Source organism: Gracilibacillus ureilyticus (assembly GCF_900111195.1).
In the GTDB taxonomy this organism is placed as follows: Bacteria; Bacillota; Bacilli; order Bacillales; family Amphibacillaceae; genus Gracilibacillus; species Gracilibacillus ureilyticus.
In genome coordinates this window covers 1-55739 of record NZ_FOGL01000022.1, presented here as the reverse complement: position 1 = coordinate 55739, position 55739 = coordinate 1, and the positions used below count along the sequence as shown (strand labels likewise).

The window sequence follows — 55739 nt, the reverse complement described above, 5'->3', positions numbered from 1 at the left end:
AACACACCGAAACTGTTTTGTTTGATGAAGTCATATATTTTCCCTTTTTCATTCACTTCAAATGCTTTTGGTATGTACATACAATATCCTCCCTGCTTATGAGTTTTGAATAATTATACATAATTTTGAATTATTATACAATGGCTTTTTATGAGTTTTTGCAATTTAGGTTTATTAGGGATTGTAATACTTAGTCTGTTAATATATGTTTATGATAGTTAATAATGGGATTACTTGTACTCGGAGGGGATAGGATAATGTACGGAGAAACTCTACCAAACTGGTTTTGGGCTATCTATTATTTGTTTCTGTTAACAACATTCGTCTCTGCAATTATTTCTATTACTAAAAAGAAAAGAATATATAGATCTATTTTAGCGATTCTGTTCGCTGTTATCATTCCTGTTGTTAGTGTCATTAACAGTGTTGACAGAGCAGAAAACATGAATGAATTCGAACACTTAGTCAGTCAGTTTCAGAACGGAGCCATATGGTCTGTATTTACCATAATAGGATATTTGTTTTTAATCGTTTGGTGGATGACGTTTAATAGGCGTAAAGCTGAATCGCTGCCTTAAGTATATTTTCTTCCATTTATCCCGATTTTACAGCATCAACGATTAATGAAGGAAAAGTAAGCTCATCACCTTGGTTTCTAGGATCATACTTTTTGGAGCGAAAAATGACACCATCTTGTCCGTTCCGTTCATTCTGACGAAAATCACCTTGTTCATCACAATATTCAAGCAATTTAACTTCATACCCTGCGGTTTCAAACATTTTTGTTAATGTTTGATAATTATGCACGATTTTATGGCTGGATGCGGGATACTCTATTGGCCCGGGGCCACCTACCTGAACTATTTCCTGATAGGATTCATCTGGAAAATATCCGTCTGGAACTGCACACCGGATATATCCTGAAGGCTTAAGATATTCCCAACATATTTTTGCGCCCTCCAGACCTTCCTCATATGTAAGATGCTCCCACACGTGTTCTGCTAATATTGCTGAAAGGGAACTCTTAGCAAACCTGTTTTGCCAGGTATTTTCGTCTAGTAAATTCAATTCTTCTTCCTGTGTATGAATCCATCCAGGGTTATTAACGTATTCTCCGGCTCCGATTACAATTTTTATATCCTTTATAGGTTTGTTCATTTATTACCATTCCTCCCTCGAAACACTTCTTCCACTGCCTTTGATTCATCTACCTTACTCCTTTAATCACATACTTAACAGGACAACCCCCCGACCAATGGAAGGCTCACTTTATTATACAAAAATACCTAACCATATTGCGATAGCAAGAGCGAGCAAAAGCAGCTGCTTCTCAACTGTTGTTAATTCCTCTACATCTTCTCCATTTACTCTTAAGACAATCCAGATTGCATAAACTAAGATAATCCCAACACCTGTTGCAGCAACCGGGCGAGTAAAAGCAATCCAGATGATCAGCAATCCTGCAATCATGAAGTAAAGTAAAACAGGAAATTTAGCTCCTTTCGTTCCCATACGTTCTACTGCCCATACGACAGATGTTCGTTTCATTGGTTTTGCTTTTTGGTCTGCATGTCTGTCAGGAATATGATGAACCATGACCCATCCCATGCACCAAACGGCATTAACGAACGCATTTTGCCATGCCCAAACTGGTATCGATTCTAGCAAAATCCATGGCAAGGCAATGGCTATCGCTAGCATAGTAGGAAATAAGCTAAACCATTCTCCTATAAAAGGAATATAAGCAAATTGAAATGGCTTCAAAGAATACGACACTGCACCCCATATACCAACTATGGTTAAAATGGCGAATTCAAGATAACCGAATACCGTAAAAAGAATTGCTATAAATATTAAGAAAACACTCATCAATGTTCCAATCTGCTTTAGCATGGTTAGCGTCATTGTATTCGTTTGAATCACTCTACTTCCACCAGAAAGTATGCCGGGACTATATTGATCTGTTCCCGATTGGTGGTCCGCTATATCATTTAATACATGCGTTAAAACACCATGAATCAAAATAGCACCTACCAAAAGCACGGAAGTATTTGCCACTAAGGTTAGCCATGAAATTTGATAATAGAAAATCAATGGCAGGAGCATAGATAGGATCGTTGCTACACTGGAGAATACAACGGCAACTAGACGTAATAACATACCAATTCCTTTTAGACTAAATGCTGTTTGAGCTGGAATCATAGCAAACATCCTTTTTATTTATAATTATGAGGTATAGACAACTTTTTAACAAAATAATACGCTAAGACAATCTTTGAAACTAATTTTAATATAACAACCAGTAACAGATCATGAAAAAAAATATCGTAGCACCTGGACCCATTGATGAACCAGTTGCTCCAAATCCGTAATTTCACCAGGTTTCAGCATACTTCCAGCACGGGTTGTTGTACTAGTATCCATTCCAGTATTGCCCCAACCGTTTTCTTTACATCTGGACTATCTTCGTTTCCATCTGTACTTTAACAAAGCCGTCTTTATCTTAATTTCATAATAACTCAATTCAAAGCTTTCAATCTGATAATCAGAATTGTTTGTGGTTGAAAGCACTACTTGCAATTGCCGCATACGCTCTTCTAACATAGTTTCCCCAACGTTATTCACAAGTATTATTCCTCACTTCAGTAGGTAAAAAGCATATCTGCTTATTTCAAATACGCTACCGTTTGTTTATGTAGAAATAATTATTATTTAAGTATTCGCTGAACAATTTTTGTTTTCCAAATTCCCAAACCTATGAACGCACCAATTATGTTTAGGATGAAATCATCAATATCAAAACTCCCTCTTCTTGTAACTAATTGTATTGTTTCGATAAATAATAAAACTGTAGTCATTAATACAGTGAATATCCTCAGTTTATTTGCTTTGTTAATGAAAAAAGGTAAATATATGCCCATTGGTAAAAACATAAACAAATTACCGAAGAGGTTTTTTATAGGTATATCAGCATTCATACTACCATCCAAAAATGCTTGAATATATGTACTTATTGTTTTAAATGGAACAAAATTGGAATTGAATCTTATAGTTTCTAACAACGAAAGTTCAGTAGACCACATACCACCAACTCTATTTAAGAATAAGAGAACTGCCAATACAAATGCATAAAATATAAAACTAATACTAAAGATAAACTTTATTGCCTTTTTCATTTTCTCCCCTCACCTTTCATAGCTAAACATTACTGCCACGTTTGCTCAAAATCTCTAATTCAATACTAACATAATATTCCATTTTATTGTTTCAAAAAGAAAGGCAATCAATCATCTTGAGGAAGTCGAAGCGAAAATAAAAGAAGAGAATTCGTTAATAGAAATCTTAAACAGATCTAAAGAAAGAGTTTCTGATGAAAAAAGTATTAGTTAAGACAGGAATTTATTCATTTATTATTTCTTTTATAGTGATGTTAGGTGTAATGGATGGAGATTTCTTATTCAGATTTCTTTTTCATGATTAGACGTAACTCTGTTTCAATATCAATTATTATAGTTATAATAATGTTTAAACGGTTGATGATTAAACGATCGAAGGCGTCGGAACGCTCTTGTACTTAGTGGATAGTAGGAATAGACTAAAATTTCCATATAGTCAAAAACAAAATAGATTATTATTGGAGAAAAGCTACCCAATTTTTTTCAATTGCTGGGTTCCTCCTTCTTGTAAGTCCTCTTTTGCTCCAACCACCACGGAATCCATCTTCAGCTTTACCGTGACGCTCAAAATAAATTAGACATAAGAATTATTCATTCCCTAAAGTATTTATCTGGTTTGTCCTTTACCTAACAATCCCTAACTAAATATAAAATAAACTTTACTGCCTTTTGTTGAATAAGAGCTGCCGCATTGACAATTCCTTATTGAAAATTTGCACCAGTTTGTTTAAGATGATTGTTGTTTTAATTCTTCATAATACTTTTTAGGATTAGCAATATTTTCTTCAATGAAAAATTTGGCATGTTGCTTGAACATATCTATGTAAGAATCACGGTTCATTGATAAATCCCCTAATTCATCAACACTTCCTTCTACTTGAACGGTATCTGAGCTTACATCCACAACGACAGTCATATATGTTTTATTTTTATAAGATACTGTACCAATCACTTGTTTCTTTTCTAAATCAACCAGAGTAAATTCGTGTTTAACTCCTGTTGGTTTAAAGATTGCGTATCCCACATTAGACTTAAATGTTCTTTTTGTTATAAAGAGTAAGCCAATAATTGTTAAAGAAAACAATAAAAATAAGTAAATTTTGATCTTCAATTTTTTCACCTTCAATAAATAATTTTTACTTTTTGATAATTATTTGACATTATTGCTTATTGTGCTATCCTGCCCCGTTACTTGAATAGTTCACTGCTAACATAATATTCCAAGAGGAACATTGGATTTAAAAAAGAAGGTAATCATCTTTACTGATTTCCTTCTTCAACTATTCACCCGGCATATTGAAGAATTAACTGATAAACAGCTATGCATAGTCCTAAGATACTTGCTTTTATTTTAGATGGATGACTCCTTTTGCTGCTATACAAGTAAAGCACAATTACTATAAATCCTAAAGGGAGCCATAAAACAAAGACCCCATCATCTGTACCTCGGGAATAAACTGGAGCAATGTAACAGCTAACCAGGAAGTAAAAGAAAACGGTGAAACGTCGTGTTTCTAATTGCTTACTCCATCTAATTAACATGAAAATAACAATTATTGCAATAATGCTAATATGTAATGGTGGAAGAACAATGGAAAAGTTTCCAAAATCAAATTCCATATTGTTTAACCCTCTCTTAACGTATTAATTCTCTTTTACTATCAAACATCAATGCTATTTTTACAGACAATCATTGATTGCTTTGTTAAACTCCACCGCCCACTTCTGAGGGAAAATACAAAATTGAAGTTATGCTGAAAAAATCAGATCACCTAAATCACCAGGTTCCTGACTTGTAATCTTTATTGTTATGACTGCTCCCGTCTCGATTGTGATGAACAAATCATCAAGTTCCAGCACAATTGAGTATAAGTTATCACCATTATCGTTCTTAAAACCGTAACCAGATACCTTTTTTACTAATGTATGTGGAACCGAGAAACTAGAACTCATGATAATATGTTTATGAAACGGGTTATCTATTAGTTCATATTCAAGCGGCTCAGGGGTTTCTTGTTCTTTAAGTAGCAAAATGTCGTCACCTGTGTTGTCCTCGATCCAGTCCACTTTCCAATACTTTATGTCAGAAGAAGAAGAATTGTTTTTTCTAAAACTCAATAACGGTTCAACAGAGTGAAGAATAATGTCATTTCTCACCTTGTAAGTATCAAGTTTATTTGCATAAATTCCTTCTAGTAAATAGCCTTTTACCGTCATGAAATTTTCCCATAATTGTTTCATATTACTCCCCTTTATTTACTAACCTGACATGGATGTCCTTGTTTAGCTTTTTCCCCCAGCATGTAATTCCTTACTCACTCCGTTTCATTTTTCTTAAAAATCCCAACAAGTAACATTATCAGCCCAATTAAGAAGATTACCGGAAAAATATAAAATGCAATCAACGCAGCAAATCCACTCTTCTCAATTACCGCGTAGGTTAAACCGAGTGCAAAAGATAAGAATGGTGATATAGCTACCATCAGGGTGATTCCCCATACGATGTATTTTCTTTTTTTAGTCTTTCCCTTGCTTAGTTGAGAGGCTACTATCGCCCCTAAGATTGCAATTCCATAACCTATAGCAAATGGCATGAGACCACTCCCCGTTTCAAAATTACCCTGTCAATGTAATTCCTAATTCCATTTTTTTAAAATCGTTTATTCATATTCTGAATATGTTTCCCCGCTCTCACTAACCACCGAAAGTTCTCCCTTTATTTCATCAATACCTATAAGAATATAGGCGTTTTCTTCATCCGTCTCACTACTTTTTCCCTCAACTGTTATCGTTGTGCTGTTATCGGCTACATTGGCGTCTATAAATTCCAGAGTCTGGTTACTCGTACCAGTTGAAACAACTACCATTTTCTTACCTTCTGATATCGTAAAGACTCTGAACCCTCGAAAATCTGTTTGGTCATTTTGCAGCTGTTCTACATAGTCTTTTACACTTCCCGTTTCGCTTAATCTATCTTTCTCCAACACCCATGTATTACTATTGCAAGCACTTAGAAAAATTATCATTATAAATAATATTAGGTATGCTTTCTTCAAAAGTACTCCCCCTATTTATTAATGGATTATACCTTTTTATAAAGCCCTGCGACTTTTATATTACAAAAGCACTAAGCAAGAGTATTATAGCTCTTTGTCATTAACCAACAACCATCTGACCGACCCTTGCACCAAGACCTGTTTCCCAAAAGTAGAGAAATATGACCATAATGACAAACCAGGAAATTCGCCAGATTTTGTTTGGACGTAGAAATTGAATAATATAAAAAATGAGCCATGCTGCAAATGAAACCCAGACACCAAACCACATATAGGAATAAATTCCGCCCTCACTCATTCCAGCCCCGAATAATGCTAATGCGTTAAACGATAATAATACAATCAAAATAATCATGTTATATAGATGAAATGCCTTCTTCCCCAAATGTATCACTCCCAAAATGATTAATCTTTCTTTATCTACTTTTGCTCATTCATTAACTCTATCCTAACATAATATTCCATAAGTAAAAAAGATGATCAATGAATGATCACCTTTTTTAATATTGCCTCATATCGCTTCTTCTTATTTCTCAGCTATTATAAGAAACCTTTTGGAATTCGTTTGTATTCCTTTATCACTTTTATTATTTTCGATAAAATCCTTCAGTAATTCCCAGTCTTTTTTATCTTCTCCAAAGTCTGGAATGATTGGTGTGTGTGTCAGTAAAAAAATCAGGTCTTCTGGTCTTTCAAAATACTCTTTCGCATCATAATCAAATGATTGAACCTTTGAAAAACCTGCCTCCTTAAGTTCGTGAATATACTTTTCTTTAAGTTCTCCATCAATTTTTCCATGTGCCTGTCCTCTGCCAAATGCTTCTTTTAAATTACATTTATCTGATTCGCTTACTTGTTGTGTCAGAAACCAACCGCCAGTATTTAATACCTTAACTATTTCATTGGAAGAAAAGGGGGCGTGACGACTTGTGACTATATCAAACATACCCGTGGGAAACTGCAAATTTTCAGAAGCCATTTGAAAAAATTTTACGTTCACAATTTTAGATTTTTTCAAATTGGCTGAAGCAGTTTCCACCATTCTGCGGGATAAATCGATTCCAATCAAAAGGAACAGCGATGATGCAATACTAAGTAGCTTTTCACCGCCACCCGTTCCAATATCTAAGAGAATATCTGTTTTTTTACATCTTTTAATTACTTCATCGTAAAGCTCCCACTTTACACCTTCAGAGATAGACTTGATATTGCTAAAGTCCCAACCGTTTATGTTCCCGACCTTTTCATAAAAATTCTTATAATCAAATTCACTCATTAATTTAACCGCCTCTCAAATGGAAAGAAACAAGCCACTATTAATCAGTGCCTTGTTTTTCGTAGTAATAGAAATGACTACTGACACTGTTCAAAATTCAGGTTCTAAAAAGGGCATACTTCTCCCTTGATGGCTGGCACGCGTTTTTTTCCAGCCCGAAAACCTAGATACTTCGAACAAGACGGTAAAACATTCCATTCACCCCATTTGAAAGATTACGTTAACTATAACAAAGGCAATCGACCGTTGTAAACCCTTTCCTTTTGGTTAATGAAATCGCAAGTTAGTTGATGATTGCCTTTTTTAACTGTAACACCCGTTTTTTCAAAGGACTTTCTTATAGAAAACAACAGTAGTTTTATCATTTATTTTCTTTTTTTCACCTGTTTCGTAATAACCCATTTTTTCATATAAATAACAATTTTTTGTTTCTTCTAATACGGTAGCCAGTTCCCAACTGCTGGCTTGAGGGAAGATTTCTTCGATTAATTTTATAGCCTTCTGAGCTATTCCTTTTCCTTGATAAGCAGGTAAAATAAACATCGGGCTAATCCAAAACTTTACATCTTCTTTCCAAAAAACACAGATAGCTCCTGCAAGTTTGTTATCAGCCATTATTTTATAAAAACCGCCATCACGTCTATTTATTCTCATTAACACCTTGTCAATAGTCTCATTTGCTGGATTTGTATCATAGTCCTCATACTTATTGAGCAATGGCATAAATGCCTCAACTTGCATATCAAAGATTAACTCTGCATCATTATCTGTTGCTCTTTTCAACCATACCTCCACGACCCTCACCCACTTAATCATTTCAGTCTTTTATAAAATCACCTGGCAAAATCCTTTTTAAACTTTAAGGCGTTAATTGTGCACCTTCCAAACCACTTTCTTCAAAGAATCGAACCAATACATTACAGAATTAAACGAATATATTAAACTTATTTCAAATATTTTTTAAATCCTTTGCTTACTGTACCGTTGTATCCTTCTCTTTCAAAAAACTGATGAGCTCTATGTCGCTTTGAGCTACTTAATAACATGATTCTATGGCAATCTATTGACTTACAATACCGCTCGACATACTGTAATAATTTCTTCCCAACTTTTTTACTTTGATGTTTTTCATGAACAATGATATTCTCTACAATTCCATACGGGCTTTCACCATGTAAGGCTTGCAGGCATATATTGAGTGTCAGAGTTCCTAACAATACTCCTTCTTCTTCATAAACAAGCAAAAAATTATTAGGATCCTTTCTAATTTTCTCTATTTGTTCTTCAAGGACATTTCTTTTCTTACTATTCGGTATCAACATGCGATATAGTTCAGAAATCTGCTCTTTATCCGCTCTTTCAGCTTCACGAATCATATCCGAACAACTTCCTTTCAAATATTTTAATTAATACCATTTTCCTTTTTCATTCTACTAATCTGCCATTTTCTTTCAATAAATCAATATTAGCATAATATTCCAAAGGGAGATATTGAATTTCTGCAAAAAAAGAAGGCAATCATTTTTGATAATCGCCTTCTATTGCTCTATTCAATAGTTGAATTCCCTTAACCCTTTATCAAGTTTTATAATAATTGATTCCTAAGAAGATATACGTTTTTCTTTAAATAAGCTCCCCGTTTGTTTAAATACATTCACATACATAACACATAATCTTCACTTATTGTAGAAATGCTGCCAAGTTTGTTTTCAATACAACTTACACTAAGTCTAATCCATCAACAATCCGTTATCTCTGTGGCCAATTTAGAATTGGAAATCCCCATCTTTCATTAACAGGACTTCCGTTCCACCTTCTTTCATGCCCACCACTTTCATATCTTCACTGCCAAATGTCAGATTGACTAACAAAAGTGAAGTATTCAGACCCGCTGCCTTCAACTCTTCCTCAGATTGGTCACTGCCATTTTGAATATTAGAAGGAGAAGCATTTCCGATTCCCATATGACAGGCTGTATTTTCATCAAACAAGGTGTTGTAAAAAAGTGTGTCTGTCTGAGCAAGCGGTGATTTATTAGAGACCAAGGCAATTTCACCTAGATAATGGGAGCCTTCGTCTGTTTCGATGAGATCCTGTAGCACTTCTTGTCCCTTAGCGGCATAATAGTCGGTAATCCGTCCATCCTTAAAAATGAGATAAAAATCATCGATGACACTTCCCTCATAGATAAGCGGTTTCGTACCTATCAATCTTCCGTTCACCTTATTTTTATGGGGAGCAGTAAATATCTCTTCCGTAGGAATGTTTGGAAAGAAAGGTATTCCATTCTTATCCTTCACACGCCCACCGATGTAGCAATGGTTTTCAGGCAGACCAACGAATAAATCCGTTCCACGGCTGTTTGTAAAACGCAGTGCTTTAAATTGGCTTTCGTTTAGGAATTTTTTTCGAGACTCAAAGGCTCTATTGTGATTCTGCCAATCATGAACAGGATTTTCCCCATCTGCCCGAGCTCCTTGTAAAATCAATTTCCATAATGATTTCAGTGCTTCTTCTTGACTTAGGTTGGGAAATACTTTCGTTGCCCATGTAGCGTTAGGAACAGTTAGAAGACACCAGCGTACCTCATGGGACCTAATTTTCGCATGATGATCCCTCAATTTGGTACGTGTTGCTTTTTGGAAACGACTTATCCTTTCTGAGGAAACCTCATTAAAGACATCTAAGTTTTCTGAAATAATATGTATGTAGGCTGCACCTGCATCCTCCCACTCCTTAAAGCGTGCAGCCTGCCAATCAGGAAAGTGATCGATCACACTATCAGAGGCTTTTAAGTAAAATTCTTTGGCAGACTGTTCATCTGTCCAATCTATAAATACATTTGAAGCTCCTGCCTCGTAAGCTATCGTTTGGATTAGACGTGCAAATGTAGCATTTTGTATATCACTATGAATAATCAATAATTGGTTTTTTTGCAGATTCACACCAGCTCTTACAGCAAGTTCTGCATACTTTCTTAAATGAGGTTCACTTATATATTCATATATTTCTTTCATGATTTACTATCTCCCCTGTGATATCCTTGTCAATTATACTCCAGAACCCTAATCTACTTAAACTAGCCTGTGTTAGATCAGGTTGAATTTATTTAGTTTTCCCCGGGTTATCTTGTATCATTCATCACTTTATAAATCACACTGCCAAAAGTAAACTTTACAGGGTATATTGCAAGAATTACAGCAATAATCACGCTGATTGTCTTTATTCCGCCAGTTAAGTGGAATATATCGTTTATTAGGTAATTAGCTAATTGGATTAGACCAAATACAATACCCACCGATGCAATAAAGGCCAGCAATATAATAACTACCTGCAATAAGGACATCTGTCTTATCTTTTTTAATTTCTTTATACTGCCATCGTTAATTGAAAAAGAAAGATAAGCCAGTGAAATGATTAATAAGTACCAACTTGAATAGCCAAATACTATCCACGAAATACCTAAACTTAAAAGAAGAATCCACCCAATTATGTTAAAGGCTTTTCTATTCACTTAACCACTCCCAATAAATATCATTGATCTGATTGAGGTAATTCCTACTCCATATTAACATTTATTTTTAGGGTATTATAAATCTACCATTCTCGACAACTGCTTGTTCCAGATAAGCACCCTTTAATTTAATTACCTTACTTGATAAACTCAGCTATAAGAAGATAAGCGACATCGTATTCCTTCAACTTATTTATATTACCTGCAGGATCTTCATAAAACTCTGTCGCAAGAGAGCGCATCCCATTCTTATCGTTAGAATAACAAATGTGTGCTAACACTAATTTGTCTTGATTTAAACTTAGTTTTTCTGGAAAATTTCCTATCACACTTGCCATATTATCCAAATCATCGGAATTTTCGTCGTAACCATTTGTCGATCCGATAATACCATTACTACCAATTCCAATATTTAATGTTTTTTGGTTTTCTGTATTACTGCTCTGGGGGGTTGAAAAGATAATGGACCCACTTTCGTTTATTTGAGTTGTTATTTTACTTATTCGATCATCAACCAATTTACCAGCTTCATATTTTTCAATCCATACAGTTAATTCTTTGTATTCACCATCTATCTCAAAATCAAATACAATTGAATTATCTGAAGTAGTCGAAAGTATAGTATTTTCTCTGTCAGTTAATTCTGCAACAGAAATAGTGTTTGAATTTGTATTACAAGCACTTAAGACAACTAACAACAAAATTATTATTAGTTTTGTAAATAATCTATTCATTTCATCCCCCTCTTTAATAAAGTCAGCAAAAAATAGTGAAACACACCTGTTACATTAAGCTACTCTACTTATATTTAGCATGAAGTAACAATTGATCTAAGTCCATTATTTTAATTTTCTTCCTCGGTAACTGTTTAATCAATTCAAGTCCTTCCAGTGTAGAAAATTTACGGCTTATTGTTTCTGGTGTGGTACCAAGATACGAGGCTAAGTCCTTTTTTGACATTGGTAAGGTAACAGTTGGACTATTGCCATTTCCCTTTTCAACATTTTCAGCTAAAAAAGATATAATGCGGGATTCTACGTTTTCAATCGCTACTTGTGTGGTTTGTTTTTCAGAATCCTTCAAACGTGCCGTTACTTCTGACAGTATTTTTATTGAGATCTGCGGATATTCCACCAAATACTTCTGTAAATCCTCTCGTTTAATTAAACAAATAGATGTATTTTGAAGTGCTTCCGCATAATTTTCATGAATACTTCCAGATTGGAAAATGGCCACTTCCCCTGTAAAATCACCGGGATTTAACATGCGAACAAGTTGTTCTTTTCCAGAATCCGATAAGCGGTAAATCCTAGCCTTACCGGAATTGATAATATATAAGGTATCATCTTCCTCACCTGCACGGAATAATATTTCTCCTTTTTGCAGACGAAGTGTCTTGGCAGATTCCGCAATCAAATCCATTTGTGAGTCTTCAAGATGGTTGAAAATGGGAACGATACGAATACATTCTGCATGCCCATGTTTGTGATGGCAACATTGGTTTTGTTCCAAAATATCCTCTCCTTAATATAAAAAGCTAAGAAAGCTTCTTAGGCTTTCATTTTGTTTACTCGATTAATCAAGTTTAACCTTTGATTTGATAACAGGATATCCTACATCTTCAATTGCCTTTTCGATATCGTTAATGGCGATTGTTTCCGAATCAAAATCTACTTTTACTTTACTGGCATTGAATAATACTTTCAAGCTACCTTGATGAACACCGTTTACTCCTTTCACCGCATTTTCAATCTTTTGCATACAAGATGGACAAGATAATGTTTCTAATTGAATAACTGCTTTTCGCATGAATCATTTCCCCTTTCTTATTTTAACGACCGTAAACCAAGTTTATTCTTTTGTTTTTGAGTTATTTTAAGCCTGATAGGCATTATCTACTTCTGATAACATTTCGTAGGTGCCTGCATATGTTTCACAAACATCTCCAGGAATGGTGTAGTTGTCTGTGATTTTTCGTAATTGAGCAAATTCAGCATCTAAGTCAGGTTTGTTCGTACCTGCGTCTTTTATCTTTTTACTGATTTTTTCGAATAATTCACGTACATCAAAGGCTTCTGGATGGTTCTTACCATGGGCCCGTGTAATCGCAGTAGTGTATAAATCCAGTTTTTCAAAATGGTTTGTTATTATTTCGTTAAATGTTTGTTCAGACATTATTATTTCCCTCTTTCTTTAAATAATTTTTGTTATGTGTGTTTGTCTTAGGCAGATTTTACTTTTGATTTAACGACGGGATATCCTAGGTCTTCAATTGCCTTTTTGATATCGTTAATGGTGATCGTTTCTGAATCAAAATCTACTTTTACTTTACTGGCATTGAATAATACTTTTAAGCTATCTTGATTAACCCCGTTTAATCCTTTCACCGCATTTTCAATCTTTTGCATACAAGATGGACAAGATAATGTTTCTAATTGAATAACTGCTTTTTGCATGAATTATTTCTCCTTTCATCTTATCTTTGATTTTTTTGTTTTCCCTCTTCTTCTTTACAATTTAAGTATAGCTCAGGTTCAACGAAATGAAATTGATGCAAATCAAGTTTTAAGAAAAAAGTAGGGGAGTATTTTGTTCTTTCTACCTGAATACTTCCCCTTTATCATTCATCAAGACCGCTTTCTATTAAAATTATTCTCTCAACCGGTATCGAAGCAATCTCATACCATTCAAGATGACCATTAAGATACTTGCTTCGTGAACTAACATGCCTATTGACATATTCATCCATTCACTAAATAGTAGGCTGGCAAGTAAGACTAATACCACACCAACGGCTATGGTGATGTTCTGCTTCATGTTTCTTGAAGTTGATTTTGTTAATCCTAATGCGTGTGGTAAACGACTAAAGTCAGAATTCATTAAAACGACATCCGATGTTTCAATTGCAACATCTGTTCCACTTCCCATGGCAATACCAATATTCGCTAAGGCTAATGAAGGACTATCATTCACTCCGTCACCGACAAAGGCAATGGTTTGGCCTTTTGCTTGGATTTGTTCAATATATGCAGATTTTTCTTCTGGAAGCATATGACCATGTGCTTCTGTTAATTCAAGTTCTCTAGCAACTAAATCTACGGTTCCTTGGTTGTCCCCTGAAAGAACGATTAGGTTTTTGACTCCAAGTAATTTTAGTTTTTGAAGATCTTTTTTAACCCCTGGACGGATTTGATCCCGAATACCCATCAAAACTTTTAATTCTCCGTCGACAGCAGCTAACACAAGAGAATTCCCATTTTTCTCAAAGCGTACGATGTCTTTTTTAGCTTTTTCACTTAATTTCACATTTTCTTTTTCCATTAAAGCTACGTTACCAACTGCTATACGATGAACACCTATTTTTGCTACAATTCCGCCACCTTTAATGACTTCGGTTTCTTCAACAGTAGAGAGAGTTGTCTCGCCAATATTCTGTAAGACAGCTTTTGCTAGTGGGTGGTCCGATTCACGTTCCACACTTGCTAAGTATCCTAGAACATCTTCAGGATTGTTTCCGTAAAATTCTTTTTCGGCAACTTCAGGGTTTCCTATTGTCAATGTACCTGTTTTATCAAAAACGATTGTATCTACTCTACTAAAATCATTGATAACTTCACTACCTTTTAGTAGGACACCATTACGTGCACCGTTTCCGATGCCAGCAACGTTAGATACAGGAACCCCGATAACTAATGCACCTGGACACCCTAAGACAAGAATGGTTATAGCTAGTTCTATATCTTTTGAGAATAGCCAAACAATAATTCCAAGGACTAAAACAGCTGGTGTATAAAATTTAGAGAATCGATCAATAAATCGCTCTGCTTCTGATTTGGAATCTTGTGCTTCTTCCACTAATTCAATAATTCTACCGAATGTTGTATCCTCCCCTACACGGTCAGATCGAATCTGGATCGTTCCATTTTCTAAAATTGTTCCCGCAAATACTTCAGAATCAACCTTTTTCCTTACTGGAACAGACTCTCCGGTAATACTAGCTTCATTGATGTGACCTTCACCTATTAACACGGTTCCATCTACAGGTACTTTTGCACCCGTTTTGACTAATAAAATATCACCTTCCTCTACATCATCGACATCAACCTCTTCATATTCTCCATTTTCCATTTGCTTTAAAGCACTTTCTGGTGCCAACTCTGTTAATTCTTTAATGGCCGAACGTGTTTTGTTCAAGGTACGTTGCTCCAAGTAAGAACCAAATAAGAATAAGAAAGTAACGATGGCTGATTCCTCATAATTTTGAATCAATACTGCCCCAATTACTGCAATGGTAACTAAAACATCAATACTGACAACTTTTACTTTTAATGCCTGATAGGCTTGAATTCCAATTGGTGCTACACCAAGAATAGATGCAATGATAAGCGCCCAATTGTCTATGGAAAATCGTCCAAAGAATGCAAGTGCAATCAATATTGCACTGATCAGGGTAATGGAGTTCTTTTTACTTAATATATATCTTTGCATGTTGATTCCCTCCAGTATCAAATTCATTTTCATTTGTATTCCTTGTTGATGACTCCAGTATAGGATGTTTCTATGAAATAAAAATTGATTCCGATCAAGTTCTATGGAAAAGTGAAAAATGATAAAAGAACAGCAAACTAAAACGCTCGGAAAATTACTCTGAGCGTTTTCATTCTAATAATTAATTTTTTCTTCACCAAAACTGCCATGTTCTTTTTGTAACTTTCTGGTATCATCTTAGTATGAAGGTTTAAGACATTTTTGATGATGGGGAGGAATATGGGGAAGGTGAATGAACAAAGTATGAAAAATAAAATTGCTTGGGAATATCGAGCATACGAATTTTGGAACAAAAAATTTGGTTCACCAAAGGAAAAGGCTAAACAAATATTAGAAAACCCAAAAGCACAGCTAACAAAACATAAAGAGTATTTTGAAGATATTGCAGGTAAAAATATTGCCAACATTTGTGGTTCAAATGGAAGAAAAGCAGTACCATTAGCACTATTAGGTGCTGAAGTAACGGTATTTGATATTTCAGAGGAAAATCAAAAATACGCATTGGAATTAGCTGAATGTGCTAATACATCCATCGATTATATTGTTACAGATATTTATGAAATAGGCATTGAAAAGTATAGAAGTCATTTTGATATGCTTTATTTAGAAGGTGGAATTTTGCATTATTTTAATGATATTGATAAATTTATGTCCATTCTATTTTCCATACTTAAAGAAGATGGAGTTCTGATCTTAAGTGATTTCCATCCCTTAAGAAGATGTATCGTTAAAGATTCTGATGCGAAAAATCAATACCACATCCAAGCTAATTATTTTGATAAAGAATTAAAAAATGGGGACGTATGTTTTGAACTTCTAACCACTTAACACCCTTTCGGGTTGTTTGAAGTGGGAGATTCTTGGGAACAGAGCGTACTTGTTAGCGTATTTCTTTGCCAACAGAGGTTTCTCTTATTGACCAAGCTATCCCCGTAGATTCCTGCGGTTCTATATTTTTTTTAATCCAAAACTAAGGTTCTTAAACCTTCGGCTAGGATATTTTTGCTGGCATTTATATCTCTATCGTGATGTTCGTGGCAAACAGGACAAGTCCAATCCCTTATTTCAAGAGATTTCTTGCCATCTTGATGTCCACAATCGGAACATATTTGACTAGACGGAAACCATCTGCTTATTTTCACGATTGTTTTACCGTACCATTTCGCTTTGTATTCTAATTTAGTTACAAAGGCAGACCATGATACATCAGAGAGTGATTTTGCTAACTTATGATTCCGTAACATTCCTTTGGTGTTCAAGTCTTCGATACAGACAATATCGTGGTTTTTGATTATTTCTGTACTTAACTTGTTAAGAAAATCGTCACGTTGGTTCATTACTCTTTCGTGCAATCTAGCTACTCTACGTTTTTGTTCCTGATAGTTTTTTGCATCAAGAAGGTTAATACTATTGTTTTTAGCATGTAACGCAAGTCTTGAAAGTTTTCGCTGTTCACGTTTTAGTTTCTTTTCCATTTTTGATGTGAATTTATTATTGTCAATCTTGCGACCATCAGAAAGAATGGCAAAGTCAGTGATACCTAAATCTATACCAATAGATAATTCCGTTTTCTCCAATGGCTGTACTTCTATTTCTGCAAGAATGGATACAAAGTATTTACCACTGGGATTTCGTCTAACAGTAGCATTAAGGATACGACCATGTACTTCACGACTTTTGGCAAAGCGAACAAGACCAAGTTTCGGCAATTTGATTTTGCTGTCTACAATGGTAATGTTATTGTTTGTTTCTTTCGTCGTGTAGGATTGTACCTTATTCTTTTTAGACTTGAAGCGTGGAGCTTTATTTTGTTTCTTGAAAAATCGGGTATAAGAATCAGCAAGGTTTTTCAGTGAGGATTGAAGGGCAATGCTATCCACTTCTTTTAGCCATACTAATTTCTTTTTTAGTTGTGTCAATTCAGCAGAACAAGAATGGTAAGTTAATCCTTTGCCAGTTTCTTTGTATGTATCGTTCCATTGCCCTAAAAAGCGATTAAATACAAAACGACTACATCCAATTATTTTAGCAATTAAGATTTCCTGTTCTTTGGTTGGATAGATACGAAATTTGTACGCTTTATTGACTAACATTGTTTTCCCCTCACTTTAGACCTTGATTATCAATGTACTTTTTAACTACATCGATTGGAGATCCACCAGTAGTTAGTAAGCAAAAACTTCTCGACCAAAACATTTCTTTCCATAGCTTTTTTCTTATTTGTAGGAAGTCACGTTTTATCAGACGAGAACTTGCACTTTTATAAGCATTTATGAACTTTGACAATTCTGTATTAAGGTGTGCTTTGAACAAAAAATTTGATGAGCATCGTGGCTGGAAAAATGAAAATATTCCATGGGAATTCACTATTTTAGCTTCCAAATAATTTTACACTCAAACATAATGGTTAGTTATATAATAGTGAAAAGAAAGTAATATTTTTTCCCACCTATAGGGTCATTTCTGCAAAAAGACAGGAATGCTTTTTCTTTTAAAAGCCCAAAATAAGAAGGAGAGAAAGAAAATGATAATGCCGTAAAACGCAGGAGAACTATACCAAATATTCTGAAACCTTACCCAATAACTCATGCCACCTTGCTCTGGTGGCAAAACGGAATATAATGCCATTTCCACATAAAACATTCCAACCAGAAACAATATTAAGAAAATATGTATGATAGATACGATTGATTTAAATTTCATAGAATACCTCATCTCTTATAATATATTGAAGAGCTTCTCCACAAAGGAATTTCCAGTTGGTTCGGAATCTCCTTAAAGGACCTTTTCAAATTAAAAAGCTATCAACGTTGTTCTTTCATCATTTTCATCTGTTATATATTCTATATTTTTATAACCAGCAGTTACTGCCTTTGCAAATATTTTCTTTATAATCATTTCGTCTTTTGCATAAATAGTTACATAGGAAGAATCGACTAACAGTAGTATAAATTGACATTCACTCTCAACAAATTCTTGGTATGTTGCAATTTCTCTTACCTCTGACTCTTTTGCGAATCCCTTTAAATCAATAAATATAAGATAATAATTCTCTTTTGAGATTTCTTTGAAAAGCACTCTTCCATCTAATAAGCAGGGCGTTGGAAATAAGGCCTTTCCTAAAGTATTATTTTCAATAAAATATGATTCTCCACCACCAACTTTCCAAGTTAGTTCATTTAAATTAGTACCATTTAATATATCAAATAAGTACTTTCCATAAGCATTTGGGATTTCGAAAGATAAGCCTCGCAATTTTGATGCCTCCTTTCTCTTTATTAGTAACTTAGTCCATTCGTTCAACAAGACACCAATGAAGTACGAAAACCATCCCAGTGTTTCCGTGTTTCTCCAGCGTCATTCCTCAGTGTGCTTTTTCGGACGCGAAATACGTTCCATGATCAAAGCTATTCTGCGACGAGGAAGAAAACGTCCCATTTGGGCCGCCATGTAATTGTTGCGCCCGTCAACGATATAACTGTTTCCCCGGTCAATTCCGTGAAATCCGGCTTGTACTACGTTCTCCGGGGTAGACATAGTGCTGCCTGCCGCCATGTCCTGACTGCCGACCGCATCGAAGAAGCCTGTATCCGTCGCGCCTGGGCACAAGGCAAGCACGCGGACACCCCGTTCGCGGGTTTCCGCCCACAACGCTTCGGAGAAGGATAACACGAACGCTTTGGTAGCCCCGTAAACAGCTGAATAAGCGCAAGGCACAAATGCCGCCATCGAAGCTACATTTACGACAATTCCGTCCTTACGTTTTAGCATGCCGGGTAGAAAACGATGCGTCAGGTCGATGAGCGCTGCGTTGTTCAGCATAATCTCTTCCTGCTCGCGCTCCGAATCCATGTCCTCAAAACGTCCATATGTGCCGAAGCCAGCGTTGTTGATGAGAATATCGACCGTCAGTCCGAGTTCGGCGATGTGTTCGGCCAGTTGACACGGAGCACCTGCCTGGGACAAATCAACGGGCAAGGCATGCGCCTGTACGCCGTAATTTCGTATAATTTCGCCTGCCAACGCTTCCAGCTTATCTTTGGAACGCGCGGTCAGTACGACATGGCAGCCTCTTGACGCCAACTCTTTCGCATACGCCTCGCCAATTCCGGAGGAAGATCCGGTGACCACAGCCAGTTTGCCTTTATATTGATATGGTTTCATAAGAATACTCCTTTATAGTTGAAGTTGTATTCATCATACCAACATCAGTAAATGCTAACCACAGTATGTCTATACTATTAAAGGGACTAACAGGCTAAGCTTACGGGGCCAAATCGGTGTCTTGTGCCAGCAGGAGCGCTAGTCTCTCCTCCGTTCCCGAACCTGGTGTCGGAACGAAAAAGCACCAATGCAGTCCTGGATCGTTGTCAATCACCAACGCACAATGGATCGTGAACGCCATTTCTTGTCCGTCGGGAAGAAGATAACGAACTGGGACTGCGCTTTTTTGCCGTATTTCATGCTGCTGCCAGAAACGCACGAAGTCCTTGCTGCTCCGTTTCAAACTTTCAAATCTTTTCATGAACGAAGGGTTATCTTTATTACGGACGAGGCTTGCCCGGGTCAACGCCGTCATATAGCGGGCGAAGTCTTCCCAATTCACCAATCTTTCTCGGTACGCCGAATCCAGAAACGTCAGCATGACCATGTTTCGTCTGCTTTCCGGCAGTTGACCGAAGTCCCCAACAATAAGCTCCGCTCCCCGATTCCAAGCGATCAAATCAGCCACTTCATTCGCGATAAAAGAAGGATAACGCATTTGATTGACAAGGTTTTGCAGAAACCCGACATCAGGTTGTTCTTGCCTCGGTGCCGTGCGGTTACTAACCGGATCACGTTTGACCAGGTCGAACAAGTGCTTTCGCTCATCCTCGTTCAGTTGCAGCGCTTGGCTGATATTTGACAAAACTTCAGGGGAAGGATTCCTCTCGCGACCCTGCTCCAGCCAGGTATAATAAGTTACACTCACGTTGGCGAGATAGGCGACTTCTTCCCTTCGAAGTCCTGGGGTGCGTCTTCGGCTGGGAAATGACTTGATCCCCGTATCTTCTGGCTGAAGCTTATATCGGCGTGATTTGATAAATTCACCCAATTCGGATGAAGAATGATGATTTTCCATATAACCCATGCCCCCAATTATAAGTGACGGTTTCACTTTTGTTCTCAGTTATCATTATACTAAATATTGGATAAATTGATCCAGAATAGTACTCGGAACAATCTCACCAGTAAAACTGTACATGTACGACCTGGGTATACCGCCTAGATACCGACAGAATGATGCATAGTCGATGAAAACAGTGCTTAAGAATGACCTCTTCTTATTCTAAGAATCTAGTATTGTTGACGTTGAAAGCATTTTTAATGGTATCCATTATATTCATCACTTTCCCGTAAGGTCAGTAAGCCATCTGGGGTCCCGTCAGCCAACAATTAATTGACTTAAAAACGTTATTTCCCATGCTTCTCTAGCATTTGCTTCAGATATTCTTCGGATTGTCCTTTTGGTATGCTTAAACTTTTCCATTGGTCATTTTTTATCATCTTGCCGAGATACACCATTTGACCAATATGATAAGAATAATGGCTCACCTGTCTCTCCATTGCTTCGATCACCGAGTGGCTCTCACCGCGAATGGATACTTTTTTTACCAGGTCTTCTTCTGACAAATTAGTTATTGCATGTAATAAACAATCCCATCCTTTTTGCCAAACTTGCATCAACTCTGACTTTGTTGGCATATCTTCTGAAAATTCCATATCCCGGTTTCTATCAGGCTTCTCTCCGTCTGTCTCAAGAAAATCGGTCCACCTTGAAATCATATTACCGCTCATATGCTTTACAATCACGGCAATACTGTTAGACTCTCCATTATAAGACCAGCAAATATCCTCATCAGATAATTGCTCCATCGTTTTTTCTCCCAGCATTTTGATACTAGTAAACCTTTCGCGAACCACTTTTAAGTACTCCTTTTCGATTGACAAACTTGTCACATCCTTTTTAAAAAATTCCATTGTGATATAGTGAGACTTTTAATCAGTGGGAGTCTGACAGACGGTTAGCATCGTAATAAATTCTGTTGATCCATTGGAGAATTGGTTCTTTTTTTCAAATCCTAGTTTCTCGTATAAATGAATGGCTCTTTTATTAAATGTCGCAACAGTCAGTCTTACAGGTATATTAGGAAAAATTCTGGCAACGAATTCAATGATAAATGAACAAAACGTATAGCCATTGCCTTTTCCTGTGTAATCAGGATTCATGCCTAGATCGACATCTACACAGTTATCATTATATGCTCCAAAATTGTGTCCAGCAGGTACTTGTGCCATTTTTCCAGTACAAAAAAAGCCAAACACAGTGCCGTCATGAAGAATGACAACCTTATAAGAACCATCGAGCAGTTCATTTAACGATTCTTCGGTGGCTTCATTATTATATAGATCATACGGCTGTTCATATCTCCAGCTCAGAATTTCTCTTGCTGATTTTTCATCCATCTCTTTAACCAACATTTGCTCATCTTCTACTGAGTATCTCATCAACAAACATCCTTTTTCCGTCAGTATAGGCCTTTTCATCTTCTGGAAATTCCATGGCTAATTTATTCTTTAATGATTCATACTCTTTGGCAGCTTCAAGATCATTCTGCAGATAATCACGGAAAAAAATGTGTTCATTCCACCATTTCCCCTGATATTCTACTACATGAAGGATGTGCGTCTTGGTGAGATTTTTCATATCTGAAAATTTAGCATAAACTACTTTTCCCTCTATCTGAACACGGTGCAAATGATAATAGCCGAATGCTTTCAATTTTTCTTTATCAAAATTTCCAGCATCCTTCATTGGAAGAACTCCTACAGCTATGTCAATTACTGGCTTTGCTGCTATGCCGCTAATGGCTGTACTTCCTATATGCTAGATATCCTGAATATGTTCCCCGAGCAAATTATTAAGCAATTCCTTTTCTTCCTGAAAAAGGTTAGCCCAGTTATCCGAATGTGCAGCAAGTTTCACCTCGCATTTGTTTGCACTCAGCATTGCATCACTCCCCTTTTATTATCGAATATAGCTTGATATCGCGATGCTTTCCTTTAATCACCATTCCCTTTCTCATAATCCCCTCGAGCGACATTCCCGCTTTTTCCATTACACGTTTGGAGCCCGTATTTTCACTAACACATCTTGCCTGAATGCGGATAAGATCCATGCTGTTGAAACCGAAACGAATGATTTCCCTGGCCGCTTCTGCAGTTAGACCTTTCCCCCAGTATTGTTTCGAAATGACATAACCAATCTCGGCGCGATTATGTTCCGGTTCCCATGTGATGAAATCAATCGTTCCTATGAACTTCCTATTTTCTTTATACTCTATGCCCCATGGAGCAACCTGCCCCGTTTCATATTGATTTAATATAAATTGCACAAAACCTTTTGTATCTTTTAATGACTGGTGCGTGTCCCATGTTACATATTTCGAGACTTCTTCATCCGAGCCGTATATGTACATATCCTCCACATCTTCCATTGTTACTTTCCTTAAAATGAGCCTGTCAGTTTCTAATGTTGGCAAATCACCATATATATCTTCTATTTTCATCGTTTCATCCTCTTTCTTTTTTTTGTTCAAATACGGCTTTTACAAGTATGTCATAAATGAATGGTTCTTTTCTCCGGGTATATTCCGGCCGGTCATCATTATATTCGACTGCAAGTTCCCTTTTAAGCGAAGCATACTTTTCCGCTGTTTGTGGATTTTTTCTCAAATAATTGCGAAATAACAGCTTCTCCACCCATTCCCTGCTGTTTATTTCACATACATGTAAATGGCACGTGCCTCTGCCCCATACGCCTTTTCTGAAAAAATATCTGTCTGTCCATTCCGGTTTAGGAACATATTCATTTTCTATCTTTTCTAATGGAGCTATCAAATCGTTAACAATCTTTAATTCTTCCACGCCAACTAAAATATCGATGATCGGCTTTGCTGCAAGCCCTTTGACCGACGTGCTGCCAATATGCTCTATTCCGGCTGCCTTATCACCAATCGCTTTTATAATCCGCTTTGCTTCATATTTATATTGATTTACCCAGTCTGGGTTGTATTCAGTAAGTGTGACAGTTGGTTTTGGCATTTTTTCACCTGCTAATTTAGACTGTATTATATAGTTCTACGTAGATCCGAGCTTTCCTTCTATAATAAGCTTATTCTATTTCAAAATTAGAAAAGCCGCATTTAGTTCAAATGCGACTTAATCTTTTTCTGCATGGATTTCATTCGTCCCTGTTAATGGTTCAATATCCTCCCGATCAATTCTATAACTTTCTCATCGTCTCCTGGATCGACGTACACCAGCTCTGTATTTTCTATGATATCTGTGTAAAAACTCTCATCTACTTTTGTATAATCGCCGTGCCATCGCCGTTTCCGCTGTATGTCACTGATCCGTCAACAAGGCGCGATCCTGCTAATTGGATTACATCTTCCGGATAGGCAGCACTTTTTTCGTCAGTTGGATTTAGCGGTTCGCCTGCTTCGATATGCCAGACATTCAATTCATCGATTTCCTGATTGGGGCCAAGCTGAAGCCAGACTCGAGCATATTCAATCTGTTCACTGGAATACTCGGATAACGGGTCATTATCTTGTCCGCCTTGATTGCTGTTTTCATAATCCTGAATCAGCATGACAGAATAATCATCAATATTGGATACCCAGTTAACAGAATCAATGTGTACGTTATTATCTATTTCCGAAAAATCATTCATGATTTGTTCAGCTGTTTCGAACATGCTCCGGGTTCTTTCATCTTCATTAGGTGTCCCGTTTTGAAAAAACTCATTTATTTCCTGAGCAAACTCTTTCGAATCTGGCTCGATCTTTACTGTATAATCTAATCTTTCTGTGCCTTCGTTCTCCCACTTCTCAATGACATAGTGGGTGTGCTCCAACGGATAATTTTCCGTCAGATATTTTTTCAGATCAAAATCAGTTGAACTGCTGTCTGGAACATTTGATTGATCTGCCTCTTGGTTATCATTTCCATTCTCTGTAATGGATGTGTCAGGAGTTTCCTCAGGTTCTGTGGACTCCCCACTCTCTGTGGGATTGGAACAAGCGCTGACAGTAATTAATGAGATTGCTGTGAGAGTCATTAAGATTATCTTTTTCATAAATTGCACTTCCTTTTTCTTGTTGGTAAAACTTATTTCATATATTTATTCACTAGTTCAAACGTTCTATCTTCTGTAAGGTCATTCATGACGGCAACATATTCCAGTTGCTCCATCGTGCCTCCTTCATATTGAAGCGATGCCTCTTTTGCCGTATTATCCCTATATTCTATCCACTCTCGTTGTTCTTCTCTTAACTGTTCCATCTTATCATGGGAAAGCTGGTCTTGAAGGACTCCGTAAACTTCATTTAACAATCCATCCCAAACATCAAACCGTTCACCTTCTATTTTTTTAAGTGCATAGGTAGAACTATCTTCAGGATTTTCTTGCATTTTATCCATTTCTTGTTTGGCAGCATTAAGCTTCTGAAGATATTCCTCCTTCAAACTCACTGCAGAAGTGTCAGTATCTTCTTTATTCGTTTCATTGGTTGGTGTTTCTTGCACCGGCGAGGAAGATGGTTGTTGATCTGTACTATCACTTGCGGCCCCATCCGGGGTGCAGGCAACCAATAAGACTAATAACGTTCCAATAAAAATTTTCACTCTAACTTTCATTTAAAAACTACCTTCCTTCTGTTAAAATCTGGTTAGGTTAGAGATCGTTTTACCATCTATTTTAACACAAACTGTCAATCACTCCCTTTGGAAACAAAACGGACATTTAAGGATTTTTGGAATGGGCAAAGCCACTTCACTTACTGGATTACATGAAAGTTTCCGTTTTTTCATGAAAGGGGAAAAACAGAGAATAGCGAATTAATAGGATGAATATTTGATTTCTATAGATTACTGAGATAAGAGGTGAATCGACTAATGGATAGTCTGATTTTCGATTTGGATGGAACTATTTGGGACCCGATTGATACAGTTTTACATGCCTGGAATAGCTGTATCAGGAGACATGATCGAATTAAAGGAGAATTAACACGGGGAGATCTGGAAAAAACTATGGGTTTACAAATGCCAGACATCTGCAGAAAATTATTTCCTGATCTAAGTGAAGATCAACGGAGGTATGTGATATCTGAGTTCATTCTTTCAGAAAAAGGATGGATAGAGAAACAAGGAGGCAATCTTTATCCAGATGTTGAAAATGTATTGATCAAACTATCAAAAAAATACAATCTTTTAATCGTTAGCAACTGTCAGGATGGATATATTGAATCTTTTTATCAATTTCATAATCTGGATAAGTATTTTATAGATTATGAAAATCCAGGAAGAACAGGACTTTCCAAAGGGGAAAATATTCAACTTATAATGAGAAGGAACAACTTATCAAGCCCTGTTTATATAGGGGATACATCAGGTGACTTAAATGCGGCACGATATGCTGGAATTCCATTTGTTTATGCAACGTATGGTTTCGGTGAAGTAACTGAATATGATTATGTTATTAAAGAATTTAAAGACCTATTAAATCTTTTTTGAGAAGTAATTTCAAGGTGGTGTGATAATGATTCGCTATTCTGGTTCTCCAATAATTGAAACCAGCCGGTTAATCCTCAGAAAGCTGGATCAGTCAGATACGCTGAGTGTATTTAATAACTGGCGTTCAGATGAAAGGATTTCTCGGAATCGCATTAGCCCGCCGCACAAGACAACTGGCGATACACGTATATGGTTAAACCATATTTTCAGCCAATATGACAGGAAAGAATTTTGTTACTGGGGGATTGAACTGAAATCAACAGGTGAACTGATTGGTGAAATTGATTTAGATCATTTTGATACGAGTACTGGTAATTGTGAAGTCAGTTATTCGATCGGATACCAATGGTGGAATCAGGGCTATGGAACGGAAGCATTGAGAGCTGTAGTAGAGTTCGGTTTCAGGTACATGAACATTCACAAAATATCTGCCAAACACAATACCGATAATCCTGCATCAGGAAAAGTTATGAGAAAAGCCGGAATGGAACAAGAGGGCACAGTCAGACACATGATCCTTAATTACAAAAATCAATACAAAGACTGTGCGATATATGGGCTTCTCCAGCAGGATTATCAGAACGATAACAATGGAGAAATCTACATTCTAAAGTTAAATAGGTTTTCAGAATAATAATGGCCGGTTACTTTATCGCAATGTGAATTTCTATCTCTCCATTTGGGAGGTATTTTTCAAAGTCAAATGTATAGGCTCTTTCTATAAGCCCGGCTTCTTCTTGTTCCCATATGTTACTCCAAGCATGAAAAACACCTTGCTCATCAGTCGTGTCTACATAAAAAATTTTGTATTTTGCGTTCATCGGTATTTCTATGGATCCTATCTCATCTTCCTTTGCTATGCTTAAAGAATAATCACCTTTATAGTCGCTCTCATATTCATGGTATACACCGTATGTATTCTCATTTTCAGGTAGATGTGGAGAGGCTTCCTTCCACAGTTCAGTAATCTTTTGCATGATATCTTTATCATTAAAATTATTCGTTCTGGTGCTGTTAATGATCGATAAATTCAACATTCTCATCCTTTCGATTATAGCTCTGTATACTATATTCGACACAATAGGTATCAGTTCCTTCTTGTTCGGCCATTTTTCCGCTTTATAAATATTCGTTTATCACCGCATTAGCTTGCAGGATGTCAAATGAAGGTAAGCTATATCGAAATAAACATCCAACATTTTTATTGTATAAAAATTAATTAAGTTGTATAATTATGCAACAAGTTGATGAAGGAGTTGTTTAATAAATGCAATTGGTACCAGAATCAGTTAGTCTAGAAGATTATTTGATAGAATTAGATGTGGTAGATTACTCCCATTCAATCATCCAGGATAAAGTAGTGGAACTTTTCACTGATGAACAGACTGAAGTAGAAAAAGTTAAAAAGGCTTTTGAGTTTGTAAGGGATCATATTTCTCATTCTTGGGATATTCAAAGCACCAAAGTTACTTGTAAAGCCTCAGAAGTACTGAAAAATAAAGAAGGCATTTGTTATGCTAAATCTAATTTGTTGGCAGCATTATTAAGATCAGCAGGGATTCCGACTGGATTTTGTTACCAAAGATTAATGCTATTTGACACTCCAGAGAAGGGTTATTCGTTACATACGTTAAATGGAGTGTTTCTTCATTCTCTCAATCGGTGGATAAGAATAGATGCCCGTGGAAACAAACCAGGAGTGAAGGCAGAGTTTTCAATAAATGAAGAAAAATTAGCATTCTCTGTTCAAGAAGAATTCGAAGAGAAAGATTATCCTGTAATCTATACTAAACCAAATGAGAAAACAATTGCCACATTACGAGAAAGCACAAATGCGGTTCAAATGTATGAGCATTATCTTCCTGATAGTTTATAAAGTTGTTATCTTACGCTTAATGGAGCATTTCTTCAGAAGAGGAGAGATGCTCCAATCATGTGTCCACATATTTTAATGAATGATGACATAAACGATGGATCCAGTAAAAAATAATCCGCTAGTTGACGCACTTATGAGATATGTACCAGTTTCTTTCGCATTCTTCCATTCCATGATGGTGCGGTATGCCACCAAAATCCCCGGCCCAATAAAAATAAGTGGTCTCAGATGAGGATATTCTGACATCGCTAAGACTATAATCAATATATTTACCAAAGAAAGTATTCTCTCACCATATTTATGCAGCTTGTTTACATACTTTTTCTCTGGATCCAATACCTCTATATTCCTCATTTTTATAATAGTTTTCTTTAAAATAAGATCCAGAATCAGGATAACGATTAAAATGATGATAATGGAAACCATAATAGTATCCTCCTTGCAAAATTTGGTTATATTGATGTAAGCCTTAAATAATACCCGTCAGGATCAATGACTCTGAAATCACTCATCCCCCAAGGTCTTTCAGTTAATTTTGCTTGGACAGGATATCCCTTGGCAACTACATCGTGATAAGCTCCCTCTATATTCTCCACTTCCAGAACGATTTCCACCCCTAAGCCAGGGGCCTGGTCACTGCCTGAAACTTTGACGGGATGGTCTGCAGATAAATTTTCCATTTGTCCTAACCCTATAACTACGTCACCCTTTTTAACAGGGATATAATTATTCTTCTGTTCTTCTGATACATGAAAGCCCAGAACATCACAGTAAAATTCGGCTGATTTCTCTAAGTCTTCAACAAATAATTCCAGTCTTAGTTTCAATATTTAGCGCCCCTTTTTTAGTTTTATCAGAGCTTGGCTCGCATTAATTTTTTTTGTGCTGATCTCTTTTTTAACAAATAACAAAATCAGTGTTGCGAATGGACCTAATATTATTGAAAGTAAAAACCAGTTCAGCCCCGTCCGATTTTTCCCTTGGGCGAGTCCGGCATTAATTAACGCCAAAGTTCCCCAGCCTACAAAGTATTCGTTTTCCATTATCTGCTCCACCCTTTAGACATCAATATCATTTTTGGACTAACGTAAAATCCATTCTTTTTGTAAAATGCTTCTGCCTGGCCATCTCTTGCTGTTAATAAATAGACACGGCTGACCTTGTTTTTCCTGCACAGAACTTCTAATTCATTTAGTAATTGTGAGCCAATTCCATTACCCTGTACGTCTGACCTTACACAGATCTCGATAAGATTAAAGTGACTGCTATCCAACCATTTCTCTGTATAACCTGCTAAAAACCCTATTATTTCCTGTTGATCATCCCATATCCCGATACCGAGGAATTTTCTATTACTAAAAATTTCTAACAATCTCTCCCTGGCATCTTCTACCTCCCAACCATCATTCCAAGGTTCACCATTAAATACTTCCGTGTACAGTCTGGTGCATTCCTCAATGTTTTCTAACGATAACATGTTAACTTTCATAAATATCCGCCTTTCCTTTTAAAATTAATCAATTCTGCCATAGCGATAGTTGAAATATATGGAAACAAGCAACAATCCAATTAAAGCTGAATCGATAATCCTAACCACCAAAATACCATAGGATGCTATCGATACTTTATCAATCAGGTACCAGACACCAAATATGAGTATGGATATTATTGAGATTTGACTCCAATATGCCAGTTTCTGTTTGGGGCTGACCACCCGTTCTCCGTTCATCCTATTCTTCGCTGCACGAATGTACATATATCCGATTATCGCAGTAATACCAACAATCGTGCCACCATGCTGCAGGAATTTAAAGACAGGAATATTATAATTGAAAATATCAACGGTATAATTAAGTATCGATAAATTCCTCACCATGAAACCGTCTAAATGAGTGAAAGAATCCCAGACTACATGTGTTATCATTCCAAATATGGCAGAATACAAGAAAACAATGAGCTTCAGCAAAATAGATGAACTTGCTATTTGAGGAGAAGCAACTGCCAAAACTGCTGGCAAGTGACTAAATAACGTTCGATGGATGGCAATTCTATAAATCAAGTAAACGATCGCAATGATAGGTAAATTGAAAACGAAAAAACCAGCGAGTGTATGTCCAATCTCTCCTGCCGGTCTCCCTCGAAGAAAATATTCAAAGTCTGGTGCCATACTGCCCAATACTAAAGCTAGAAAATCTATGTATTTACTGTTCTTTGAAAAAGGTAATACTGCTGCTGGATGTGCAAAAGTCAATGGCATTTTTTCACTCCTAGGATATGGTTTATTTAAGTGAGAGACTTCGCTTGTTTACGATAAGCTTGAATGGAAATTTTCAAGAAGGAAAATATTCCATTGGCTCAGTGCAATGTTGGTAACCATTTTTCTTGTAATAATTTGTTCCTTCTTCACTTGGCCATACAATAACAAACTCAATATTATTTTCCTTAGCCCATCTGTTGATTGTGGAAAGAACTCTACTTCCAATACCTTTATTCCTGTAAGCTGGAGTGGTATACACATTTGTCATATATGCAAAAGGATAAGTTACTCTGCCAGGGCGTGGTACTTTTTGAACTAAATTGATGTAAATATGCGAGACAATTTCTTTATTGTCCTCTGCTACCCAAATGTACCACTGATTATTTTTAATCACGCTTTTCAAAAATGAGTGGCATTCTGTCTCAAAGTCCGTATATGAAGCACCCTTTTTACTAACATCATACTCCATGGTAAAGTCCCATCTCATCTTAGTTAACTGTTCCATATCTTTCTCTTCAGCAAGCCTGATGATCATTCATTTCGCCCCCTTCTTTCATTACATCATTTTCATCCAAGTCCATACAAAAATATCTAAACAATCTATATATACCTTTCATCATCGCAAGAGTTTTTCTTCTGCCCAGTATAAAGTGCCTTGCTTCACCCTGGGAGTCATGCTTCAGCGCAAACTGAAATGAAAAGTTCTCCAAAATGGTTGTTTTCTATATTTTAACATATTTAACAAAAACCGACCGAAATAACTGAGGTCGCTTTACCTTGGGAATGCTTCATGCTTCGAAACTCTTACCATTTCACTGGGAAAATATTTCTTAAAATACTTTTCTACCTTTACATGTAAATCTCTCTGATACCATTTTTCCAGTCCGTTTTCCTTGAATAACCGAGGCATTCCTAATCTTTCGGAGCGTTTTCCCATTGAACCATCCCCTATGCTCAATGTATCAATCCAAATATGGTCAACCTTCCCCTCCAATACTTTTGGAAAATCGCGAGTGAATGGCAAAGCAGGAGAAATGGATGCTTGGGTCGGGATGCCCGCATCGTGAAGTTCCTGCAAAACGGTCAAACGTAATTTAATTCCAGGGGCATATGGCGCAAACAGCCTTTTGATATCCTCTCTATCTGTTTCAATTGTCATGGAAACAAGGATTTTGCATTTCTCTTTTAATTGAAGCAGCAAATCTAAATCCCTTTTGATCAGCGGGCCTCTTGTTTGGATCTGGAGAAATTCAGGAGGTGACTCGATCATCGCCTGCAATAATCCACGTGTGATATTTGCTTCACGTTCAATAGGCTGGTAAGGATCGGTTGCTGAGGACATAAAGATATTCACAGGCTTCGTTTTCTTGCGAAGTCTCTGGATTTCGTTTCGGTAATTGTCTGCAGCGTTTGTTTTCAATTCGACCCACTCTCCCCATGGAACGTCTTTGAATTTTTGAATCGGCATTTCTCTGACATAGCAATACAAGCAGGAAAAACCGCAGCCACTATACGGGTTTAGCGAATGGGTAAATCCCACATCTAAATACCCTTTTGCTTCTGTTAGTATCTTTTTTGCCATTATTTCTTTTATTTTAATGTTCATATTTGTTTCCCTCGCTAGATATGACTTGAGTTCATTTTTATGTTATGATTTGAATATAAATGTATAAACTAATAACCCGCAGCTGGAACTGCGGGTTATGGATAAGCGGTTCCCCCAAAGGGATCGACTCTATTAAGGGTGATAGACCTCTCCTAATTAATGTTCAGGGCAAATAGGGAGGTCTATTTTTTATTGATCAAAGAAATGGATCAATGCGAGCAATGCAATCAAGAAAGGTTTACAGGCTAATTTCGCCAAGTCCTGTGGCAACGCCTGCATGACCTTCCTCCAGAAGGCCTCCATAAAGCTTTCATACATACTCATAAGTGTCATCCCCTTTCTAACGGGGATTAGCCGACCTTGCCTTAAAAGAACATTATCCTTTTCTATTATATCACTATTTACACGAACGTGCATTCTCTATTTTATCGTTTACTTCTATAGATAGAAACCACAAAATATCCTGAGAGCAGGATGAAGGTTACGTACCTTGAAATGTGGTAATATGCTAAAACATAGCCATTGAAATAACATACTTCACCTTCTAAAAAAAGCACTTCTTCCATATTAGAAGAAATGCTCTGATTTTTTTGAAAAAGTTCGAGTTAAAGCCACCCGTTAACATCTCACATACTTGCGCTTGAAACCGAGTCTGCCTTTATCCATATCTTTTTGGATATTTTCACACGCATGAAGTATGCTGCTTTTTTTCTTTTCCCGCTTGATTTCTATGGGGCCAACTTCCCTTGCGGTTTCAAGTGCTTTTTCATTTAGTGGAACATATGAAATTGCTACAGTATACAGAAAATTATTCATTGATATCTGTGCTCGCTCTGGTGCATGATGGATCGTATTTTTTACCATATCGAGCATATCAGAGAGCTTACCTTCAGAAAACTCACTGTCTTTTCGATTCCCCAAAAGCCAGCAATAACAGCTCCAGCCTGCTGACATTCTCAGCTCCTCACCACTTGCGATCCATTTATCGGCAACGTCTTGTGCAATATCGGATTCTGATAAGGTTACTGCAACGACATAATCGGACAGCATGTAAAAATAGGCTTCATCCATCCAGCGATCATAATCTGCCTCTGTCATAGCTTTTGGGTCAGCAATAATGCCGGCAAAGTACATCGCATCATAATTCCCAGTAGCATAAAGTTCCTCTGCTAAGTCCCGATCTATTTTAATTTTCTTGGCGATCGGTTTCATCTTACCTGTAGCCACGCCAAAAAGCGGCTCACGTGCCCCATTGGAAAGGTAGATTTTTTTCGTGCGTTCTTTTCCTAATGCTTCAAGTTCCTGCATCACTGTGTCGAAGTCCATTGTTGGTTTCATCCTTCCTGCCTGAATAATTACTTCCATTTTAGCATAAACCCTTTTCTCTCCGCATTCACAGCACTTTCGTTTTCTTTACTTCCTGTTGAGGAGTTCGGCTGAAATAGATAAACAGTCTGTTAAATATGATCAATACTGCACCAAAAACGGCCAGAACGAGTAAAAAAGCGACAATGAACAGCCCGACATTGGCATAACTGCCGACACCTGCAGGAATTTCGCCGTTCGGATTAAAAAAGAAATACGGATAAAAACCATCCACCAATCCTCTTAACAGTGAAACAGCAGTATAAATGGCAGGGAAAATCATCCAGTATAAGATAGATCGGAAACGGTATTTTTGCTTACTTTCAAATAGCAGCCAATTCAGAAATACGAGTATCGGTATAAGATAATGCAATGTAAAATTAGTGATAATCCTGAATCCCTCATACTCCCCGCCACTGGCAAGCAGGAAGTGGTAGGTAAGAATACATACAGCCATAAAAAGAACCGAAGCATTTTTAAAATATGCGAGTAAAGAATCGTCGTCCTTCCGCTTCAAAAGAGTGAAGCTGCTGAATAAAAATGTTAAGGAAACGATCAAATTCGATTGAATCGTAAACTTTGTTATTGAGACCAAAGGTACAGGCGAGTATATGACATGCAGGATAACACTGATGAAACAGATTAAAAAAATGATGAGATGTAATACTAATTTTGGTTGGCTGATAGATTTCTGTCTATTAAAATTTCCCATGAAAAAATTCTCCTTTTCTAGTAATGCGACTTATGCTTGCTAACAGCTGCCTGATCTTAGAACCGAAAGTAATTAATTTAAAGATGAATGAGTACAGATGATCTCCAAATAGAATTCAACTGGTATGACCTCTTCCCCCGTTTATTTTTGGTCATTGTCTTCATAATGAAGAAGCGGGTTATACATCATCAGCGCATGGTTTTCCGTAATGTATTGATCATCTGTTTGCTCACGCTTCCCGTTAAAAACCTTTCTGTAGATCGTATTATGCCTGACATAACCGCCCCAATGTTCATGTGTAATTCTGTGGCTTTTTTGATATACTTCGTAGGTCATCGGTTCTGCATTTATAGCACGCCACTCGCCCACCAAATGAGTTTCCGTTACATCCAAGCAAAGCTGAAAACTATTATCAGTCCGGTTCTGGATTTGTAAATCTAAATAATTGTAGGCACAAGTGGCCCCACTGCCAAATGGCTGGGTCCGATTGGAGTCTGGGAAAACGTCGTAGCTGTGGCGGTGACGCTCGATTACTGTCAGCGGTGTATGGAGAGTGATCCAGTAGATGAGATTCGACAGCTGGCACAGCCCGCCACCTGTTCCTGCTTTAAAAGTTCCGTAATAGAGAACCATCCCTTTTTTGTATCCCTTAAGTTTTGTGGTGTTTCCGATCAGTTTCCAGTAGGAAAAGGTTTCTCCAGGATGGATAATGATTCCATTCATCTTTTTCACAGCAATTTTTAAATTAACAATTTTGTTCTCCTGATACCATAAGTCTACATCCTTTAGTTGTCTTCTAATGATGGATTGATGTTTTTTGATGAGGAATGGATATGGTTTTTCATCGATGGTGGTGGCATACTTTTTTTTAGTGGTGAACCATTCGATTCTCCGTTTGATCCGGTAGTATTTTGTGCCAAGATATATTCTAAATCTGCTTCTTCTACGAGGTTTAATTTTCTCAGAATCTTGCCAGTTCCAATCCATAACAGCCTCCTTAATTTAGATCTACTTCCCTGATGACAGGTTTCACTTCCTTTAAAGTGGAGCTTTCTTATCTATTTCGCAAAAAATCAGGCTGACGAATCATCACTTTTTCTGTTTCCCGGTTGAAATGGTATTGTTCATAAAGAGTGTGAGCATCCTTTGTACACAGATGACCAAATAAATCCTTTAAATCTTCTGAATTAATTATCGCCTCGATTAACTTTTTTCCAATTCCGTTTCCTCGATATTCTTCGTCAATAAATACGTCAGCAAGATAATACATCGTTGCATAATCAGTAATCACACGGGCAAAACCGACTTGTTTTTCCCCATGATACACCCCATAGCATAATGAATTTTCGATAGACTTCCTGATTTTTTCCTTAGGCCTTTTATTCGCCCAATAACTCTTCTGCAAAAATTCATAAATGGTATCCAAATTTATTAAAGACGGATCATCACTAATTTTAAATTCATTATATTCCATATTCTTGGTTTCACTCCCTGGATTTTTTCATCTAGCAAAAGATTCGTTCTGCAGATGATAATGATACTAAATTCGAGCAATCATCATCTAAACTATGACACAGAAAATATTTGATTTACCATAAGATATGGTGATAGAATGGATAAAAATGTTAAATAATCTTCAGAATTGCTAGCTTTATTCAGTGTATTGTTGATAATCGCACACAATATTTTAAAAAGGATCATCCGTTACATACATGAGTGTTCTGATTACAAATATGATAGGAGGAAGATCGGTTGGATATTTTCATACCTGTTGGAATTGGTTTTGTTTCTAATCTAGTTATTTTCGGTATTTTTATGCTAATCATGAAGGATTTAAAAAAAGCTGCGAATATCTCATTAGTATCTTTTGGTATTGTTTTTTTAGCTTCCTTTGTTATTGGCGGCTGGGGTGGAATGGGAACAGCTGTAATCAGCTCCGGAATGCTCCTGTTGTCGATATCGGTATATTTATATATTTTCATTATTTCTTTTATTTTAAATAAGTAGCATTATGAACTGAAAGATAGTCAACATTGTTGATTTCAATTATCCTTTTCAGATATTTTAAGTGTTGCAATTAAGCGTCTTATAAGTAAAATGGAGGGGAGCATTAAAATTGAAATCAAAGCGAAAGTATGAATATTAAAAGCAAAAAGATTATTAACAAGCATGTAATAAATAAAAAAAGAATTCATTGAAAAAAATATAAATACAAACAGACTGCATTGCAAATAACGCAGAAACTTATTTTTTAACAATTTTTCAGAATTTAAAAATGCTGTTATCGCAATTGCTACAGTGATAATAATACTAATTACAGAATACTCCTGACCAATAAACATAGATATCCCTTCTCTTAATCTCTTATTGATGGATGCAAAAACAGAGAGACGGCAGCCGATAGATTAATAATCTTTTTCAACTTCCAATTCTTATTTGCAACTTCTGCTCTCTTTTTGCAACTTTTCCCTCTTATTTGCAACTTCTGCTCTCTTTTTGCACCTTTCCCTTCTTACTTGCAATTTCCGCTCCCTTCTTGCAACTTTCGCCTCTTACTTGCAACTTCTGCTCTCATCTTGCAACTTTTCCCTCTTACTTGCAATTTCTGCTCTCATCTTGCAACTTTCCCTCTCTTCTTGCAACTTTCGCTTCTTACTTGCAACTTCTGCTCTCTTCTTGCAACTTTCGCTTCTTACTTGCAACTTCTGCTCTCTTCTTGCAACTTCTGCTCTCTTCTTGCAACTTTTCCTTCTTACTTGCAACTTCTGCTCTCTTCTTGCAACTTTTCCCTCTTACTTGCAATTTCCGCTCCCTTCTTGCAACTTTCGCCTCTTACTTGCAACTTCTGCTCTCATCTTGCAACTTTCCATCCTCTCATTCATCCAGCTTGCTGATCCTCATTGATCAGCATACCCTTCCATCTTCTCCATCTCTTTCTTATCATCTTCCTTATCTAGCACACACTCCAGCACTCCGAGCAGTAGTGCGATTATCAGCTCGGTTTGGAACGAGATGGTGATACTGTTCATAAACTCATCGACGGTGAACAGGACGAGCCAGTTAGATGTGCTTTCGAAACCTATGCGGATAAAGAATCGCTGTGCTTTTCCTGTTATTTTTCTTACAGTTAATTTATAGAAAACTTTGAAAAATAATTCCGCGATGATGCCTAACAGGAAGTAACTTACAACAAAAATGACCAGGGCCCAAATCGAAGTATATTGGACTCCGAGCAGTTGAAACACTCCGGCGATTCCGAAAAAGTACAGTCCGATGACAAAACCGACTGCAAAGATAATCAAAAGCGCAATCGCCAGCACTGTTACTATTTTTTCTTTGCCATTCATATCACGAAAAGAATCTGAATCATTATTTGACATCTCTATGAATCTCCTTCAATTATTTTTCAATTTGATTTATTTCCATTCACCCATTAATTATAGCATAATATTCCAATATTATATTCATTTTCTTACATCCTCGAGCCAATTAAGAAAGCCGACTGCTTCGTTAAATCCCTCCTCAAAGGAACAGTATTCTCCGATGATAACAGTGCGGTATGGCTTGCTGCTCCCCTTGTGATAATTCAGGCGATACACGAGAACCAGCTTATCCCCATTCCTCTCTATATACAAATAGGAAAGATAGCCATAGCGGTATTCGTACAGATCTCCATGTTCATAAAGATGAAACCCTTTGTCGATTGCTTTCTGATTTTCTGCTAATCTTTTGGCTATGTTTCTCCTATTCTCTTTTATCTCTTGTTTTAATTTTTCTATTTTTTTATCTTTTTTATAGATGATTTTTATTCTTTTATTTTTAGTTAATACGATTTGGATATTATGAGCATATATCTTATCAAGGAGGTTATTTAGCATTTAAAACTCCTCCTCGATTAATCCAGAGTTACCTTTCTGCCCATTCGTTACTAAAAGTGATCGGTTTTCCCTATTCCCCTCATATATTTCTCTATGTGGCGGTTTACCACTTTTTTGGTCATTTTCGGTAATTTGGTAACTTGTTTTTGCTAACTCGATTCCGAAAAAGTAAGTCTTATTGCCTGTGGATTTTCTTTTATGGAATCCTTTCATCACCATCCGTTTATTAAATGGACGCTTTCTAATCGGATATTCTCCATTCTTCTCTGCCCATTCCATATATTCCTGATGGAGCGTATTCGCTAAAACTTTCGCATCTCCATGCATCACACAGCATTCCTCAATAAAACTCGATAACAAATCCATCTCTTCTTTGTATTCATCTGTCGCATGTTTCACTTCATCCGGTTCACCGAGTCCTTCTTTTTGCCATGCCAGACAGCCGTCCACTGCCCATTTCAAAATACCTGGCAATTCTCGCTGCAGTTTTTCCGGGAGATGCTTGTCCACTTCCTCTTTTGGGATCGTATAATCGAACGGAATTAAGCGGATCCTTCGCCAGATCCCTTCATCATCACCTTTTACGATCGGTTTATGGTTGGTTGTGAAAAAGATCTTGAATTCCGGCACATATTCGAAAAATTCCTTGCGCAAAAAACGTGCAGTGACCGGTTCTCCGCCTGTCAGCTGTTTGATTAAGGCCTCTGATAATTTCTGCCCATCATCTGATTCTACCGTTGACACGAGGCGCGACCCGTGAAGCCTTGCTATATCATTGTTCGCACCACCTTCATTATTTCTTGTAGTAAACGTATCAGCATTCGTCTGCTTGCCGTAATCTCCCAAAAGCTGCTTGATTGTATTCATTAAGGTACTTTTTCCGTTTCTGCCTGTTCCCCAGAGAAAAAAGGCAACCTGTTCACTCGTGTCCCCTGTTAGTGCATAGCCGACAGAGCGCTGGATGAATTCAATCAGTTCCACCATTACCCGTCCATTGGAATCTTTGAAAATACTATGAAGAAAAGCCAGCCAATTCGGACATTCTGCCTCCGGATCATAGGGGATGTGGGTATTTTTTGTCATCAAATAGTCGCGCTGATGTTCAAGCAGCTCCCCTGTCCTAAGGTCAACGACACCATTTTCGCAGTTCAGTTTGAAGCTATCCTTATTTAACTCTGCCTGATTAACTGGCAGCATGGCCTCCGCTCTTGCAATACTGTTAAGAAAAACTGAGCTTCTCTCACTTGACTGTGCCCATCTCCATAAATCTTTCCGCTCATCAGTATCGGTTAATTGCTGCACCTCGCCATACATTTCACGAAATGTTTGAATCGCAATCCGCTCGACTTTTTTCCGTTTATCTTCGCCCCATGTCTTTCCATCCCAAATAAGCCAGCCATCAAATTCGACACAATATTTTAAATCCTTTCCATTGCGGTGAACGAGACGTTCCGCATTGCCCATTTCTGTCCGGTTAAATTTTTTCGGCTGTTCCATTGCTGCGGGCTGTACCTGATAATTGGTGCCTGATGGCTGGAAATGGAGCGCGCTTTTTAATGTATTGGTCAATTCCTTGTGATTCATTGGCGGGGTGCAAAAAAACCGGTTCAGAAAACTGCAAATATAGGTGACTTCTTTCTTGGCATATCCGTACTCAATCAACCGGCAGCAATGGCTGTATATCGTATTATTGCGCGTGCCCTCTACAACAGGGATCGGAAATGGACGTTCATCTGTCAGCTTCTTTAATTTTTCAAAAAAGACAGGCATTTCATCTAATTCCTTTTCAGCGAGATGGACCCACTCGCGCCCTTCTGTATTCACGCTTGGCAGAACGACCTGCCCTTTCCCGGCAAGTCGGTAATCACCAATAAAGCCACCTGCCATGAGCACTTTCGCATCCTGGCCGGTCACTTTTCCTGTCGATCTGAAAAAGAACTGATATCCTCTAACTGTTTTGATTGCATGGAACTGAAAATTTGCGGAAAGCAGTGCGTCAAATATTGCCTTCCCTTCCTTTTTTTCATCAATGTCGATCACAATATAGCCATCAGGGATGACAAAACCGGTCCATCCAGACTGCTTGAGCCATTGGTCAGCTTCCTGCTCTGTTAAGCCTGGTTTGTCCAGATCCTGCCACTGCTTCATGCATGGCCGTTTGGCAACACTGTAATCATTGTCCTTGTTTAAATCAGAATAACCGACGAGCTTAATTACTTTGAGTGGTTTTTGCGATGAGGGGAAATGGTTAGAATTCATATAAATACTCCTCCTATTGACAAAAGATTTGGCATAATCAATGCAGTATCCTTTCCGCTTGAGTTGAGTGACAACTTTTTGTAATGCAGCTTTCTTTTCCTGTCCCATTACAACCTCCTTTCATATCTATAATCAAAACTAATCGGCGAAAGGGAGCGTCAATTTTTAAAAAAAATGCAGAAATTTTTTGGAGGAGAATATTTAGGGACAAACTTAACGCGAGGAGATGGCGGAGATCATGCTTATTATGCGAAAAAGCTAAGTTAAAATCGAACATAAAAAAAGCTGACAATCAATCTGCCAGCTCGCCATTTTCCAGCCATTCTACTTCTTCACGTGTTAATTCAATTTCCGATCCTTCGAAACAGGAGACAAGTTCGTGATCATTTCTTGCGCCAATTAATGCACATGTCGGAAAAGCCTGATTTAGTACATATGCCAAAGCAATCTGGATAACGGTAACACCTTTTTCTTCGGCCATTTGCTCTGCTCTCTTCATACGGTCCCAATTGGCCTCACTGTAAAATACGCGGACAAGATCCTTGTTGCTTCTGTCATCTGGTGTAAATTTGCCGGTAAAAAATCCTCGCGCCTGGGAAGACCAGGAAAGAATCGGCATTTGTGTTTTCTCATGCCACTTTAAACCATTGCGGTCTGTGGATACACAACCTTTCCAAAATGGCTCGTTTACTTTAGCAAGGCTCAGGTTCGGACTGCTGAATGAAAATCCGACTAAACCGTTTGCGGAAGCATACTCATTAGCTTCCTCGATTCGTGCGGTTGTCCAGTTCGATGCACCAATTGCTTTTACCCTGCCTGCCTCGATATGTTCGTTCAGTGCATCGATAATTACACTTACCGGAACATCGGGATCATCCCTGTGCAATGCATATAAATCAATATATTCGGTACCAAGTCTCTCAAGGCTTTCGAAAAGATCATGATTGATTGCATCCGGATTCACACGCGGTCCATCTTGGTCATGGTGTGCACCTTTTGTTAAAATCACGATATCCTCGCGGTTATCCCGTTCTTTTAACCACATGCCAATCGCTACCTCGCTTTCCCCGCCACAGTAAACATAGGCAGTATCGATCGTATTGCCGCCAATGGCTACATAACGATCGAGCACCTGACAAACTTTTTCATAAATATCTGGTTTAAAATAATCAGAACCTTGAATTAAGGTGGTTACAGGCTTATCGAGCCCGTTAATCTGGATCGTTTTCATTCTGATCATCCTTTCTTAATTTCTACTCGTTTTCTTTGTTCAGCTGAAGCAAGACATGCGTCAAGCACCTTCATATTCTGGATCGCATCATCTGAAGGAAACGGTAATTCTTCTCCACTCCGGATACTCTGGCCAATCACATCTGCCTGCAGTGCATATTGATTCACATATGGCACTTCCACTTCTTCCGTTCCTTCAGAGGTGTGAACATAAAAATGATCCTGTTCATTCTGATTGACAACAAAAGCGGATGGAACCTCGATTTTGCCTTCTGTCCCCAGGATTTCCAACCGGTTGCGGAAATCTGCCCACATGCCGCAATCAAATGTTAGTGCCACCCCATTTTCGAATTCCAGTAAGCCTGATGCCATCATATCTACATCTCCATGCTGTTCGGAAAACAAGGCATGAACTGTTGCCGCTTCTGGCTCCTGTTTTAAAATCATTCTCGCCGCACTGATCGGGTATACACCAACATCATACAAAGATCCTCCGCCCCATTCTTTTTTAAAACGGACATTCTCCTTCGCTCCCGCACTGTTGAATGTGAACACACCATGAATTCCGCGGATTTCCCCGATTGCGCCTGACTGAATCTTTTCTTCAATCATCCGGTATCTTGGATGATAACGGTACATAAACGCCTCTGCCAATATGACGCCAGCTTTTTTGCTTGCATCGATCATTTCCTCTGCTTCCTTCGCATTTAGCGCTATCGGCTTTTCACAGAGTACATGCTTGCCTGCCTCCATTGCTTTGATCGACCATTCTTTATGTAAATGGTTCGGCAGCGGGATGTAAACGGCTTCAATATCAGGGTCAGCTAATAACTCTTCATAGCTACCATAAGCAACAGGAATCGCTAATTTTTCCGCCGTTTCTTTGGCATTGTCAACATTCCGGCTCGCAATCGCGTACACTTCTCCTGTTTCTGATTCTTTTATGCCAGGAATGACCGCCCGTTGCGCAATATTGGCTGTACTGATAATTCCCCATTTCACTGTCATTTTTCACTCTCCTCTATAACTTTGTTGTTATTATAAGCGATTCCTATTAATATGGAAATAGAAGCTTTTTGCTGTAAGCTAACACAATATTGTCCTCCTGGAGTGTGATAAAGTGAACCGCCAAGTATTATTGCCAACATTAAAAAAACATGAATATATGATCCTGCCTGAATCGGTCGGCTGTTATTTGTCAGCAGCAGAGCATGAAGTATACAGGGATGCAGGCTCACTCGATAATATCAGCATACATTTTGTCATTGGTGGCACGGGTTTTGTCGAGATGGACGGGAAAAGATATACGTTACAAAAAGGGGATGCTTTTCTGTTCTTTCCCCAGCAGGAACAAAAGTATTACAGCAGCACTGATGACCCATGGAGTATTCGCTGGATCCATTTTTACGGAAAAACGTTACACAGCTTCTTATCAGAGATTGGATTTGCCCGGTTCACTTTATGGAGACTGCCGACAATTGATCATCTGGAAAAAGCGCACGAGCAACTGTTACAGGAAGCAGAGCAACACAGCTTTCTGCAGTTAACCCAGCTATCCACACTCACTTATGCATTTTTGTCCAATTTTATTAACCTTGCTGTACCAAAAGAGTCAGGCTCGAAACAGGAATTGGATTTGCGTATTCAGGCGCTGTTACCGAAAATGCAGGAAAAAGCGCCGGAACCGTTTGATCTGGAATACTGGGCTAAAGAAACCGGCGTCAGCACGTATTATTTCTGCCGATTATTTAAACGGGTCACGCAAATGACGCCAATGGCTTTTATTACTTTATGCCGGCTGCAATGGAGCAAGCAGCTGCTTTTGGAGGATCGGAATTTAACCGTCAAGGAGATTGCTGAACGTTCCGGTTATGCGAATCCGAGTTATTTTAACAAACTGTTTCTCGAAAACGAAGGGATGACACCGACGAAGTACAGGCAGATGTATTTTTAACAGGCCTGTGGGAATCTATCACCACTTCACAAACAAAAAAAGCTGCCCGGATCACAGGCAGCTTTCTATCATTTTTTCTCCACGATATTCTGTTCTTTCGCCATTCTCGCAGCAATCCTCGGTGCATCCCATAATGATGGAAGCAGAAGTAAAGAAACCGGGGCAGCTGTGACTACAATAAAGTTCTGCAGAGTGCCGACAGTCGACTCACCACCGATCGCTAACAATGCCACAGCGACAATTCCAAACATCAATGCCCAGAAAACACGGTTAAAACGGTCCGGTTCATCTGATCCGCTTAATGTAACTGCGACAGTATAGGACATCGAGTCAGCCGTTGTAGCTACAAATATAACTGACACAATGATAAAGCCGATCGCCAAAACGATACCCATTGGAATCTGATTAAGAATCGCCATTACAGCAGCCGGCATGCCACTTTCGTTCAGCGCAGTTGAAACAGATCCCGGTTTTTCCATTTCATAAAAGATACCCGATCCCCCAACAACCGTAAACCAGAAATTGCTCACGATCGGTGCAATCAGAGAAACGGCAATAATCAGCTCTCTTATCGTTCTTCCGCGGGAAATCCTGCTGATAAATATCGCCATCATCGGCCCATAACCGATAAACCACCCCCAGAAGAAAATGATCCATGCTCCCAGCCAGGCTTCATCCAGCCTGTACAAGCTCATTGTCAGAAAGTTTTGTATGTAAAAAGCTTCCGATCCGATAAATAAATCGATTATAAACATCGTCGGCCCAAGAATCAGCATAATTACCATTAAAACAACGACAAGCCCGACATTTATCCGGCTTAGCCACTGAATGCCGCGCTCCACCCCTGTAGCAGCGGAAATCGAAGCTATCACAGCCAAAAAGAGTATAATCAGCGACTGTGTCAGAAACGTATTCGAAAACCCGAACACTTGCTGCAATCCGTAACCAACCTGCAGTCCAAGAAAGCCGATTGGTCCGATCGTTCCAGCTGCTGCCGCCACTATTGATACAATGTCAGCTAATGAGCCGATAAAACTCTTTTTATTAATTTTTCGGCCAAACATAGGATATAAAAGCGTTCTCGGCTTGAGCGGCTGATCTTTATGATAATGAGCATACATCAGCACAATTGTCGTCAATGTTCCCAAACTTGCCCATGCCGAAAAGCCCCAGTGTAAATAACTCTGTGCCATTGCAGGATAAGCGGATTCCATTGATCCTGATTCTACACCAGAAAACTGAGGGGGCGTTGTCAGAAAATGATACATCGGTCCTGCCGCCGCCCAGAATACTCCCCCGCTTGCTAAAAGTGTACATAAAATCATCGCAATCCAGCGAAAATTACTATTTTCCGGCCGTTCGATCTTACCAAGTCGTACTTTTCCATACTTAGAAAAAGCTAAGATCAATCCAATCACAAACATGACCAGCAATAACACTTGCCAATATGCTCCGAAATATTTTACTGTAAATGAAAATGAATCACTAATCAACTGATCCACTAAACCTTTATTTAATCGTGTAGCAATAACAAACAGAACTAACAGCCCTCCGCTTATTACCAATCCGATCCAATCCAGTCTTTTCTTCTTCTTCTGGTCCTCCATTACATTCCTCCTAAGTTTTAATTCCACATAACCTCTATCATTAAGTTATTTAGTATTTACGTTTAAATCACAGACCATCTATTATATGGGAATGATGGAAATAAGTCAAAATGAAGCTCATGGAAAGCTTATTTAAAAATATTATTAACCTTTCAAAGAGGAATTATGATAGTGAACTATAGCCTGGATGGGGGATTGTCCCAATATCATGAACAGGATATCCTGCTTTCTGTTATAATCCAAACATGATTGCATTTAAGGAACGGGTTTCTGCTGCTAAAGTAGTATTGGCATTGGCACGCTGAAAAAATTCCAGTGTCACGGTATATGTTTGTGCACCTGCCAGTGCCTCATCATCTGCCCATGTATTAGGAATATGCTCCCGCCTCACACTCGCTCCCGCTCCGCCAGGTCTTGATCCGCTTTGCTGCAGAGTTTGTGTCACTAACAGAATTCCATCCCTTCTTAATCGGGCTCTCACTCCGTAATCATATTGCGGATTGCCAGCCGCAAGTGAAAATGCAAGCTGTACTGCATAATCCAGTTTTACATTTTGCAAGTCAAAGGTTGTCGTGACGGGAAGTGTCAAAACCGTTGTTTCCATATTGACGCCAAACGGGATATTTATTGATCCTTCTGTCTGGGTTGAGAAAAACTGGTTCTGGGAAAAAGAAGATGAGGTGCCACAACAGCAATTTCCCATAATAATTCCCCCTTCTTCAGGATAGTTGTCCATTTTTCTGAAGTGAAGAACCCACCTGAAACGAGAAACTCAGATGGGCTTTCGCTTAAGTCTGATAATGCAAAGTTAAACAGTACTTACCGGTAGCAGCTGCTGTATCAATGGATAATGAAGCAATATCATCAAAAGTTTGTGAAATCGTATTTCCCTGTGGAATCGTAAGCGCTGTGGTAACTCCTGCACTATCCGTCACTGTCGCAGTGATCGTAGCATCTGTACCACGATCATAAAAAACACTTACTGTCCCTGATACAAACACAGTCGCTTCTTTTGTATAAACGGTTAATGGTACCGCCGCTTCTGTTGTATTGAAATTCCCGCAAATTTCGTCACTAACAAACGGACGATCCGGGCAACATCCTCCTCCACACATAAAAGGACTCCTTTCTTCAGGTCAAAGAACAAATTGATGGCTGTCACTATTAATATATGTGTATGGGGATAGCTTGACTGAGCATCCGACTAGATAAGTTTTGATTCAGTAAAAGAACGAGGCTGACATAAATCAGCTTCCACTTCTATTATCGCCTCTGCCACTGCTTTTACCTGCTGACAAACTCGAATTTCTATATTGATACAATCCTTCGTTATTTCTGCTGAACACATGAAATCAGTAACCTCACATTCGATATGCGTTCCAGTAGGAGCACAAAGGATTAATTCTTCCACCAGTTGAAACGGGATTGTACCAATCTTACAAAGTTTCCCTTTCTGCCATATTTGTACCGTAATATATCCCTTTTTAGAAACAGTCACCTTTTGCAGTGTAACTTTTTCCCCATTCTGGTGCACCATTTCTACAGTGGTTCTTCCCGATCGTTGACTGACTTCTTCACATAACAGTGTTTCTGCCGGATTACCATCCTTATCAGATAAAAAGCAAAATAAATGACAATACTTTGGATTAAATTTTGATAATGTATAAAAAATGCTAATACAGTATTTCCCTTTGCATGTTTTGTTCCTCCGTCCACTGCAACGGAGCTCAAGCGACTTTAAACTTTAAAAATCGAGAGCGATCTCTTCGCCTTTTCCTACCTTCGCCACAGTTACCCCATTGACGATAACGTCGAGCTGATCAGAACCGATTTGATGATATACCGTCACAGAACCGGAAACAGATAGTTTTCCTTTTACTGACCATAACTGTTGATTATTCTCGCATGAAACGGAAAAGTTCCCGCATATTTTATCTGTCACAAGCTTTTGATTATTGATCGGTTTTTTTAATTGGATGCCGCTGACTTTATTAATCCAGTCATATAGTTTTAGCACCTTTACACAGTGTTGCCGAGAATTCTCTTTCATCACAGTTCTTCCTTTAGCATTTGTCCATATTGTCATCATATGCTATCTGAAGTTTCACGTGTAAGAACAAATAGGTTTCCCTGAAAAAATATACTGAATATACTAAACATTTGTCATAATATGTCGATATATTTTTAGTGATGATTTTACTAGATCTAAAGTTACAGTCGTCAATTACACCGTGAAACTAAAATTGGGGGTACAATATTGAAAATAACAGGGAAATTGGTAATGTCGTACATGATTTTGGCAGTGGTAGTTGTAATACTGGGAGTTGCAGCGTTTCTTGGATTAACTGCAATCAACAGTAGTACAGATAGTATGTATAATGAAAGATTAAAGTCTACCTCTTATTTAATTGATATGACTCAATTAATGGAAAACACACGAGTTCAAATGCTGACAAGTGTTGTGGATGAGGATACAGAGAGGACCGAGAAAGCTTTAGAGAATATTGAGCAGTTAAATGAAATTCTGCAAAGTTACGGTTCCTATGAATTTATGAAGGAAGAGCGTGTCCTTGATGATTTTATCCAAAACTGGCAGGCCTTTTCTGAAATCGTGCAGGCAAATGTTGCAGCCATAAAGGCAGAGGAATATGATACCGCTATTCAAGGGATACAGCAAGGTGGGGAAGTTTTCCGTGCAGCAAGAGCAGAGTTACAGGAATTAAGGACGTTGAATGATGAACTTGCCGAAGAAGCATTTGAAGAAAGTCAAAATCTTTCTAATATCTTAGAAACATTTATCATTATAATTAGTATCATAGCAGTCATTATAGCAATCGCTGTCGGTATTTTCATGGGCCGTGCAATCGGTAAACCCATGACACAGCTTGCTACGCGGTTAAAAGAAGTGGCTGCAGGAAATCTCCGTGGCGAGACACTTAAGAGCAAACGTAAAGACGAAATCGGAGAATTAGTCCGTGCAACAAATGAAATGCAGTCCCAGTTAAAAACATTGATTACTTCTGTAACCGATGCGACAGATAAAGTGCTGGGATCAAGCGAAGAACTGACACAATCAGCCAATGAAGTGATGCAGGGATCTGAACAAATTTCCACAACAATGGAAGAATTGTCATCAGGTGCGGAATCACAGGCCAATCATGCAAGTGATTTGGCAGACAATATGAGTACTTTTGTCGAAAAAGTAAATCAATCTTCTGGTCAGAGTGAACAAGTAACGAATTCGTCTAATGATGTCATTGCATTAACCGAGCAGGGAAGCGACATGATGCGTTCCTCTGTATCCCAGATGGGAGTCATTGATGAGTTGATTCAAGGTTCCGTCCAAAGTGTGAAAGGATTGGACAATAAATCAAAAGAAGTAACAAAGCTTGTAGGTGTGATCGAAGAAATCGCCGAACAAACCAACTTATTAGCATTAAACGCAGCGATCGAAGCAGCCCGTGCCGGGGAACATGGAAAAGGCTTCGCAGTTGTGGCAGATGAAGTAAGAAAACTGGCAGAGCAAGTATCAGAATCGGTTGGCGAAATCACCGGAATTGTTACAGCTATCCAGTCGGAAACAACGCATGTTGTGGGTGCATTAGAAAATGGGTATAACGAAGTAGAAAAAGGAACGAACCAGATTCAGCAGACAGGGCAGACTTTTGACCAAATCACAAATGCGGTAAGCAAGATGGGGATTAATGTTCAAAGCATTTCCGAAACATTAGCAGAAATTACTTCCAATACACAGGAAATGAGTACAAGTGTTGAGGAAATTGCTTCTGTTTCAGAACAATCCGCAGCAGGAATTGAAGAAACATCTGCTTCCGCTCAACAATCATCAAGTACAATGCAGGAAGTTTCCTCAAGTTCAGAGGAATTAGCTAGATTAGCCGAAGAACTGCAGCTTTTAGTAAAAAAATTCGAAGTATAAAATCAGAAGGACCAGTGATCATGGATGGGATCACTGGTCTTTTCTTTCTATAACAGAAAAACCAGCTATCCGCCAAAAGTGATAACTGGTTTTCGGTTAGTTCAGTTAAAGCTCTAATTCGCCCATGCGCAACAATTCTACTACAGCTTGTGAGCGCCCCTTAACACCCAACTTCTGCATTGCGTTTGAGATATGATTTCTCACCGTTTTCTGTGAGATAAAAAGTTCCTGGGCGATTTCCTTCGTTGTTTTGTCTTGTACTAGTAATTCGAATACTTCTCTTTCTCGTTTCGTTAGTAATTGCTTCGGCTTGTAGTCATTGTCTTTCAAATGTGAACCCCTCCTTGCTGACTTTAGGGCGTTATAGTAAGAGGGTATTACTTAGTCAATGTATCATATGACAGCGTGAGAAGAGGTGTGCCCTGCAAACGTCTATATTAGACAGAATTTGAAAGAATGTCAGGGAAAACATGCCAAAAACCTAAACATAAGATAATATGATGGATCTTTCTTCCATACTTTTGCTCACTTTTTATTGATCAACTATGTCACAGTGTGATATAGTCAATTTACGATATATGTCACAACACGACATATTAGGAGCTGAATATTTTGAAAAAAGTGATAAAAAAATATGTGCCAATGACAGAAACTGCTTTCTACATCTTATTGTCATTAACAGAACCAAGACACGGATATGGCATCATCAAACGTGTAGAGGAAATGACAAATGGCAGAGTAAAGGTAGGTTCTGGAACTATTTATGGAACCTTGACGAAAATGCAAAGGGATCAAGTTATCACCATTTATGCAGATGAAAAAAGAAAAACCATTTATGAAATTACCCAGTTGGGAAAACAGTTAATCCAGGTGGAAATGGAACGATTAAAAGAAGTTCATGCCAATGTCTTACGTTACGAGGAGGATTTCAAATGATCATAAAAAAAGCAAGATTATTTTGGAGTTATCAGATCAACAAGACCGAACAATGGCTCTCCATCATGGCAGAACAAGGCTGGCATGTCACTGATGTTAATCTGTGGTCAAGAGTATTTACTTTTGAAAAAGGTGAGAAAAAGAAGATCCATTACCGGATACAATATGCCAAAACTTTACCTGAAACTCTTAAAAATGAAGGATGGAATATCGCTGCATCTGCAGGAAAGTGGTTATTCGTTTCTAATGTAACTGAAATTATTCAAATATATCCACCTAGAGACTCTATCTTGAAGCGGAATCGTACGCATGCATATACAGCTGTAGCTATAGTAATATTCCAGCTTGCCTTGCAGATGCCAATTTTGCTGATCAGCTTCATTATTTTATCATTCATGGATCAGCAAAATATCTGGCTTTTATTGTTATTTCTCGGTGAAGCGATAGCACTTGCCTGTATTGCTGCTTACATTTTCAAATCCTACCGGCGATTTGAAGTCCTTGAGATGGATGCAACAATTGATCCAGTATCCAATGGAAAAAAAGTGTGGAAACTAAAGCCAGGATGGATGTATCGTCTCGAGGAAACCAGCAAGTGGCTGGAACAGCTGGCATTGGAAGGTTATGTACTTGAAAAAGTAACAGCAACACTCTTTACTTTTCGGAAGACAGCGCCCACCACAATAAAATATGAATGTGTTTTTGAATACAAAGTGCAGCCATCCTTTTTTTCTGCACATAAAGAAGTCGGATGGCAATTGAAATATTCTTCAAATGTCACAGTGTTAAATTACTCGATTTGGGCAATGCCATATAGGGAGAATGAGCCTATTCCGCAATTTTCATATGATATGAAAGAACAAAAACAATCAATAAAACGGGCTTTTAAAATGAATATTAGTATGAGCATCTATATTATCCTGATCTCATCTATTGCACTGTACGCCAACACCCTCGATTATGAGGAGCCCTTCATCTCCTGGAGCTTATCAGGGATTACCCGAACACTGTTACTGGCGGGATTATTATTCTGGCTGTATCATTTTCTCCGGATAATAATTTACTACCGTAAAAGTATGAAAGCATATCAATAACCATTAATCTGCTCGATTTTTTAGAAAAAATTGCCTCAGTTGATGGACAGAAAAGCACGCCGGATGTATTCTTCATTGAACCGTCCGGCTATTTGACTTATTCTTCAAACCCGAGTATTTCACTACCTCCTTTGATGATCAAACCCGACTTATTCTTCAAACAAGGCCTCCCCACTGCTTTTAGTGATGATGAATAACTTTATTATTCTTTTGACAGAAATGTTAGAATCCAGATATAAAAATAGACTGACCCCTCAAAAAATGTGCCTTTATACCTATTAAGGGAAAATAAAACTACTTTTTATTCATTTTTTCGACATTTTTTATCCCAAAATATAAAACGTATGGTATAATGATTTAGGTCTATATAATCATACATAAAAGGAGAAAATAAGAAAATGAGTAAAACCACAATTTTAGTAGATCCATCAAAAAAAGTAGTCAATATGGCCGTAGCGGGGAAAATGACTATGGAAGATGCGGAGCTGTTTGTTAAGGAATATAACGCTAAAATTGGTCCGATAAATGGCGAGGAATTTGAACTAATGGTAGATTGTACCGAGATGAAAGTCCTAACACCAGAGATGGGTGCAAATTTGGAAGAAGTAATGAAAATGTATAAAAACACAGGCTTTAAAAAGATCACCTATATGATTAAAGAGAATAATATTTTAAAAATGCAATTAACCAGAATATCAAGAAATGCAGGCCTTCAGGCAATATCAGAAGTAACAGAAGCTGCATCTTAATCTATAGAGAATAAGAGCCATTCTTGCTGAGTGGCTCTTCATTTTATTATTAACAGAGAAATTTCTGAGAAGAAAAAGGAGAAAGAGAAACATGGAAAAGAACAACATCCAGATTAAAGAAGTTGCGGTTTATCACCCAGATAATGTCGTAACAAACGATTTCTATTACAAGCATTTTGAAAAGCAGGGTAAAGACATTCGGCATTTTCTTGAAGTGATGGGAAGAGACGAACGTTATATTATCGATAATGACAAAGAAAATACGTTAACAATGGGAATTGAAGCTGCTGAAAGAGTATTAAAACAGGCAGAACTAACCGGGAAAGATATTGACATGATTCTATTTTCCACACAAGTTCCCGAAAAAACGTTACCTACCAATGCCATGTATGTACATAATGCGATCGGTGCCCATAACCGTACAATGATCCTTGATACAAATGCATGCTGTGCGGGAATGACTGCTTCCATTGATACAGCTGCACGGTATATGATGACAAACGATCAACTAAATACAGCACTTGTTATTGGATCAGATGCGAACAGTTTAATCGCAAACCCAGAACAGGAAATTACATATGCTAACTTCGCCGATGCTGCGGCAGCCGTTATTCTGGTGAAGACAGAAGAAGAAAACACTGGATTTATTGACTCTATTTATGAAGTGGATTCGAGCAATAAAGATAACATTGTCTATCCTCCGAAAGGGTTCTCCCAATCAAGAGGCATAGAGGACTACATTGATTTCCTTCCATTCGATGGTGCCATGGCTATTCCAGTCGCGTGTGAAATGATAGAGGAATTGCTGGAGAGAAACGGATTAACTATTCATGATGTCGATTCCTTCTGTTTTTCTCAATTTGCATTATCCAACATTAAAAAAATCCAGAATCATTTTGATATGAATTGGGAAAAGATCATTTATGTTGGGGACAAATACGGATACACCACAACAAGCAGCCCACTCATCTGTCTTTATGAAGGAATAAAATCCGGCCAGATCAAGCGGGGAGATACTGTACTATTCTGGACAATCGGTGCCGGCCACGAAATGATTGCCATGCTATTTAAATATTAATGAATGGCTAAAGAACATAGTAAAAACAGTTGACTGAGAGATAAGGAAATTGCACTGGATTGAGATATTCAGCATCGTGCGGGAACAGCTCTAGCTGAAGGTCAGGCGCGAATGCCTTCGTGTTTAAAAATTCAGTGCTCATGGCTTTTGGACAGGTTTTGAATGCCTTCGCTGATTAAAATTCGGTGCTCAAGGTTTTCGGACGGCGGCTGAGTGCCGTTGGAGACCATTGGAATGCCTGCACACTTTCAGGTATTCTCAATTATTAATCTTATTTTCTTCAGTCCCCACCTCAGAACTAAAGATTTCAGCATACTAAACTGGGAGGATTATAACACCAAGGGCACCACAAGTGACAGAAATGGTTCTAAGCTAATTTAAAAGCTCGGAACCATTTTTTGTATTTTTCCAGCTGATTCGAAAGGCAAAAATAACATTCGATCCATGTTTGTCTGGTTTCTAAATTAGATATTCGTACCCGCTATAGCGATTTTAATTTATTTTCAAAGATTAAGTTGAATATAGTTTTTTGCAGCAATTCAGAAGGCTTTTATTTCGAATTCCAAGTTTACCTGCTGCTTCCATTTAAACTATCATGGTATATCTGTATCCATTTATTACGCCTTGAAAATAGGATGGAAAGCAAAACAACTTCTCCAACAACCAATAAACCCACCCCTGACACTAATCCTCCAAAGAAAAGGAATTCATTAACTCCCCAAGAATAGAAAAGCCATCCTATTATTCCGAACACACCTAATACTAAGTTAACAGTGCCTGCAATAAGAGTTTGCGGTAGAAATAATCCTGTTTTCTTAATCATTGCCGAACCATACTTAACGCTTATAACAGTAGCTAAAATCATAAAAGTTACATATATCATCATAACAATATCTATCTTATTCATAGTTACCCCCTCCCTATAAACATCTTACCATCAAACTCGAATATCTTCTTAAAGTATCTAGTTTTTTTCAACATAAACCTCCAAAAAACGGTATCCTAATGGTGCAAGTAAGGAACATCCGCCCACACCCTCACCTCCCCATAGCGTGAGCGCGCATTCATAAGAAACTTTCACCAAAAATCACCTTACCATTATGATATAATACATTCATGTAATGAATCGCTTCCAAGGGGGATTTTTATTGAAAAAATTATTGATTCTACTGCTTAGCATTTTGTACATGACAGGTTGTAATGCTAACCCATATGAGTCTGTCGAAAAAGTGAGCAAACAAGCGCCGCCTGTTGATATACAATCATTTGATGAAAATGGTGTCCACCTTTATTATGATAATAAAGATGAATCATTGTTTGTCTATTTCAAAGGTTCCGATGTCGCTTACAGTGATGAATCTTTCTCACTGGAAGTAAATGAGGATACATTGGATCTTCTTTATGAAGGTGAAATTTCCGGCACTTCCTTAAATCCTGAAAGATTTTATAAAGTGGACGTTGATAAGAATTATGAAACGGTCAGACTGTTTATCAACGGAACTGAGACAGCTTTTACCAGTGTATCAGGGAACTAGAAACCAGTTAAAGGAATGATCTAATGGAAATCAGACAGCTTTCAGCAGGAGATTCAGAAAAATATCGCACCCTGCGTCTCGAAGCATTGCAAAGCTGCCCTACCGCATTTGCCGTCAGCTATGAAGAAGAGAAGAAAAATAATATCGATAGGTACAGTCAGTTTTTAGAAAATACGGGCAGCTACACTTTTGGTGCTTTTCTCAAAACATCTCTTATCGGAATGATCACACTGAGAAGAGAATCATTAATCAAGTTACATCACCGCGCAATTATCGTTGCTTTTTATGTCAAGCCAGGTCATCAGAGAAAAGGAATTGGAAAAGCATTATTAACAAAAACCCTCCAGCATGCAAGGCAGCTGGAAGGACTTGAACAAGTTTATTTATCTGTTGTTGCAACAAATGAACGTGCGAAAAACCTATATTCCACCAAAGGATTTCAAGTAATTTCTTTCGAAAAAAATGCCATGAAATTCGAAGATACTTATTATGACGAAGAACAGATGGTTTTATTTCTGAATGAATAGGCAGAAAAATTATACTTCAATCTGCCTGATTACTCTGGCAGGATTGCCGCCAACTACTGTATTATCCGGTACATCCTTTGTCACGACAGCACCTGAAGCAATAACCGCATTGTTGCCAATCGTCACCCCTGGATTTATGATCGCACTTCCGCCAATCCAGACATTATCACCTATTGTAATCGGCTTGGCATACTCTTTTCCCGAATTGCGTTCTGTTGGATCAATTGGATGTGTTGCTGTGTAAATCTGCACACCGGGTGCCAGCATACAGTTATCTCCAATTCTCACTTCACAAACATCGAGTATCGTACAGTCAAAGTTTGCGAAAAAATTTTCCCCAACATATGTATTACTGCCATAATCAAACCGAATATTCGGCTCCATATAAACAGTCTCTCCCGTAGAGCCAAGCAATTCTTTCAGCATTTCTGTCCGCTTATCAATCTCTGTTTCTAACGTTTGGTTATATAGTCTTACAAGACGGCGCGCATTCTCCCGTTCCCCCATTAATTGCGGATCAGCAGGATTGTACATTTCCCCTGCGAGCATTATTTCTTTTTCTGTTTTCATATGTCCATTCTCCTTTATCGAAACTTCCATAACCAAGTGAACTACTCCCACCACTTACCACCCTTACGGGTTGCTTGAAGTGGGGGCTTCTTGGGTAATCGTCCCTTTTGGCAGCTGACGAAATAGACCAAGCTAACCCTCTTGTTCCAAGAGTTTATCCTTTCATTCGGCACTTGTTAATATGCGAATGCCTTCTTTTTTTATGTTTAGCGCAGCATTGTAGTCTCTATCAAGATTTAGTCCGCAAGAACAAACATACATCCTAACATTCATAGGCATTGGTTGGGTATTTCCACAACACGAACAAGTTTTAGTAGATGGAAACCATTTGTCAATTTTGATCAGTTGTTTCCCTTGTTCTTTTAGTTTGTACTGTAAG

General features: G+C 37.9%; 74 protein-coding genes and 2 pseudogenes (1 of these 76 running past the window's edge). 14 read left to right on the top strand and 62 right to left on the bottom strand.

Annotated elements, in window-relative coordinates:
* Window positions 1–80 carry the 5' end (the start) of an FMN-binding negative transcriptional regulator gene (locus tag BMW36_RS20775; protein ID WP_089743585.1) on the bottom strand. The gene continues 94 nt to the left of window position 1, outside the view, so only the first 80 of its 174 coding nucleotides appear in the window; its start codon is at window positions 78–80; its stop codon lies beyond the left edge, outside the window.
* A gap of 177 nt (window positions 81–257) precedes the next feature.
* Between BMW36_RS20775 and BMW36_RS17690 the strand changes: the two genes are divergently transcribed.
* Window positions 258–578 carry a hypothetical protein gene (locus BMW36_RS17690; protein ID WP_089743584.1) on the top strand — a complete coding sequence of 107 codons (321 nt, stop codon included), beginning with the start codon at window positions 258–260 and terminating at the stop codon, window positions 576–578.
* A 16-nt stretch (window positions 579–594) separates the two neighbouring features.
* On the opposite strand, the gene BMW36_RS17685 is transcribed toward BMW36_RS17690, so the two are convergent.
* The 21 genes from BMW36_RS17685 to BMW36_RS17590 form a co-directional block, all read right to left on the bottom strand.
* A complete protein-coding gene (locus BMW36_RS17685) occupies window positions 595–1158 on the bottom strand; it encodes a class I SAM-dependent methyltransferase (protein WP_089743583.1) in 564 nt (187 codons plus the stop codon).
* Between the two features lie 114 nt (window positions 1159–1272).
* Window positions 1273–2202, bottom strand: a complete 930-nt coding sequence (locus BMW36_RS17680) for a prenyltransferase (protein WP_089743580.1) — start codon at window positions 2200–2202, stop codon at window positions 1273–1275.
* Window positions 2203–2460: 258 nt separating this feature from the next.
* On the bottom strand, window positions 2461–2625 hold the full coding sequence (locus BMW36_RS20450; RefSeq protein WP_175480514.1) for a hypothetical protein: 165 nt from the start codon (window positions 2623–2625) through the stop codon (window positions 2461–2463).
* An 83-nt stretch (window positions 2626–2708) separates the two neighbouring features.
* Window positions 2709–3176: a VanZ family protein gene (locus BMW36_RS17675; protein ID WP_089743578.1), complete on the bottom strand. Its 468-nt coding sequence runs from the start codon at window positions 3174–3176 to the stop codon at window positions 2709–2711.
* 727 nt (window positions 3177–3903) lie between these two features.
* Complete coding sequence (locus BMW36_RS17670; protein ID WP_245711740.1) at window positions 3904–4287, bottom strand: hypothetical protein; 384 nt, start codon at window positions 4285–4287, stop codon at window positions 3904–3906.
* A gap of 173 nt (window positions 4288–4460) precedes the next feature.
* On the bottom strand, window positions 4461–4796 hold the full coding sequence (locus BMW36_RS17665) for a hypothetical protein (protein ID WP_089743576.1): 336 nt from the start codon (window positions 4794–4796) through the stop codon (window positions 4461–4463).
* Window positions 4797–4925: 129 nt separating this feature from the next.
* Window positions 4926–5417: a hypothetical protein gene (locus BMW36_RS17660; RefSeq protein ID WP_245711739.1), complete on the bottom strand. Its 492-nt coding sequence runs from the start codon at window positions 5415–5417 to the stop codon at window positions 4926–4928.
* Window positions 5418–5491: 74 nt separating this feature from the next.
* A complete protein-coding gene (locus tag BMW36_RS17655; protein WP_089743574.1) occupies window positions 5492–5770 on the bottom strand; it encodes a hypothetical protein in 279 nt (92 codons plus the stop codon).
* Between the two features lie 66 nt (window positions 5771–5836).
* Window positions 5837–6232, bottom strand: a complete 396-nt coding sequence (locus BMW36_RS17650) for a hypothetical protein (protein WP_089743572.1) — start codon at window positions 6230–6232, stop codon at window positions 5837–5839.
* 100 nt (window positions 6233–6332) lie between these two features.
* Window positions 6333–6617, bottom strand: coding sequence for a hypothetical protein (locus tag BMW36_RS17645; protein WP_089743570.1), 285 nt, complete (start codon window positions 6615–6617; stop codon window positions 6333–6335).
* Window positions 6618–6758: 141 nt separating this feature from the next.
* A complete protein-coding gene (locus tag BMW36_RS17640) occupies window positions 6759–7508 on the bottom strand; it encodes a class I SAM-dependent methyltransferase (protein ID WP_089743568.1) in 750 nt (249 codons plus the stop codon).
* A 324-nt stretch (window positions 7509–7832) separates the two neighbouring features.
* Window positions 7833–8324, bottom strand: coding sequence for a GNAT family N-acetyltransferase (locus BMW36_RS17635; protein ID WP_425431958.1), 492 nt, complete (start codon window positions 8322–8324; stop codon window positions 7833–7835).
* Window positions 8325–8452: 128 nt separating this feature from the next.
* Window positions 8453–8884 (bottom strand): GNAT family N-acetyltransferase, encoded by a 432-nt coding sequence (locus BMW36_RS17630; protein WP_089743564.1) that lies wholly within the window; start codon window positions 8882–8884, stop codon window positions 8453–8455.
* Window positions 8885–9274: 390 nt separating this feature from the next.
* Window positions 9275–10525: an aminopeptidase gene (locus BMW36_RS17625; RefSeq protein WP_245711738.1), complete on the bottom strand. Its 1251-nt coding sequence runs from the start codon at window positions 10523–10525 to the stop codon at window positions 9275–9277.
* 107 nt (window positions 10526–10632) lie between these two features.
* A complete protein-coding gene (locus BMW36_RS17620; RefSeq protein ID WP_089743560.1) occupies window positions 10633–11022 on the bottom strand; it encodes a disulfide bond formation protein DsbD in 390 nt (129 codons plus the stop codon).
* 137 nt (window positions 11023–11159) lie between these two features.
* Entirely contained in the window at window positions 11160–11756 is a 597-nt protein-coding gene (locus BMW36_RS17615; protein ID WP_089743558.1) for a hypothetical protein, read from the bottom strand.
* Between the two features lie 64 nt (window positions 11757–11820).
* Window positions 11821–12534 (bottom strand): Crp/Fnr family transcriptional regulator, encoded by a 714-nt coding sequence (locus tag BMW36_RS17610; protein ID WP_089743556.1) that lies wholly within the window; start codon window positions 12532–12534, stop codon window positions 11821–11823.
* 63 nt (window positions 12535–12597) lie between these two features.
* A complete protein-coding gene (locus BMW36_RS17605) occupies window positions 12598–12831 on the bottom strand; it encodes a heavy-metal-associated domain-containing protein (protein WP_089743554.1) in 234 nt (77 codons plus the stop codon).
* A 66-nt stretch (window positions 12832–12897) separates the two neighbouring features.
* Window positions 12898–13197 carry an iron-sulfur cluster repair di-iron protein, ric gene (locus tag BMW36_RS17600; RefSeq protein WP_089743551.1) on the bottom strand — a complete coding sequence of 100 codons (300 nt, stop codon included), beginning with the start codon at window positions 13195–13197 and terminating at the stop codon, window positions 12898–12900.
* Window positions 13198–13244: 47 nt separating this feature from the next.
* Complete coding sequence (locus BMW36_RS17595) at window positions 13245–13478, bottom strand: heavy-metal-associated domain-containing protein (RefSeq protein ID WP_033827363.1); 234 nt, start codon at window positions 13476–13478, stop codon at window positions 13245–13247.
* Between the two features lie 193 nt (window positions 13479–13671).
* Entirely contained in the window at window positions 13672–15510 is a 1839-nt protein-coding gene (locus BMW36_RS17590) for a heavy metal translocating P-type ATPase (RefSeq protein WP_089743549.1), read from the bottom strand.
* A gap of 288 nt (window positions 15511–15798) precedes the next feature.
* Between BMW36_RS17590 and BMW36_RS17585 the strand changes: the two genes are divergently transcribed.
* Window positions 15799–16398 carry a class I SAM-dependent methyltransferase gene (locus BMW36_RS17585; protein WP_089743631.1) on the top strand — a complete coding sequence of 200 codons (600 nt, stop codon included), beginning with the start codon at window positions 15799–15801 and terminating at the stop codon, window positions 16396–16398.
* A gap of 131 nt (window positions 16399–16529) precedes the next feature.
* On the opposite strand, the gene tnpB is transcribed toward BMW36_RS17585, so the two are convergent.
* The 13 genes and pseudogenes from tnpB to BMW36_RS17520 all read right to left on the bottom strand — a co-directional run bounded on the left by tnpB (window position 16530) and on the right by BMW36_RS17520 (window position 25314).
* Window positions 16530–17663: an IS200/IS605 family element RNA-guided endonuclease TnpB gene (gene tnpB, locus BMW36_RS17580; RefSeq protein ID WP_089743548.1), complete on the bottom strand. Its 1134-nt coding sequence runs from the start codon at window positions 17661–17663 to the stop codon at window positions 16530–16532.
* Between the two features lie 10 nt (window positions 17664–17673).
* A pseudogene (tnpA, locus tag BMW36_RS17575) lies at window positions 17674–17889 on the bottom strand (IS200/IS605 family transposase); the annotation flags it as partial.
* Window positions 17890–18363: 474 nt separating this feature from the next.
* The gene (locus tag BMW36_RS17565; RefSeq protein WP_089743544.1) at window positions 18364–18825 is read right to left on the bottom strand and encodes a DUF2691 family protein; all 462 of its coding nucleotides are present in this window, start codon (window positions 18823–18825) and stop codon (window positions 18364–18366) included.
* A 102-nt stretch (window positions 18826–18927) separates the two neighbouring features.
* Window positions 18928–19734 carry an SDR family NAD(P)-dependent oxidoreductase gene (locus BMW36_RS17560; protein ID WP_089743542.1) on the bottom strand — a complete coding sequence of 269 codons (807 nt, stop codon included), beginning with the start codon at window positions 19732–19734 and terminating at the stop codon, window positions 18928–18930.
* 100 nt (window positions 19735–19834) lie between these two features.
* Window positions 19835–20692 carry a helix-turn-helix transcriptional regulator gene (locus tag BMW36_RS17555; RefSeq protein ID WP_089743540.1) on the bottom strand — a complete coding sequence of 286 codons (858 nt, stop codon included), beginning with the start codon at window positions 20690–20692 and terminating at the stop codon, window positions 19835–19837.
* Window positions 20693–21024: 332 nt separating this feature from the next.
* Window positions 21025–21561 carry a DUF1572 family protein gene (locus tag BMW36_RS17550; RefSeq protein ID WP_089743538.1) on the bottom strand — a complete coding sequence of 179 codons (537 nt, stop codon included), beginning with the start codon at window positions 21559–21561 and terminating at the stop codon, window positions 21025–21027.
* Between the two features lie 48 nt (window positions 21562–21609).
* On the bottom strand, window positions 21610–22119 hold the full coding sequence (locus BMW36_RS17545; RefSeq protein ID WP_245711737.1) for a GNAT family N-acetyltransferase: 510 nt from the start codon (window positions 22117–22119) through the stop codon (window positions 21610–21612).
* Window positions 22097–22447, bottom strand: coding sequence for a GrpB family protein (locus BMW36_RS17540; protein ID WP_245711742.1), 351 nt, complete (start codon window positions 22445–22447; stop codon window positions 22097–22099). The genes BMW36_RS17545 and BMW36_RS17540 overlap by 23 nt, the downstream gene beginning before the upstream one ends.
* A 51-nt stretch (window positions 22448–22498) precedes the next feature.
* Window positions 22499–22621 carry a hypothetical protein gene (locus BMW36_RS20770; RefSeq protein ID WP_281243071.1) on the bottom strand — a complete coding sequence of 41 codons (123 nt, stop codon included), beginning with the start codon at window positions 22619–22621 and terminating at the stop codon, window positions 22499–22501.
* A gap of 4 nt (window positions 22622–22625) precedes the next feature.
* Window positions 22626–23180: a GNAT family N-acetyltransferase gene (locus BMW36_RS17535; protein ID WP_089743535.1), complete on the bottom strand. Its 555-nt coding sequence runs from the start codon at window positions 23178–23180 to the stop codon at window positions 22626–22628.
* A gap of 4 nt (window positions 23181–23184) precedes the next feature.
* Window positions 23185–23715, bottom strand: a complete 531-nt coding sequence (locus tag BMW36_RS17530) for a GrpB family protein (RefSeq protein WP_089743533.1) — start codon at window positions 23713–23715, stop codon at window positions 23185–23187.
* A gap of 277 nt (window positions 23716–23992) precedes the next feature.
* A pseudogene (locus tag BMW36_RS20875) lies at window positions 23993–24214 on the bottom strand (hypothetical protein); the annotation flags it as partial.
* Between the two features lie 572 nt (window positions 24215–24786).
* A complete protein-coding gene (locus tag BMW36_RS17520; protein WP_089743530.1) occupies window positions 24787–25314 on the bottom strand; it encodes a lysozyme inhibitor LprI family protein in 528 nt (175 codons plus the stop codon).
* 258 nt (window positions 25315–25572) lie between these two features.
* Here BMW36_RS17520 and BMW36_RS17515 point away from each other — a divergent pair, with 258 nt between their 5' ends.
* Complete coding sequence (locus BMW36_RS17515) at window positions 25573–26190, top strand: HAD family hydrolase (RefSeq protein WP_089743528.1); 618 nt, start codon at window positions 25573–25575, stop codon at window positions 26188–26190.
* Window positions 26191–26215: 25 nt separating this feature from the next.
* Window positions 26216–26824 (top strand): GNAT family N-acetyltransferase, encoded by a 609-nt coding sequence (locus tag BMW36_RS17510; protein ID WP_089743526.1) that lies wholly within the window; start codon window positions 26216–26218, stop codon window positions 26822–26824.
* Window positions 26825–26834: 10 nt separating this feature from the next.
* Here the strand turns inward: BMW36_RS17510 and BMW36_RS17505 are convergent, their stop codons facing one another.
* A complete protein-coding gene (locus BMW36_RS17505) occupies window positions 26835–27224 on the bottom strand; it encodes a GyrI-like domain-containing protein (protein WP_089743524.1) in 390 nt (129 codons plus the stop codon).
* A gap of 233 nt (window positions 27225–27457) precedes the next feature.
* On the opposite strand from BMW36_RS17505, the gene BMW36_RS17500 reads away from it, so the two are divergent.
* Window positions 27458–28066 (top strand): transglutaminase-like domain-containing protein, encoded by a 609-nt coding sequence (locus BMW36_RS17500; RefSeq protein ID WP_089743522.1) that lies wholly within the window; start codon window positions 27458–27460, stop codon window positions 28064–28066.
* 72 nt (window positions 28067–28138) lie between these two features.
* Here BMW36_RS17500 and BMW36_RS17495 read toward each other — a convergent pair whose 3' ends face one another.
* The 11 genes from BMW36_RS17495 to BMW36_RS17440 form a co-directional block, all read right to left on the bottom strand.
* The gene (locus BMW36_RS17495) at window positions 28139–28492 is read right to left on the bottom strand and encodes a DUF4181 domain-containing protein (RefSeq protein WP_089743520.1); all 354 of its coding nucleotides are present in this window, start codon (window positions 28490–28492) and stop codon (window positions 28139–28141) included.
* A gap of 26 nt (window positions 28493–28518) precedes the next feature.
* Window positions 28519–28893, bottom strand: coding sequence for a VOC family protein (locus tag BMW36_RS17490; RefSeq protein ID WP_089743517.1), 375 nt, complete (start codon window positions 28891–28893; stop codon window positions 28519–28521).
* Window positions 28894–28896: 3 nt separating this feature from the next.
* The gene (locus BMW36_RS17485; RefSeq protein WP_089743515.1) at window positions 28897–29109 is read right to left on the bottom strand and encodes a hypothetical protein; all 213 of its coding nucleotides are present in this window, start codon (window positions 29107–29109) and stop codon (window positions 28897–28899) included.
* Window positions 29109–29555 (bottom strand): GNAT family N-acetyltransferase, encoded by a 447-nt coding sequence (locus BMW36_RS17480; protein WP_089743513.1) that lies wholly within the window; start codon window positions 29553–29555, stop codon window positions 29109–29111. The genes BMW36_RS17485 and BMW36_RS17480 overlap by 1 nt, the downstream gene beginning before the upstream one ends.
* Before the next feature lie 24 nt (window positions 29556–29579).
* Window positions 29580–30323: a DUF4184 family protein gene (locus tag BMW36_RS17475; RefSeq protein ID WP_089743512.1), complete on the bottom strand. Its 744-nt coding sequence runs from the start codon at window positions 30321–30323 to the stop codon at window positions 29580–29582.
* Window positions 30324–30396: 73 nt separating this feature from the next.
* Window positions 30397–30858: a GNAT family N-acetyltransferase gene (locus tag BMW36_RS17470; protein ID WP_089743510.1), complete on the bottom strand. Its 462-nt coding sequence runs from the start codon at window positions 30856–30858 to the stop codon at window positions 30397–30399.
* A 237-nt stretch (window positions 30859–31095) separates the two neighbouring features.
* On the bottom strand, window positions 31096–31929 hold the full coding sequence (locus BMW36_RS17460; protein ID WP_089743506.1) for an SPL family radical SAM protein: 834 nt from the start codon (window positions 31927–31929) through the stop codon (window positions 31096–31098).
* A 618-nt stretch (window positions 31930–32547) separates the two neighbouring features.
* Complete coding sequence (locus tag BMW36_RS17455; protein ID WP_089743627.1) at window positions 32548–33255, bottom strand: DNA alkylation repair protein; 708 nt, start codon at window positions 33253–33255, stop codon at window positions 32548–32550.
* 67 nt (window positions 33256–33322) lie between these two features.
* Window positions 33323–34006, bottom strand: a complete 684-nt coding sequence (locus BMW36_RS17450) for a Pr6Pr family membrane protein (RefSeq protein WP_089743504.1) — start codon at window positions 34004–34006, stop codon at window positions 33323–33325.
* Window positions 34007–34147: 141 nt separating this feature from the next.
* Window positions 34148–34993, bottom strand: coding sequence for a VanW family protein (locus BMW36_RS17445; RefSeq protein ID WP_089743502.1), 846 nt, complete (start codon window positions 34991–34993; stop codon window positions 34148–34150).
* 67 nt (window positions 34994–35060) lie between these two features.
* Window positions 35061–35480, bottom strand: coding sequence for a GNAT family N-acetyltransferase (locus BMW36_RS17440; RefSeq protein ID WP_089743500.1), 420 nt, complete (start codon window positions 35478–35480; stop codon window positions 35061–35063).
* A 278-nt stretch (window positions 35481–35758) separates the two neighbouring features.
* Between BMW36_RS17440 and BMW36_RS17435 the strand changes: the two genes are divergently transcribed.
* On the top strand, window positions 35759–36013 hold the full coding sequence (locus tag BMW36_RS17435; protein WP_089743498.1) for a hypothetical protein: 255 nt from the start codon (window positions 35759–35761) through the stop codon (window positions 36011–36013).
* Between the two features lie 35 nt (window positions 36014–36048).
* Here the strand turns inward: BMW36_RS17435 and BMW36_RS17430 are convergent, their stop codons facing one another.
* From BMW36_RS17430 to BMW36_RS17400, 6 genes are all read right to left on the bottom strand, one after another.
* On the bottom strand, window positions 36049–36348 hold the full coding sequence (locus tag BMW36_RS17430; protein WP_089743497.1) for a hypothetical protein: 300 nt from the start codon (window positions 36346–36348) through the stop codon (window positions 36049–36051).
* A gap of 555 nt (window positions 36349–36903) precedes the next feature.
* Window positions 36904–37386 carry a regulatory YrvL family protein gene (locus tag BMW36_RS17420; protein WP_089743492.1) on the bottom strand — a complete coding sequence of 161 codons (483 nt, stop codon included), beginning with the start codon at window positions 37384–37386 and terminating at the stop codon, window positions 36904–36906.
* Window positions 37387–37470: 84 nt separating this feature from the next.
* Window positions 37471–37884, bottom strand: a complete 414-nt coding sequence (locus BMW36_RS17415) for a hypothetical protein (RefSeq protein WP_089743490.1) — start codon at window positions 37882–37884, stop codon at window positions 37471–37473.
* Window positions 37885–40143 (bottom strand): phage/plasmid primase, P4 family, encoded by a 2259-nt coding sequence (locus BMW36_RS17410; RefSeq protein ID WP_089743624.1) that lies wholly within the window; start codon window positions 40141–40143, stop codon window positions 37885–37887.
* A gap of 292 nt (window positions 40144–40435) precedes the next feature.
* Complete coding sequence (locus BMW36_RS17405) at window positions 40436–41374, bottom strand: aldo/keto reductase (RefSeq protein ID WP_089743488.1); 939 nt, start codon at window positions 41372–41374, stop codon at window positions 40436–40438.
* 5 nt (window positions 41375–41379) lie between these two features.
* Window positions 41380–42381, bottom strand: coding sequence for a Gfo/Idh/MocA family protein (locus tag BMW36_RS17400; RefSeq protein WP_089743487.1), 1002 nt, complete (start codon window positions 42379–42381; stop codon window positions 41380–41382).
* A gap of 112 nt (window positions 42382–42493) precedes the next feature.
* Here BMW36_RS17400 and BMW36_RS17395 point away from each other — a divergent pair, with 112 nt between their 5' ends.
* Window positions 42494–43327 (top strand): AraC family transcriptional regulator, encoded by an 834-nt coding sequence (locus BMW36_RS17395; RefSeq protein ID WP_089743484.1) that lies wholly within the window; start codon window positions 42494–42496, stop codon window positions 43325–43327.
* Window positions 43328–43395: 68 nt separating this feature from the next.
* Here BMW36_RS17395 and BMW36_RS17390 read toward each other — a convergent pair whose 3' ends face one another.
* From BMW36_RS17390 to BMW36_RS17365, 5 genes are all read right to left on the bottom strand, one after another.
* Entirely contained in the window at window positions 43396–44934 is a 1539-nt protein-coding gene (locus BMW36_RS17390) for a BCCT family transporter (protein WP_089743482.1), read from the bottom strand.
* A gap of 232 nt (window positions 44935–45166) precedes the next feature.
* Window positions 45167–45637 (bottom strand): hypothetical protein, encoded by a 471-nt coding sequence (locus BMW36_RS17385; RefSeq protein ID WP_089743479.1) that lies wholly within the window; start codon window positions 45635–45637, stop codon window positions 45167–45169.
* 85 nt (window positions 45638–45722) lie between these two features.
* The gene (locus BMW36_RS17380; RefSeq protein WP_089743477.1) at window positions 45723–46049 is read right to left on the bottom strand and encodes a DUF3992 domain-containing protein; all 327 of its coding nucleotides are present in this window, start codon (window positions 46047–46049) and stop codon (window positions 45723–45725) included.
* 89 nt (window positions 46050–46138) lie between these two features.
* Window positions 46139–46606, bottom strand: coding sequence for a BMQ_0737 family morphogenetic spore coat protein (locus BMW36_RS17375; RefSeq protein WP_483866645.1), 468 nt, complete (start codon window positions 46604–46606; stop codon window positions 46139–46141).
* A gap of 72 nt (window positions 46607–46678) precedes the next feature.
* On the bottom strand, window positions 46679–46984 hold the full coding sequence (locus BMW36_RS17365; protein WP_089743471.1) for an S-Ena type endospore appendage: 306 nt from the start codon (window positions 46982–46984) through the stop codon (window positions 46679–46681).
* Window positions 46985–47191: 207 nt separating this feature from the next.
* Here BMW36_RS17365 and BMW36_RS17360 point away from each other — a divergent pair, with 207 nt between their 5' ends.
* On the top strand, window positions 47192–48871 hold the full coding sequence (locus BMW36_RS17360; RefSeq protein WP_089743469.1) for a methyl-accepting chemotaxis protein: 1680 nt from the start codon (window positions 47192–47194) through the stop codon (window positions 48869–48871).
* Between the two features lie 105 nt (window positions 48872–48976).
* On the opposite strand, the gene BMW36_RS17355 is transcribed toward BMW36_RS17360, so the two are convergent.
* Window positions 48977–49201: a helix-turn-helix domain-containing protein gene (locus BMW36_RS17355; protein WP_054859055.1), complete on the bottom strand. Its 225-nt coding sequence runs from the start codon at window positions 49199–49201 to the stop codon at window positions 48977–48979.
* A 312-nt stretch (window positions 49202–49513) separates the two neighbouring features.
* Here BMW36_RS17355 and BMW36_RS17350 point away from each other — a divergent pair, with 312 nt between their 5' ends.
* The 4 genes from BMW36_RS17350 to BMW36_RS17335 all read left to right on the top strand — a co-directional run bounded on the left by BMW36_RS17350 (window position 49514) and on the right by BMW36_RS17335 (window position 52728).
* Complete coding sequence (locus BMW36_RS17350; protein WP_175480516.1) at window positions 49514–49807, top strand: PadR family transcriptional regulator; 294 nt, start codon at window positions 49514–49516, stop codon at window positions 49805–49807.
* Window positions 49804–50901 carry a DUF2812 domain-containing protein gene (locus BMW36_RS17345; RefSeq protein WP_089743465.1) on the top strand — a complete coding sequence of 366 codons (1098 nt, stop codon included), beginning with the start codon at window positions 49804–49806 and terminating at the stop codon, window positions 50899–50901. The genes BMW36_RS17350 and BMW36_RS17345 overlap by 4 nt, the downstream gene beginning before the upstream one ends.
* A 398-nt stretch (window positions 50902–51299) precedes the next feature.
* Window positions 51300–51650 carry a hypothetical protein gene (locus BMW36_RS17340; protein ID WP_089743463.1) on the top strand — a complete coding sequence of 117 codons (351 nt, stop codon included), beginning with the start codon at window positions 51300–51302 and terminating at the stop codon, window positions 51648–51650.
* A gap of 91 nt (window positions 51651–51741) precedes the next feature.
* Window positions 51742–52728: a 3-oxoacyl-[acyl-carrier-protein] synthase III C-terminal domain-containing protein gene (locus tag BMW36_RS17335; protein WP_089743461.1), complete on the top strand. Its 987-nt coding sequence runs from the start codon at window positions 51742–51744 to the stop codon at window positions 52726–52728.
* A gap of 568 nt (window positions 52729–53296) precedes the next feature.
* Here BMW36_RS17335 and BMW36_RS17330 read toward each other — a convergent pair.
* Entirely contained in the window at window positions 53297–53635 is a 339-nt protein-coding gene (locus BMW36_RS17330) for a hypothetical protein (RefSeq protein WP_089743459.1), read from the bottom strand.
* 241 nt (window positions 53636–53876) lie between these two features.
* Here BMW36_RS17330 and BMW36_RS17325 point away from each other — a divergent pair, with 241 nt between their 5' ends.
* Both BMW36_RS17325 and BMW36_RS17320 read left to right on the top strand, forming a co-directional pair.
* A complete protein-coding gene (locus BMW36_RS17325) occupies window positions 53877–54263 on the top strand; it encodes a hypothetical protein (RefSeq protein WP_089743458.1) in 387 nt (128 codons plus the stop codon).
* A 23-nt stretch (window positions 54264–54286) separates the two neighbouring features.
* Window positions 54287–54790: a GNAT family N-acetyltransferase gene (locus BMW36_RS17320; RefSeq protein ID WP_089743456.1), complete on the top strand. Its 504-nt coding sequence runs from the start codon at window positions 54287–54289 to the stop codon at window positions 54788–54790.
* 9 nt (window positions 54791–54799) lie between these two features.
* Here BMW36_RS17320 and BMW36_RS17315 read toward each other — a convergent pair whose 3' ends face one another.
* Together BMW36_RS17315 and BMW36_RS17310 are read right to left on the bottom strand one after the other, a co-directional pair.
* The gene (locus BMW36_RS17315) at window positions 54800–55360 is read right to left on the bottom strand and encodes a sugar O-acetyltransferase (protein ID WP_089743622.1); all 561 of its coding nucleotides are present in this window, start codon (window positions 55358–55360) and stop codon (window positions 54800–54802) included.
* A 162-nt stretch (window positions 55361–55522) separates the two neighbouring features.
* On the bottom strand, window positions 55523–55739 hold a 217-nt coding region (locus BMW36_RS17310), incomplete at its 5' end, for a zinc ribbon domain-containing protein (protein ID WP_139180336.1).

What these genes read in the sequence shown, in the direction of transcription:
- BMW36_RS17690 (WP_089743584.1), top strand. Translation starts at nt 258, where the DNA reads ATGTACGGAGAAACTCTACCAAACTGGTTTTGGGCTATCTATTATTTG.
- BMW36_RS17685 (WP_089743583.1), bottom strand. Translation starts at nt 1,158, where the DNA reads ATGAACAAACCTATAAAGGATATAAAAATTGTAATCGGAGCCGGAGAA.
- BMW36_RS17680 (WP_089743580.1), bottom strand. Translation starts at nt 2,202, where the DNA reads ATGATTCCAGCTCAAACAGCATTTAGTCTAAAAGGAATTGGTATGTTA.
- BMW36_RS17675 (WP_089743578.1), bottom strand. Translation starts at nt 3,176, where the DNA reads ATGAAAAAGGCAATAAAGTTTATCTTTAGTATTAGTTTTATATTTTAT.
- BMW36_RS17665 (WP_089743576.1), bottom strand. Translation starts at nt 4,796, where the DNA reads ATGGAATTTGATTTTGGAAACTTTTCCATTGTTCTTCCACCATTACAT.
- BMW36_RS17660 (WP_245711739.1), bottom strand. Translation starts at nt 5,417, where the DNA reads ATGAAACAATTATGGGAAAATTTCATGACGGTAAAAGGCTATTTACTA.
- BMW36_RS17655 (WP_089743574.1), bottom strand. Translation starts at nt 5,770, where the DNA reads ATGCCATTTGCTATAGGTTATGGAATTGCAATCTTAGGGGCGATAGTA.
- BMW36_RS17640 (WP_089743568.1), bottom strand. Translation starts at nt 7,508, where the DNA reads ATGAGTGAATTTGATTATAAGAATTTTTATGAAAAGGTCGGGAACATA.
- BMW36_RS17635 (WP_425431958.1), bottom strand. Translation starts at nt 8,324, where the DNA reads ATGATTAAGTGGGTGAGGGTCGTGGAGGTATGGTTGAAAAGAGCAACA.
- BMW36_RS17630 (WP_089743564.1), bottom strand. Translation starts at nt 8,884, where the DNA reads ATGATTCGTGAAGCTGAAAGAGCGGATAAAGAGCAGATTTCTGAACTA.
- BMW36_RS17625 (WP_245711738.1), bottom strand. Translation starts at nt 10,525, where the DNA reads ATGAAAGAAATATATGAATATATAAGTGAACCTCATTTAAGAAAGTAT.
- BMW36_RS17615 (WP_089743558.1), bottom strand. Translation starts at nt 11,756, where the DNA reads ATGAATAGATTATTTACAAAACTAATAATAATTTTGTTGTTAGTTGTC.
- BMW36_RS17605 (WP_089743554.1), bottom strand. Translation starts at nt 12,831, where the DNA reads ATGCGAAAAGCAGTTATTCAATTAGAAACATTATCTTGTCCATCTTGT.
- BMW36_RS17600 (WP_089743551.1), bottom strand. Translation starts at nt 13,197, where the DNA reads ATGTCTGAACAAACATTTAACGAAATAATAACAAACCATTTTGAAAAA.
- BMW36_RS17595 (WP_033827363.1), bottom strand. Translation starts at nt 13,478, where the DNA reads ATGCAAAAAGCAGTTATTCAATTAGAAACATTATCTTGTCCATCTTGT.
- BMW36_RS17590 (WP_089743549.1), bottom strand. Translation starts at nt 15,510, where the DNA reads ATGCAAAGATATATATTAAGTAAAAAGAACTCCATTACCCTGATCAGT.
- tnpB (WP_089743548.1), bottom strand. Translation starts at nt 17,663, where the DNA reads ATGTTAGTCAATAAAGCGTACAAATTTCGTATCTATCCAACCAAAGAA.
- BMW36_RS17560 (WP_089743542.1), bottom strand. Translation starts at nt 19,734, where the DNA reads ATGAAACCATATCAATATAAAGGCAAACTGGCTGTGGTCACCGGATCT.
- BMW36_RS17555 (WP_089743540.1), bottom strand. Translation starts at nt 20,692, where the DNA reads ATGGAAAATCATCATTCTTCATCCGAATTGGGTGAATTTATCAAATCA.
- BMW36_RS17545 (WP_245711737.1), bottom strand. Translation starts at nt 22,119, where the DNA reads ATGAGATACTCAGTAGAAGATGAGCAAATGTTGGTTAAAGAGATGGAT.
- BMW36_RS20770 (WP_281243071.1), bottom strand. Translation starts at nt 22,621, where the DNA reads ATGCTGAGTGCAAACAAATGCGAGGTGAAACTTGCTGCACATTCGGAT.
- BMW36_RS17535 (WP_089743535.1), bottom strand. Translation starts at nt 23,180, where the DNA reads ATGAAAATAGAAGATATATATGGTGATTTGCCAACATTAGAAACTGAC.
- BMW36_RS17530 (WP_089743533.1), bottom strand. Translation starts at nt 23,715, where the DNA reads ATGCCAAAACCAACTGTCACACTTACTGAATACAACCCAGACTGGGTA.
- BMW36_RS17520 (WP_089743530.1), bottom strand. Translation starts at nt 25,314, where the DNA reads ATGAAAGTTAGAGTGAAAATTTTTATTGGAACGTTATTAGTCTTATTG.
- BMW36_RS17515 (WP_089743528.1), top strand. Translation starts at nt 25,573, where the DNA reads ATGGATAGTCTGATTTTCGATTTGGATGGAACTATTTGGGACCCGATT.
- BMW36_RS17510 (WP_089743526.1), top strand. Translation starts at nt 26,216, where the DNA reads ATGATTCGCTATTCTGGTTCTCCAATAATTGAAACCAGCCGGTTAATC.
- BMW36_RS17500 (WP_089743522.1), top strand. Translation starts at nt 27,458, where the DNA reads ATGCAATTGGTACCAGAATCAGTTAGTCTAGAAGATTATTTGATAGAA.
- BMW36_RS17495 (WP_089743520.1), bottom strand. Translation starts at nt 28,492, where the DNA reads ATGGTTTCCATTATCATCATTTTAATCGTTATCCTGATTCTGGATCTT.
- BMW36_RS17485 (WP_089743515.1), bottom strand. Translation starts at nt 29,109, where the DNA reads ATGGAAAACGAATACTTTGTAGGCTGGGGAACTTTGGCGTTAATTAAT.
- BMW36_RS17480 (WP_089743513.1), bottom strand. Translation starts at nt 29,555, where the DNA reads ATGAAAGTTAACATGTTATCGTTAGAAAACATTGAGGAATGCACCAGA.
- BMW36_RS17475 (WP_089743512.1), bottom strand. Translation starts at nt 30,323, where the DNA reads ATGCCATTGACTTTTGCACATCCAGCAGCAGTATTACCTTTTTCAAAG.
- BMW36_RS17470 (WP_089743510.1), bottom strand. Translation starts at nt 30,858, where the DNA reads ATGATCATCAGGCTTGCTGAAGAGAAAGATATGGAACAGTTAACTAAG.
- BMW36_RS17460 (WP_089743506.1), bottom strand. Translation starts at nt 31,929, where the DNA reads ATGAACATTAAAATAAAAGAAATAATGGCAAAAAAGATACTAACAGAA.
- BMW36_RS17455 (WP_089743627.1), bottom strand. Translation starts at nt 33,255, where the DNA reads ATGGACTTCGACACAGTGATGCAGGAACTTGAAGCATTAGGAAAAGAA.
- BMW36_RS17450 (WP_089743504.1), bottom strand. Translation starts at nt 34,006, where the DNA reads ATGGGAAATTTTAATAGACAGAAATCTATCAGCCAACCAAAATTAGTA.
- BMW36_RS17445 (WP_089743502.1), bottom strand. Translation starts at nt 34,993, where the DNA reads ATGGATTGGAACTGGCAAGATTCTGAGAAAATTAAACCTCGTAGAAGA.
- BMW36_RS17440 (WP_089743500.1), bottom strand. Translation starts at nt 35,480, where the DNA reads ATGGAATATAATGAATTTAAAATTAGTGATGATCCGTCTTTAATAAAT.
- BMW36_RS17430 (WP_089743497.1), bottom strand. Translation starts at nt 36,348, where the DNA reads ATGTTTATTGGTCAGGAGTATTCTGTAATTAGTATTATTATCACTGTA.
- BMW36_RS17420 (WP_089743492.1), bottom strand. Translation starts at nt 37,386, where the DNA reads ATGTCAAATAATGATTCAGATTCTTTTCGTGATATGAATGGCAAAGAA.
- BMW36_RS17415 (WP_089743490.1), bottom strand. Translation starts at nt 37,884, where the DNA reads ATGCTAAATAACCTCCTTGATAAGATATATGCTCATAATATCCAAATC.
- BMW36_RS17410 (WP_089743624.1), bottom strand. Translation starts at nt 40,143, where the DNA reads ATGAATTCTAACCATTTCCCCTCATCGCAAAAACCACTCAAAGTAATT.
- BMW36_RS17405 (WP_089743488.1), bottom strand. Translation starts at nt 41,374, where the DNA reads ATGAAAACGATCCAGATTAACGGGCTCGATAAGCCTGTAACCACCTTA.
- BMW36_RS17400 (WP_089743487.1), bottom strand. Translation starts at nt 42,381, where the DNA reads ATGACAGTGAAATGGGGAATTATCAGTACAGCCAATATTGCGCAACGG.
- BMW36_RS17390 (WP_089743482.1), bottom strand. Translation starts at nt 44,934, where the DNA reads ATGGAGGACCAGAAGAAGAAGAAAAGACTGGATTGGATCGGATTGGTA.
- BMW36_RS17385 (WP_089743479.1), bottom strand. Translation starts at nt 45,637, where the DNA reads ATGGGAAATTGCTGTTGTGGCACCTCATCTTCTTTTTCCCAGAACCAG.
- BMW36_RS17380 (WP_089743477.1), bottom strand. Translation starts at nt 46,049, where the DNA reads ATGTGTGGAGGAGGATGTTGCCCGGATCGTCCGTTTGTTAGTGACGAA.
- BMW36_RS17365 (WP_089743471.1), bottom strand. Translation starts at nt 46,984, where the DNA reads ATGAAAGAGAATTCTCGGCAACACTGTGTAAAGGTGCTAAAACTATAT.
- BMW36_RS17350 (WP_175480516.1), top strand. Translation starts at nt 49,514, where the DNA reads ATGACAGAAACTGCTTTCTACATCTTATTGTCATTAACAGAACCAAGA.
- BMW36_RS17345 (WP_089743465.1), top strand. Translation starts at nt 49,804, where the DNA reads ATGATCATAAAAAAAGCAAGATTATTTTGGAGTTATCAGATCAACAAG.
- BMW36_RS17340 (WP_089743463.1), top strand. Translation starts at nt 51,300, where the DNA reads ATGAGTAAAACCACAATTTTAGTAGATCCATCAAAAAAAGTAGTCAAT.
- BMW36_RS17335 (WP_089743461.1), top strand. Translation starts at nt 51,742, where the DNA reads ATGGAAAAGAACAACATCCAGATTAAAGAAGTTGCGGTTTATCACCCA.
- BMW36_RS17330 (WP_089743459.1), bottom strand. Translation starts at nt 53,635, where the DNA reads ATGAATAAGATAGATATTGTTATGATGATATATGTAACTTTTATGATT.
- BMW36_RS17320 (WP_089743456.1), top strand. Translation starts at nt 54,287, where the DNA reads ATGGAAATCAGACAGCTTTCAGCAGGAGATTCAGAAAAATATCGCACC.
- BMW36_RS17315 (WP_089743622.1), bottom strand. Translation starts at nt 55,360, where the DNA reads ATGAAAACAGAAAAAGAAATAATGCTCGCAGGGGAAATGTACAATCCT.